Here is a 57671-nt window from a genome sequence, read left to right on the forward strand (position 1 = left end):
CCTCCGTGCGGTGAAGATTCGACACCTCCACCACACACGGGGGCCTTCGCCACGATCAAGACCGGCCAGCGTTAACAACGCTCGTGATCAATACAGCTAGAACGCACCTTCTCGTGGCTGACCGCCACCGGCGCCTGGCCAGGGACTACGAGGCCGGCCGCGTCCGGCCGGAGACACCATGATCCGCTGGGCGGTGATCGGCATCATGGATCGCCGCCTCACCCGGACGGGACCCGCTTCCCGGCCGGGTCCGCGTCCGTGGACCCGGAACTGCGCCGTGATCGCGAGCCGTGGGCAACACCAGGCCAACGGGACGGGGTGGTCCGGAGCCCGCGAGGCGGAGCCGGTCAGTGATGAGTGGCGGCGATGGTGATCCCGAGGCCGATCAGGGCGACGCCGCCTGCGGCGCCGATCATCGAGAGGCGGCGGTCCGAGCCGGCGAACCATGTGCGGGCCGCGGAGGCGCCCAGGCCCCACAGGGTGTCGCAGAGGAGGCCGATGAGGGCCGGGACCAGGCCGAGGATCACCATCTGGAGCTGGATGTGGCCGGCGTCGTGGTCCACGAACTGGGGCAGGACGGCGGCGAAGAAGACCAAGCCCTTGGGGTTGGTGATGCCGACCAGGAGCCCGTCCATGACCGTGCGCAGATCACTGCGTTTCTCGTCCGCAGTGACCGCCATGTCCGCGCTCAGGCGGTCGCGGTGGCGGAACGTGTGGACGCCGAGGTGGATGAGGTAGGCGGCTCCGGCAAGTTTCACCACCAGTAGGGCAGTGGCGGAGCTCTGGACCAGGGTGCCCAGGCCCAGGGCTACGGCCAGGATGACGGCGTAGCAGCCGAGGAGGTTGCCGAGGACGGTGGCGAGAGCGGTGCGGCGGCCGTGGGCAAGGGCGCGGCCGATCACGAACAGGACGCTCGGTCCCGGGATGGCGATCACGACGAGCGACATCGCGGCGAAGGCCAGAAGGTTGGAGGTGGACACCATGGGCCGGTTGCTTTCTGAGTCGTGCGGGGTGCCGGTTCGGCACGGTGCTGGGTGCGGTGAGGCGGGCCGCGCCCGCGTGGCGGACCACCGGCGCAGAATCGTGAGGTGGGCACGGGGCAGTCGGACCAGGACCGCGGGTGCCACCTGGAGGCCGCGGCCAACGGATCCGGCGCCGCGGCAGACCGGGTGCGCGGATTCGGTGACCGCCGTGTCGATCAGGCGCGCCACCCCGGCACGGTGGCTGAGCAGGGGGATGCTCCCGGGGACCAGGCCCTCGGTGCTGAGCAGATCAGGGTCGGCGGCGAGCAGCTCCGAACGGCTGGTGCCGACGGCGCGGGCGAGGCGGGCGCCCGTGGATGGTGTACGGGCTGCCGGCGTGTCGAACAGGGCCTGCCAGGCGCCTGGCGGTGAGGGTCTGCGGCCTCGAGTTGATCAGGAGTGATGACCATGTCCAGGGGGTGAGTCCGGAGTGATGTCGGAGTGCTTGCTCCCCCTGAGCCTGAACGACGCCGCGCGAACCGATCAAGTGATTGTGGAATCATGCAATCGTGATCACGCTGCGTTTCTCCGAGACGGTCGAGGAGGACCTCGCCTTCTCCGTCTCCCCCCTGCTCGAAGCGGTCCATTCCTGGCACGTGCTCACCGGCCCCGGACACCACGCCCTGCATGTGCCCTGGGTCAGGCGCTGTCGCCGGCTGCCCGCGGCGCTGCGCCGGAAGATGCGCGATCACGGCTTCGTGGTGGCCGACTACATCCCGGTCTTCTTCGAAACCCTGGCGGACGACCACCACGCCGACTTCGCCGGCCAGCTCGCCGTCATTCGCCGGCTACCGCCCGCTCAGCTGGCCGCCGAACTCGCCCAGACCCTCGTCGACACCACCCGCTACCGGGGCGACGACCTCGTCGAGGACACCGCCACCCGCGACGCGGCCCTCACCGAGCTCCAGCAGACCGACCCCACCCGGGCCGCACGACTCAGCGAGGTCCTCACTGACCCCCTCCCGGCTCTGGAGGGCGCGCTCACCGCACTGGAGGACTACTGGAGTGCCGCCTTCGCCCGCGAATGGGACCGCATCGAACCCACCCTCTACGAGTCGATCGCCCATGCCGGCCAGCGGATCGCCCACCACGGAGTCTTCCCGATGCTGCGAACCCTGGTACCGCAGATCCGCATCGACCCCGCACAACGCACGCTGCGCCTGGACCGCCCGCACCACCACGACATCACTGTCACCCCCGCCTGCCCGGTGACGTTCACCGCCAGCCACTACGTCTGGCCCCACGTCCGCATCACCTGCGACACACCATGGCCTCTTCGGGTCACTTACCCCGCACTGCCCCTCGCGCCCGCCTCCACGCCCCGCCCGCCGAGCCAGGACGAACTCCTCTCGGCGCTTCGGGCCCTGGCCGCCGCCCCCCGCCTGCAGATCGCCACCTGCCTCGCCGAGCGGAGCCGCAGCACCCAGGAACTCGCCACCCTGCTCGGTCTCTCGCAGTCCGTGATCTCCCGCCACCTCCAGCAGATGACCCAGGCCGGTCTGACCACCACACGCCGCGACGGCTACTACGTCCTCTACTCTCTCGACCCCACCCGCCTCGGCCAGCTCGCCACAGCCCTCAACGGTCTCGTCGCCACACCCCGGAACTGACAGGGGGCATCTGCAGCGCGTCTCCCCCTGGACGCCTGCGCGAAACGCTGTCATACCGGCCCGATAGCTTGCCGCTGTGGCAGACATCTACGAACTCTCCATCGTCCTGAACCTGCGCGACGAGCTGTCTGACGATGAGCTCGCAGAGCTTCGGTGGCATCTCGGGCTGGGCCCCAAGCCGGGAACTCTCCATGTCGTGACGGCGTTTCCGACAGTGGAGGAGGATGCCCGCGGCGAACCCGTCGTGGTCGACGACCCCGTTCCTCTGCTGGGCCAGCACGGTGAGGCATGGAAGATCGATGGAGCGTTGGTCGCGGTGCTACTCCGCCATGAGCACGCGCGTGCATGGGCCCTGACGGTTCGCCAGGAGATCCACCCCGACGAATTCGACCGCATTGGTGAACTGCTCAGCTGGCTGGCCGCCAAGGCGGATGACCGGCACCGTAGCGCCACCGGCACGGTCCGTCTGGGCTGGACCAGGTTCTACGAGTCAGACCAGTTCGACCCTTTGGTCATTCGAGACGGAGAGGTGCTGTGGCCCTAGAAGTTGTCATCACATGTCATGACACTGCTACCCACCGGGTGGACGCTCCGGCAGCAGCGCTGGAGCGAGGCACATGTGCTCCTGGTGTGTCCCATCGGTCAGGAACAGTCAGGGAACAGCGGACATCGGTGGCCGTCCCTGGTAGGTACAGGTCAGCGGGTCTCCAGGCCACGCGTTATCAGGGCGCAGCTGCCCTGTCGCTGCAAAACTCAAACCTGCACGTCTCGAGAGCGACGACGCCACGCCTGAGCCAGGGGAGTAGCCGCCAGGGGAACCACTTCGGACAAAGTCCGCCGACTGGAAAGGATCACAACGACACCTTGGAAGACCGGCCCGTCACGCCCCCGAGCACCACGGCCTCGCGGTCGCCTCCTCTGCCGCGGGGCCAACTCCTACCACCGTGCGGTCCGGACGGCACGTCGCGTCCTTGTGCACGGCGGCTTCGGTACGGTGCCGCGATGCCCCACGCTTACGCCGCTCCGGGCTTTCCGCAGAGGACACCGAGGAATCGATGGGCCGGGTACTGACGCCTTTCGGAGGCGGCCTCTCTCCCGGCTCCAAGCGCGCCACCGAACTCCGCGCAAGCCGGGGGATCCCGCGCTCACGAGTACGGAGGTGGCGCCGATTCCCTGGTCTCTGACGGCCCACGTCAGGTCAGAGCCGGAGAATGCCCGCACGTGGAGCCCGAACCCTCGTACCAGTACGGGCTCCATGCGTATCACATGCTGAGGCACGACCCATGGGCCCTGACGCTGTCGGCCCGGATGCAGGAGGTACCGGCGGTGTACTTGCCGCCACGGTCGAAGACCTGGATCACCGATGGCTCATCTGCTTGCCACCATGAAGCGAACGCCTCAGCGATGTACTGGGACTGTTGTTCCAAGTCCTGGGTCTTGTCGACGGCATCATCTGCTTCGTAGTCGACGGTCGGGTAGTCGGATGCCACCTCGATTGCCGGGTACACCTTGCGGGAGTACCCCCGCCACTTCTTCAGGTGCTCGACCGCCTCCTTCTGCTCGTCCGTTCCATGCGCCGCGACGAACTTCTTGAACTGCCAGTGTGCCGGGGGTATCGGCGATCTCCGGCAGCGACATGGTGACCTTCTTCGGCTTCGACCGGGCGGGCTTCGGCGAGCCGGCCGTGATGCTCGTGGCAGCGATGTGCTTGGCCGTCGACGCGGAGTCCGACTTGCCGTCCTCGCCACCGCACTGTGTCGCCACCGCCAGGATGAGCGCGACGACCGCGATAACGCCACACCCCATGGCCGTCTCGTTGCTGCCCTTACTGCTGCCCACGTCCGATCCGTGAAGAGATCGCGCCCCTGTCGTGCACCTGCCCGAAGAGCGAGCGCGGACGCCCGCCGTGCAGCACGTTGAAGGATGTGAATCTCACCGGTGAACCGTACGCTGCACGCGGCGCGGCCCCGCATCCGTGCGATCACGCAGTTCACTACGCAAGTCCGCCGCAGCTCCCGGGTGGGTGCGCTGGTCATGTGGTTGTCCTCGAAGGTCAGCCTCTGACGTGCGGCGCCGAGCAGGGGCGGTCTGCCTGCTGCATCGAGTTACTCCGTTCTCGCCATCGATCTTCACGTACAGAGCGGTGAGGAGGGTCGCCGAGTCGGACGCCATGCAGATCTTGGAGGGCCTGGTTCCCCGAAGCTCCTTTTATGGCTTGCTACTTGGGACCGTCATCAGGGCGGGCCCGCCTGACCGCACACTGGCTGAACGGAGTCCGACCGTATGTCCACCACGTCCCCGGCTGACCTCGGCCCTCGCGAAGCACTGGCCCGATACCGCCGTGCGATGCTCGACAAGTCCGCGGACGACTTGGCCGCCCTGTATGCGGTCGACGCCGTCCATGAGTTTCCGTTCCTCTTCCCGGGAATGCCCGCGCGCTATCACGGGCGCGAGGAGGTGCGCGCGGGGTACAAGGCCGGCTGGGGCGCAAGCCCGGCCCAGCCGCAGCCGGTCCGTGAGGTGGTGGTGCATGAGTCCACCGATCCAGAAGTGATCACCGTCGAGCAGATCGTCACCGGGACCATTGCCACGATCGGCGGATCGTTTGAGTTCCCGGGCGTTCTGGTGATGCGGGTCCGGAACGGCCTGATCGTGCATGTGCGCGACTACATGGACAGCCTCGGTGTGGCTCACGCAATGGGGCGGCTGCCTGCCGTGACCGCCATGCTCAGCGGCCAGCAGCCCGGATCGTCGAACGCCTGAGCTGCATATTCCCGTTCCTTGGAACTACTGCTCCGATGGTGCCACTCGGTTGACGCTTTCATGGCTTCTCGAGCCGGGCTGCCAGATCTACGGGGAGCGTGTCCCGGTTGGTCCGGGTCACTGGGAGCACAGTGATGTCAGGGCGGTGCTTGAGGGCGTCGGTGAAAGGGTCACGGTGCGCGTGGACTGTGGCGACGATGTCGATGTCGGACTCGAACAGACGGCGGACCGTGTCCTGGAACGCGGTGCACGCCAGCTCCATGCGCCCGAGCTCGTCGATCAGGACGAGATCTTCAGGAGCGGGATCCGTTGCCGCCGACATGAGCGGCGGCAGCGCGAACTGCTCCATGACGTCCAGATCGACGCCGTAGCGGCCCACCCGCGGTGGACCGGGCAGGTCGACATGGGCGAGCACGGCTCGGTGACCGCCCTCCAGTGTCTCCAGCGCGAAGCCGCTGCGTGTACCACCGTGCCGGATCTCCTCCGTGGTGAAGCCGACCGCCCTGCGGGTGCGCAGGAGCGTGGCCAGGCGGCGGACAAGGGTCGTTTTGCCCGCGCCGGGGCGTCCTTCGAGCAGGATTCTCGTCGGCATCGTGTGTGCTCCTTGACAGGCCCGTATGGCAGGTCCCCGGTGTCGGCGCGGCAGGCCCACAGCCGATGCAGTGCCTCTCGCGGTGAAGACCGGACCGTCACTGCGCGCCGGCGGCTCGGTCAGCTCACCTGCTCAGCCCGAGTCTCCACAGACCACGGCCGTGTGTCGCGGCGACCAGCGCGTCAGCCGAGGAAGGAGGGTGATGTCGGTCGTGACCGAGCTGGGCAGGCCGTGGTTGAGCCGGGACAGATGCGCGGGCTTGGCGGGCGGGCGTCGCCGTTCCGGAACGGGATGGATGACGGACTTCGCTCGTCGAGCCGCCCGGGAGCGGTGAGTTTCCGCGACAGGGCGGCTCGGCCGTTGTGCCTGCGGTGTTCGGTGAATGTGACCGTGGTGGTGATGGGGATATTTGAATCTCCCCAACCCCTGCTCGGGGGTGGCCCCAGACCCGCTCAGTGGATCTCCCCACCCACAGGGTGCCTGACCTGCGGACGGACGCCACAAGGGAGGGGCCGCCCGATAGCCAGCCAGGTCATCGATGGCCCGCCGCTTGAGCCGGGATCCCCGTTCGTTCCGAGCTTTGACCAGACGAGGCGGTCCGGTCCGCGGAAGTGTTCGCCTCAGTGGGGGTCCGGGTGTCTACTCACCCATAGCGCTGCGGCAATGGATTCTGCCGGTCCGCCAATTGGTTGCCAAGAACTGTCTCCGTCGCGTAGGCGCCAAACGCCACTTCGGTCTGGACTCAGGCCAAACACGCTTTCATAGGTGACGGAAAAATCGGCACCAGGACCGCCGAGGTAGCCCCATCCGGCAGGTTGATCAGGATTGTCCGCCGGATCAATATACCGATATCCATAAACGTCTCCTGTATCCGGGTTCGTGGCCACGAGCCCCCAATCTCCGCCATAGAGTTGGCCTGCCGGGCCACCGACCTTGGTCCACGAGGTGTCATGACCGTCGTAGCGGTAGACACCACTTTTGTCTGGACTCAGGCCGTACACCGAATCTGCGGTGACTGCGAAGCAGGCGCCGGGACCTCCGATGTGTCGCCAGATGTCGGGTTCATTGCAGTACATGTACAGGTTTCCGGTATCCGGGTTCGTGGCCACAAGCCCCCAAGGCCCGCCGTAGAGTTGGCCTGCCGGGCCACCGACCTTGGTCCACGAGGTGTCATGACCGTCGTAGCGGTAGACACCACTTTTGTCTGGACTCAGGCCGTACACCGCGTCTTTGGTGACTGTGAAGGAGGCGCCGGGACCTCCGATGTGTCGCCAGATGTCGGGTTCATTGCAGTACATGTACAGGTTTCCGGTATCCGGGTTGGTGGCTACCAACCCCAAATCCCCGCCGTAGAGTCGACCTGCCGGGCCGCCGACCTTCATCCAGCCCTCGTCGTGGTAGTGATAAACTCCGCTCTTGTCCGGGCTCAGGGCATACACGCTATATTCTGTAAGGGTCATCTCCTGACCTCCGTTAAGGATTTCTAATTCCTCTGGTGGTAAGGGAGCCTGAATGCAGTGAAATTGGTGCTTCGCCCCACGAAGGGCAACACTGGGAGCCGGTCACTGCTGGCCAACGACTTGGTCAGGTCTCGACGTTCATTCTCGCACCCAGAGGCCGTCCCCGCACGTTGAGCAGACATTGGCGCCCGCGCCCAGTTGGACATCCGGCCCACCGGGCACAGCCCCCGCCGCGGCCTGGTCACCGAGTCCTCCCGCGCTCGCAACCCCGACGCCGTGGCGGAGAAGCAGGTCGGCTGGGCGCCCGGCTCCAAGGTGATGCGCCGCTACCGCGAGGAAGACAACGGGTTCAAGGAGAACGCCCTTCACGGGTGCTGCAGTTCGGCGCCAGACGCAGACCGAGGAGCCGAGCGAGGCCCTAGAACGGGCTACAGCCGACGTCGCAGCCGCCAGGCTCGATGTGCCCACGGGGCAGCCGCTCGTCACCAATGCCGACGACCTCCACCGGCGGGACCGAGCATCGGCAACAGCAGGCGCCGTAATCAGAAACAGGTTCTCGCCGAGCTTCCCCACTCCGTTGAGAACCGGACCGAGTGGGGCGAAGAGCATCCCTGGTCGTTTTCAAGAATCCCCGTCAGGTGGTGTCTAGTAGATGCTTAGCTTGTCTTTTAACCTCTGAGGCTGTCGCGCTCGATGATGCTCTCGGGTCGTCTGGTCGTTTTCCCGAGGTCGTAGTGGGTCGTGGGGCGGCGGTTCTTCGAACCAAGTGGCCTTCCTGATCCGGGTGTTGAGGGTTTCGGTGCACGGGCCGGACAGTGCGGTTGCGGGCGGAGGTTCCGAAACCCTCGGCGGACCCGGGCGGGAGTGAGCCGTGCGGGCTCGGCCGGCCTCTCCCAGGGGCGGCGGAGGTCCGCGGCAGCTTCGCGGGTGAGCCGGAGCTGGGTGTGGGCGGCGATGATCAGCCACGTCCAGCGGTCTCCGGCCTCGGGGGTGCGGAGTTTCGGGCGGGTCCAGCCGAGGGTCTGCTTCATCAGCCGGAAGGTGTGCTCGATGTCGAACCTGCGCAGGAACGACTGCCAGCGGACGTCGACGTCCTCGCCACTCGGACCGGTGGCGGAGGACCACAGCCAGAGGGGCAGTGGGTCGCCGCCGCCGGGCAGGCGGTCGACCTGGAGGCAGATCAGAGTGCCCTCGGTGATGGGGAGTTCGCCGGTGTGGTCGATCCACGCGGAGCGGGTGGTCAGGCGGGGGTGGATTCGGTCCCAGGCCATCGCCCTGGCGGTGCCGTACCTGTCGGTGACCTGCACTGTCGCCGCGTCCGGCTCGCTCCAGGTCTCCGGCTTGGCGAAGCGGAACTCCTTGCCGTGCTTGGGCGGGTGGCCGCCGCAGGGGTTGGCCAGGTAGAACTCCTTGCGGGAGGGCGCAGGACGGCGCATGACCCGGTCCGTGCGCATCCGGCTGAGGACCTCGACCGGCAGTCCGCGCAGGAGGTGGGCCATGCGCGGGGCGTCGTAGCCAGCGTCGAAGACGACCAGGATGTCGCGGTCGCCGACGTGCCAGCGGCCCATCTCGATCAGATCCACGACCACCCGGCGGACCTGGGCGGCGGTGACCTCGGCGACGTCGTCGTCCGGCCCGAGACGGACGGCGTCCAGGAGCTGCACCCAGGACGTCCGGCCCGATTCCAGGGCGGCGACGAACGAGTACGGCCAGCCGGGTATGAACTGGTCCGAGGACCGTCCGCTACGGCCGTAGACGTGGCAGAACAGACGCTCTGCGCTGGTCGGGGCGTCGGGGCGTCGGGGCGTCGGGGCGTCGGGGCGTCGGGGCGTCGGGGCGTCGGGGCGGAGCCAGTTGCTGATGTCAACGGCGAGGACCAGACGCCCGTCGGCGGCCTGCGGCATGGGCAGGCCGGCCAGTACCCGCCGCAGCCGGGGAACGTCCACGTTCCCGCTGTTCAGGGCGTCGTACATGGCACCGTGCCCGCGTCGGTGCTCGGCAACCAGCGTCAGGTCCACCGGCGCCGTCACCGGCCCGTCCGCACACAGCAACGCGTCCACCAACTCGAACAGTTCGTCCCCGCGTGCGGTCGGGCAGTCGAATAAGTCGTCCCGGAAGCGTGACGCTTTCGCGAACGCGTCCCCGGGACCGGTGTCAGGCAGCAGACTCACCCTCACGGCCTTCGTCTTGATCGGTGCACCTTGGTCGGAGCACATGATCAGACGAAGGCCGTGTTCACGTCCCGGGAATCCCCATACGGGCGAGCACGTTCGGGACATTGTTCGAGGCCAGAGCCCACCTCAGCCGACGCAACGTCACGCCTTCAAGGCTACGAGCCGGTACAGCGGATCAGGTCGGGCCGTGTCCTGTTTTGGAAGCTCAGCGAGCCGTCTGCATACGTCGTTCACCTGGCCCGCGGTCGCGCGCGAGCACCAGGGGATGTGGCCCGCCTCGATCACCTCCCGCCACCTGCGCGGGCTGCGGCCCTGCCCCGTTCCGGGGAACACGGTCTGCCCGGCAAGGCCCAGCCCCCGCTCTCCCGCCCAACCAAGCACCCGGGCGAAACCGTCGGGCACTCGGGGCGCATACTGACGCCGCAACTCCGCCGTGACTTGGGCGATGTCACTGTCCTCGACGAAGTACGCGTCATCCTTGTCGACGGTAGTGATCAGAACCCCGCCCGGCCGCAATACCCTGGCCGCCTCCGCCAGCACCGATCCGGGGTCCGGCAGCAGATGCAGCAACCACACGATCACGACGACGTCTACCCCGTCCGACGCGAAGGGTAGCCGCATGGCGTCGCCGCGCACGACACCTCCCGGCACCCGCCGCCCGGCAAGGCCCAGCATGCCGGGCGAACGGTCGACACCCACCACCACCCGCTCCGAACGCAGCAGTCTTCTGGTCACGATGCCCGTGCCGCACGCGATGTCCAGGATCGAGCAAGGCCCTTGCGGCAGCAGCAGTTCCACCGCGTCTGCCGCGGCCAGGGCTCTCGGCTCACCGCCACGGGACGCGTCGTAGTCTCGGGCCTCGTCGTCGTAGTCAATCACCCGTCCATCCTGTCCGAGCGTCTTCCGCGTGGCGCACCTTCTACAGGCATCCTCAGAGCATCGTTCGAGGCCAGACCTTAAAGAACAAGCTTAGTGCCTGTTCCTGATCCCTCCCGAAGTCGTGTCGTTAGCCGTAGCCTCGTGGGGTGGCCGGAATCGGCGGGTCCACGCTGCTGCCACTCGCATGCCGGTGTGACCGTCGGCATCAGCCGCCCCTGGCATGCAGGGTGGTGATCGCCATGCCCAATACTGTCGGGAGTGTTGGCGAGACCCGTTACCAGCAGATCGATCGTCGCCGAAGCCCGCCAGCTGGTTCTGCAGCAGTCGCGATGCCAATTCGCCATTGGGGACCTGGCCTTGGAGATCGAGCCGCTTCGCGGCCGTGGCGGTGCGCATCCGGACCCGGGTGAGGAACTGTTCACCGTTGACGAGTCACTCGGGCTGTTTGCTGAGGACATCGGGATTCCTGTGTCGACGGTCAAGAGTACCGGTGGGTGTCGGCCCGGTGCCCGAGCAAGTACCGGCAGGACGGCGTACCGCACGGAGTGCACCGGATCCTGGCTGACATACCCGACGAGCCCGACCGGTGGGAGCGCATCCTGCGCCCGCCGTTCCACCAACGTTCGGGGACCAACCGGTGGACGCTGGACGAGGCCAAGCGGGTCCTCGGCCGACAGGTCGACCGACCGCAGACACCGCAGGAGAAGATCCAGGCGATTCACATCCTGGCCCGTTTTGAGACGGTCGCGGCCGCCGTGGCGACCGACTTCCTGCGCCGCCCAGAGGTCGCCCAACGGGCCATGGCTGACGACACCGCCCGGCACCTGGTCAACCAGGCCCAGGTCGACCGCTCCCGCCAGGCCGGGGAGGACTGCCGCCGCGAGTCGGTCTCCCCGGTCGCACCGGTGGTCAAGCGGATCGAGCACGCGATCGAGTTCCTGGACCTGGTCGGCGCCTGCCAGCGCTTCGTCACGGCCGCTGGCCGGGTGGTGCCGCAGTTGCGCGACCGCCAGCTGTCCGGCGACGAACAGTCCGTCGTGCACAAGAACGTCGGCCGCGTTAGAGCGACGTGCGAATGGGTGGAGACCGCCGTCGATACCGGAGAAGTCGACCTAGGGGGTGCCGGCCGGCCCGATCCAAACGACACCCCCTAGACGAGGAGCTGACCCGCCTGCTGCGGGGCGAGGAGCCGTGCGCAGAGGGCCGCTGAAGCCGGCGGTCTCGGCCGACCGGGTGCGGGCCGCGCTGATGGAGGCCCGCCCGGCCGGGCTGAGGTTCCCTCACTTGGTCGCGGCGACGGAACTGTCGCCGTGGCAGGCCCGCCGGGGCCTCGGCCTGCTGCGGGACATCGCGGTCGAGGAACATCTGACCGCCGATCATCTGGACGCTGGCCGACGGGTACCGCTTCGCCGGGGATCCGGTCGAGCTGGAAGCCCACGAACAGGCGATCTTCCTGCGGAAGCTGAACGAGTTCGCCCGGCTGATCACTGGCACCGTCGGCCCGCACGCGAGATGGATCCGGACGATGAGTGGGTGCAGCTGGTCCTGGCCCAGCTCAACGGCATCAAGGCGGCGCTGGACATGCTGGTGAAGTTCCGCCGCACCCCTGGACCCCGCCCACGCGTGGCAACCTCACGCGCGAACAAGGTTTCGTCGTGGTCCAGAGCCGTGCGCGCCTGAGGTCACCCCGCACGCGATCTCACGCTTGCCGCCGTCGAGGGCTCCGCCCGCGAGGGGCGCCCCATCGGCTGGGCAGCGTGCCTCACCCCATTCGGCGGCGACGCCCGCGTGTAGGCGAATGCCCGTCCCGTGGACGCTCCGCGCCCAGGTGCCGAGAAGTCCCACGACGCGCCGTGACCAGCATGCCGGTCGACTGAAGGCGCACTCCTGCCGAACCCTGATACCGGCGCAGCACAGCAGGGAGCGCGGCCCGGGCCCGACGATCCGCCTCCGGTCCTTGGCTCGCCAGGTGCAGTCGGATCGGACACCAGTCGGCCAGGAAGGCCGCGGCATCCTCCACTTCCTCGCCCCAGGTCTGCACGACGCTCACAGGCCGGGCGTTCACCTCAGTGAATCCCGCCCCCTCCAGGACTTTATGGACACGATCCGGTGAGGACAGTGACATACCGATGTTTTCTGCCGAGCTGACTTCCTCATCTGGACGGGCCCGCCCGCCTGCGGCATCCAGCGCCTCTCCCAGCTCGCTGTCGTCCAAGGGCCCCGGTGTCAGGAACACAACCCGTCCCCCGGGCCGTGATGAGCGCGCGACGTTGGTGAAAGCCTTGCCGGGATCGGCAAAGAACATAACCCCCAGCCGGCTGATGGCCACGTCATAACCGGCCTCGGGCAGGGCATGGACCTGCGCGTCGCCCACCACGAACTTCACATGAGTCAGATGCGGCTGCGCCGCTCCCGCGCGGGCCAGGTCCACCAACCGCCGGTTGATGTCGATGCCTGTCACCTCACCGTGTGCTGCCCGTTCAGCCGCCGCACGTGTCAACTGCCCGGCACCGCAGCCGATATCAAGCACCCGATCCTTCTCCTTGATATCAGCCGCATCAAGGATGAGCGGGTTGAAGACACCCATCACGGCGTCGTAGCGCGCGGCGTACCGGGCCCAGTGCTCCCCCGTCCGCACCAGCCCAATCCGTGACCATGCTCCCTGCCAGTGGCGATGTCTCATACGCCTTGCCTGTCGTCATGGCAGTGAGCGTTCCCGTGATCTTGGTGCTCTGTCAGGGTTCAGGCATAATTCGGCTGTTTGATCCAGCGATTTCTTGTTCATCTGTTCAGCTCACACTCGTCCGGGGCTCGCCGTATGCGCTGAGTGCCTCGGGGACCGGCTGGTAGAACGTCGTGCCGCCGGTGGTGCAGTCGCTGCTGCCGCCGGAGGTGATGCCGAGAGCCTTCGTCCCGTCGTAGAGGGGGCCGCCGGAGTCGCCGGGCTCGGCGCAGACGGTGGTCTGGATCATGCCGCTGACCGTGCCGCTGCCTGGTAGCGGACGCTGACGTTGAGTGCGGTCACGGTGCCGCCGTGGGTTCCGGAGGTGGAGCCGGTGCGCTTGGCGTTCTCGCCGGCGTAGGCGTTCGCCGCGGTGCAGCCGCCGGGGTGGCTGAGGGCGGTGTTGTCGTAGCGGATCAGCGCGTAGTCGTTGCCGGGGAAGTCGTAGCCGATGGTCGGGCCGATGAGGGTGGTGTGGGCCTGGTTGGTGTACCAGGTCTTGGCGACCTTGCCGCAGTGACCTGCGGTGAGGAAGTAGTGGGTGCTGCCGCTGGCCACGTTGAACCCCAGCGAACAGCGGTACTGGCCACCGTGGATGGCGTCGCCGGCGCTCAGCAGTGGCCGGAAGACTCCGTCGGCGTGCCGGACCTGTACGGCACCGGGGTCACCGCCGGCGGCCTTCTCGATGCGGGCGATCGCGGCCTTGGTGACCGTACTGTCGGCCGTGACGACGACGTGCCTGGACGCCTGGTCGACGGCAGACGGCACCGGCCCGGGCGATGTTGTCCGAAACGCGGGCCAGTTGCGCCGCGCCGCGAACCGGGGTGCCCGCGGCAGCGGCGCTCGGCGCTCCCGACCAGAATGGCGTGTTCCTGACATATGTCGACCGGTGAGGATGCCGCCGAAGGGCTCCGCGCACAAGGGACTCACGGCAACGGAAATCCGGCACCCGGTTCGGGCCGCCCGCGCTGCCCCCGCCTCGCATGCCGCCTCCAGTCGGTCGCCCGGTAGTCGGGTGTGGACGGGTAGGGGTGCTGGTAACGAAGAACCGGTCGGCTGCGCTGCAAGTGGTGGGGTGTGTCGTCATGTCGAGAGGCGGGATGGCGAACGGGCCTATTTTTGACAAATATTACGTTTGTTGACTTATAAAGTCGCTGTAAACATCTGGGGTTGAGGGTGGGCGGGGGAGTACGGTTCCGGCGCTCGGCAGTAGGAGAACAGGTGCGGCCGTAGGGGCGGCCGCGACTTACGCCGAAGAAGCCGGAGACAGTCCATGCGTGTGTATTCCGCGCGGCGCAGACCGCGCCGCGAGGCGGAGAGCGGTGGCCGAAGGGCGCTCGCCGCCGCGGCCGCCGTACTTCTGATAGCGGGGACGGGACCCGTCGCCGCGTTCGGGGCCGGCGACACCGACTCCGGCCGCCATGAGGTGGCGGGCGAGGAGTCCCATGAACTGATGGAGTCCCTGGACGCGTTCAACGAGCCGAGGCTCTCGCCCAGCGGCGAGGTCACTTCGGGCGCCTACGCCGACGCCTGGGAGCACATCAAGAACATGCCTGTCACGTCCGGCAGTTGGTCCGAGGTCACCACCTCGCCGTACGACGAGGACGCGCTGCACTACCGTGACCGGTCGGCCTCCAACTCCGGTGGTGGCGCGGGGCACTCGGCGGGCCGGATCGCCGCCCTGGCCACCGACCCGACGCACCCGGGCGTGGTCTACGCGGGCGCCGCCGGCGGAGGTGTGTTCCGCTCCACCGATGACGGGAAGACCTGGACACCGATCGCCGACCGGCTGCCCGCTATGTCCGTGGGCGCCCTCGCGGTCGCGCCCGACGGCTCGCTGTGGCTGGCCACCGGCGAGGCGACCACCGCCTCCGACAACTACCTGGGCAGCGGCGTCTACCGCCTCGCGAACCCGGTCACCGGCACCTTCAGCGAGAGCGACAAGGTGGGCGGCACGGAACTGGACTCCGCCTCCATCCACACCCTCACCTTCGACAAGGCCGCCGGTTACGTCTTCGCGGCCTCCTCGCACGGCGTCTTCCGGCGCCCGCTGTCGGCCGGGCAGTCCACCGCCTGGACGAAGGTCCTCGCCCCGTGCGCGAGCGTCGGCATCAGCGGCGTGAGCTGCGGGGTGGACAGCCACTACGCAGACATCGCCAACGACATCGCCGTACAGCCCGGCACCGGCGGCACGAAGCTGCTGGCCAACGTGGCCTGGCGCAGCGGCGCCGCCTACAACGGCTTCTACTACTCCGACGACGCGGGCACCACCTGGAAGCGCGCCAACCCGACCGGTGCGATCAACCCCGCCGAGATCGGCAACGCCGCCTTCGCCTACGCGGCCGACGGCAGCAGGCTCTACGTCTCGATGGAGTCCCCCAAACTCCTCAACAAGTCCTCCGGTTCCGGGGTGTACTCCGTCCTCGCCGGCGTGTACGTCAGCCAGAGCGGCAACGCCAGCGGCTCGTTCAAGCAGATCGCGACCTCCTCGTCGCTGTCGGCGTCCGGCTCCGCGATGAAGATCAACGAGATCGGCAGCGGCTACCAGCCCGGCTCCCAGGCCTGGTACGACCAGGTCGTCGCGGTCGACCCGAGCGACCCGAACCACGTCTACCTCGGCCTGGAGGAGATGTTCGAGTCCCGGGACGGCGGCGCCACCTGGAAGACGATCGGCCGTTACTGGAACTTCGGCATGCCGTGCTTCTCGTACGACCCGGCCGCGAACTCCTGCGACGGTGACGTGATGCACTCCGACCAGCACGCCCTCGCCTTCTCCCAGTGGAAGGGCAGCACGCCGGAGGTGTTCGTCGGCAACGACGGCGGCGCCTACGCCCGCCCCACCACACAGACCACCACCGGCTGGCGCAACCTCAACGCATCGGGCACCCTGCGCAACCTCCAGTACTACTCGGTACGCGCGGGCAGGATGACCGACGGCAGCGGCGAGGCCGTCTGGGGCGGCCTGCAGGACAACGGCGTCTCGCTGCTCGCCCCCAAGGGCGCCACCTACCAGGGGCGCCGGCTCAACCCGAACGGCGAGATGGTCTCCCCGTTCGGCGGTGACGGCGGCGACCAACTGGTCAACCCCGCCAACGGCTGCCAGACGGTCGGCGAGTACGTCGACCTGGCGCTGCAGATCACGAACAACTGCGGCTACACCGCCAGTGACGACGGCTCCGAGGACGTCATCACCGACATCGCACCCGGCGACCCGGGGGCCCGCTTCATCGCCCCGTTCAGCGCGGACGAGACCGACCCGAACGGCCTGTGGGTCGCAGGCGGCCAGTACGTCTGGGGTAACACCACGACCTGGAAGAGCACCTCCGGCGCCGACTGGACCAAGCTGTACGACCTGGGCGCCGGCCACTCCGCCTCGGCGGTCGCCAGCCGGGGCCACGTGACGTGGGCGGCCTGGTGCGGCCCCTGCTCGAAGGTCGACGGCACCTTCGGGCGGGGCATCGCCACCAACTACGGCGGCACCTGGCACCAGGTGAACCTGCCCGCCGCCTTCCCCAACCGCTACATCTCCGGCCTGACCATCGACCCGTCCGACGCCTCCGGCAAGACGGTCTACGCGGTGATCAACGGCTTCTCGCGGCACTGGAACGAGGGCCCCGGCGCCGGCTACGGCCACGTCTGGAAGACCACCGACGGCGGCACGACCTGGACGGACATCAGCGGCGACCCCGCGGCCAGGGACTCCTTCCCGGACGCCCCCGCCAACGCGGCGCTCGTCACCAAGAACGGCGCCCTCGTGGTCGCCACCGACCTGGGCGTGTTCACCAGCACCTCGGCGGGCCACTGGACGCGCCTGGGCACGAACCTTCCCACCTCCCCGGCGGTCTACCTCTCATCCGGCCCGGACGGCGGCCAGGTGTACGTGGCCACCCACGGCCGCGGCATCTGGAGGACACAGACCCCGTAACGCCCGAGCCCAGGCACGGTGACAGCAGGCACAACGCCGGATGCCCTCAGCCAGGTTCCTGGCCGAGGGCATCCCGCATTCGCAGACCTTGCGTCAGGCCCCTCGACCACTGCCCGCAAAACACGCCACTTGTACGTGGCGGCGTGGACACACGCCGGTGGGCTGCCCGCAGGCGCGGAGAGCATTCCTCGGCGCGGTCACGGGCCTCGATGTCAAAGGGGCCGATCCCGCATGCGCAGGGAGCACGGCTGTACACCGTGTGCCGGATCCGTACACGGGGCCCATTGCCGGCGTACACACTGATGTGCTCAGGCGTGTATGGATGAACGTGCTCAGGAGAGCGGCGTGTCACCGCCGGGGCAAGGTGGCTGCGGTCGACGCTCCGACGGAGTGGCCTCGGGCCGGGAGGGACAAGGAGATGGGACGCATGCTGGTACTGGGGCGCTCGCAGGTCGAGGCCCTGCTCGACGTGGACGCGCTGATCGACGCCCTGGCCTCGGCGATGGCGGACCTCAGTGCGGGCCACGCCTCGGCCCCTGACCGCGTCGCCGCGCTGGTGCCCGAGCGTGAGGGGTTCCTGGCGGCGATGCCGGGCTTCGTGCCCTCGGCCGGGGTGCTCATGAGCAAGCTGGTCTCCCTCTTCCCGCACAATGCCGGGACACGGCTGCCGACCCACCAGGCGCTGATCGTGGTGTTCGATCCGGACACCGGCGAGCCTGCGGCGTTGCTGGACGGTTCGGTCATCACCGCGGCGCGGACCGGCGCCTGCTCGGCGCTTTCGGTGCGGCTGCTGGCGCGCGAGGACGCGACGGTGCTGGCGATCCTGGGCACCGGCGTGCAGGCCCGGTCCCACGCCCGCGCGATCTGCCGGGTCCGCCCGATCCGGCAGATCCGGGTGGCCGGCCCGGACCCGGCCAAAGCGGCCGCCCTGGCAGAGGAGCTGTCGTCCGTGCTGGAGACAGAGGTCTGTGCGGCATCCAGCTATGCCGAGGCGCTCGACGGCGCGGACATCGCCGCCGCGACCACCCATGCCCTCCACCCCGTGATCCGCCGCCCCTGGCTGACACCCGGGGTGCACATCACGTCGGTGGGGTACAACCCGGCCGGTCGCGAGGTCGACGACGCCACGGTCGTCGATGCTCTGGTGTGCGTCGAATCGAGGCAGGCCGCGCTGGCCCCTTTCCCGACGGGCAGCAATGACCTGCTGGTGCCGATCCGCGACGGCCTCATCACGGCCGAGCACGTGCACGCCGAGCTGGGCGAACTCGTCGTCGGCAGCAAAACGGGACGCAGCTCGCCAGAGCAGATCACCCTCTACAAATCGGTCGGCGTCGCAGTGCAGGACGCCGCGGCCGCGGCCCTGGTCGTCGCCGCCGCCCGCGAACAGTCAATCGGCGAGGAGATCACCTTGCGGTGATGCCGATGCCCGGCGTGTGTTGTCGGCGTCATCCGGCCACAGCCGTGCCTCGGTGCGCACCTGAAGGTAGCCGGCCGATCGAGCGCCGGCCTCCTGGGCAGGCGTCCCGCTGCGCCACCCGGCTCCTAGGGGGTGCCGACCGGCCTGATCCGAACGACACCCCCTAGCCCCCGACGTCGCCTGATTCCAGTACCCCCACGGACGCGGGAGGCTGGACATCCAAGGGTTCGTCGAACGCACTGAACGACGTGGTGGTGAGGTTTCCGCCGCCTTCGTAGACGGTCCTCAGCAGGTACGGCTTGCCCTCGGTGGCCACGTAGAAGGTGTACGTCCCTCCCTTGTCTGCTTTGTCCGTGACCTTCAGCGCGACCGCCTTCCGGTCGCCGATGCGGGTGGTCTTCCCCTTCTCTGCCTTGCCGAAAGAGGCGAACGTCCAGGTGCACGCGGCCAGTCCGTCCCCGGGCTGCGCCTGGTCGGCGGGCTCCTTCACCCACTGCTTCAGCCGGAGGCCGTCGATCTTCCTGCCGCTCCAGTTGCCGAGGTACGTTTCGTCCGGGCGGACGTAGTCGGTCCCACCGATCCTGATCTGTTCGAGGCTGCCGTGCTCGGCCCAGGTGGTCTTCGCCCTGCAGCGGTTCTTGAGATCAGTCTCGAGGCGGGTCGTCACCGTGCCGTTGGCCGCGGTGTTGGTCATCTCCACGGTCACGGAACGCAGTGCGCGCATCGTGTCGTTGGCCTCGTGGAGCAGGTCGGCCGCGGACTTTCCCTCACCGCCGTCCCCGGCCGCGCACCCGGTGAGCGCGGCCCCGGTCAGCAGACACACCAGTGCCCTGGTCATACGAATCGTGCGCACGGGCCCCCACTCCGTCTTCCCTTTGCCGATCATGCCCATGATCGGCAGCGGGAGCCTACCAGCCCCGGCCGGGGCGGTAAGGGCACTCGCCGCCGCCAGGACCAAGGGCGGCGTCACCCCGACGATCTGCACGGTCGGGGAACTCCCCGTCGAGCAGCCGCAGCGGACGCGCCGTCAGAGGCAGCCGCTGTGCGAATACGCGAGCCCGCCCGCCATTACCAGCCCGGTGTCCCATGAGACACATCAAAGTCTGTGGAACGACGGCACCGGCCATCCTGTGTCCGCGGCTCAGCAAACTCGCCCCTCGCGGCCTTCGTTGTGATCAGTGCACCTTCCCGTCTCGCGGCTGCGAGGTGCCGGGCCGCACGGTAGATTGGAGATCGGGCGTGGTGTCGGATTTCACCCGGGTGCAGGCGTGTTGGCCGTCCCGACGAGGAGCAGAACATCATGGCCAAATCCGTCCGCCTCGGCATCATCCGGGCTCGGCACGACACCACCGTGCCCGTCATCCCCGATCTCGCCTGCATCGCAATGCTCATGACCGGCGACCACGCCCTGCTGCGGTTCTGGGAAAACACCACCCGGGGACACCTCGACTTCGTCGACTCGTCGATGTTCCCGTGGGTCGACATGACGATGGGGACTGACACCTCCCGGGACGCCCAGGCCCGCGCTGCCGTCGACGCGCTGCGCGCCCGGTTCCCCAACCCCCCGGAGTGGCCCGGACTCAACGGCCTGATCGTCATCACCCACCCGGGACAGCGCACAATGCCAAATCCTCGGGCGGGGCAGCCGGGCCAGCCCGCCACGATCACGCAGAGCTTCGACGGCGGTACGACCGGTGTCGACGGGTTGCCGGTGGCCGTGCTTCCGGTGATGTCGAGCGACCTCACCTTCATGTGCCACGAGGTCGGCCACGTCCTCGGCCTGGACCACACCTTCGGGCTCGACAACAACGGCACCGACTGGGATCCGACCGACGCCACCATCGTCGTAGGCCAGGAGTACGGCTCCCCCTACGACCTCATGTCATCGGCCACCTTCGCCGGCCGCTTCCTCGGCACGGGGCCGTTCTACTCCGGCCAGCCGACCTTCACCGGGCCGACGGTCACCAACTGGCCGTACGCCGGCGCCTCCTCCATGGGCCCGCACCTCTCGCGCGCGAACCTGCACCTGTTCATGCCGGACGCGCTGGCCGGACGGGTGGTCGAGGCGCCCTTCCCGCAGCCGGGCGCACCCGTCACCGCACGGATCGTGCCGGCGTCCGCGTCGAACGGCAGGTGCCTGCTCGTGCTGCACCCGCCCGGAGAGCCGGCCAACGGGGTGGGCCGGGTCTACGTCGAGTACCGCGTCCCGGCGGGCTGGGACGCCGGCATGGACCCCCAGGGGCCGAGCCTTTCGCGGGAAGGGGTGGTCGTCCACTCGATCGTCGACATCACCAACAAGGGCCCTCGCGCGTGGTACCGGGGATCGATACCGACGGCGTCGCCGGACACCGATGTCGCCGTCGCGACGACACCGCTCGTGGTGCGTACCGCAGCCGTCGATCCCGAGCGGCAATGGGTGGACCTGTCGGTCACGGCGGGCGCGGCGAAGGCGGCCGAGATCGTCCGGGGACTGCAGACCGACGACGTGGTCGGCGCCGTCGGTGAAGTGCAGCAGACCATGACGCCCTGTGGCGACCCCGTCCGCAGGGGGACCTTCGCCACCTCGACGACCGCCCGCTTCGGCGTGCGCAGCACCGGCTTCGGCGGCAGCGGCGAGCCTGTCGACCCGCAGCCCACCATCGCCTGGACCGTCGGCGGTGTGCCCCTGGGCGCGCCGAGCGGCAACGTCAGTGTTCCCGTGGACGGGACATCATTCACGCTCGACTACACGATCGATCCGGTCATGTCCGAGCTCACACTCACCTCCCGGGGCGGGGAACGCTACGAGACGCCCGCGGCGGTGACGGTCAGCGGGGACGGGACGACGGCGTCCGCCACCGCCGTGTTCACTGCGCAGGGGTGGTTCGAGGGAATCCACCCCGACGACGTGCAGAAGTTCGGTGACTGCCTGCGCCGCATCACGGAGCGGTACCGGCGGATGCCTGCGCCGTTCCGCAGGCCGACGCCCGAGCCGTCCTGGAGTGACCTGGCGACGCGTCGGCTGGCTGAACAGGCCTGGCTCAGACAGGCGTTCCGGTTGATCGCCCAGCCACCGGACCTCGACGCCGCCGGCCGCGGCGAGCTGAGCCGGCTCCTCCAGGTGCAGGCGCCGCCCACCGCGTTCATCGACGCGCTGGGGGCGGCGGCGGTCGACTACAGCGTGCCGGAGGCGGACCTCACCGACTGGCTCCGGAACCCGGAGTTCACTCCCTACCCGGCGCTCGCCCAGTCGCTGCTGCTGAGGCTGGACAGCACGCGGTTGAAGCGTCCGGTGTTCCTGGACGTCATCGCGTTCAACTACGAGAACTCGCCGGGGAAACCGACGCCGCGTCTCCTGGAGGACGTGGACACGGGCGTCCTGGAGGCGGCCGTGGTGGAGGGCTGGAACGTCCGGTATGGGGAGGCGGCGTCGGAGTTCGGGGAGTTGTTGGCGTGATGGTGCTGCTGATGCACAGGAGGTCGGACGGGCCGACTTGCCGTGTCGGGCGGTGAGGGCCCCGTGCACGATCCGGGCCAGGGTTACGCCGATCGTTGATCACGTAACTGGCCGAGGCGAGTTGCATCAGACCGCATACGAGATGCTGTTAGTACCGCCCGGGGACGGCTCGCTGTCGCGCCCTGAGCGGGGCCTGCTGACGTCGGCGTTGGAATGGCCCGGTGAGTTGCGCGGCGCCTCCTGGGAACAGCCAACTCATCTTGTACGACATTGGACAGCTGTCGTCCGCCGGCAGGAACACCCCTTGGCGTTCCGCCGTACGCGGCGGGCGACGTCGTCGAGATGCCCCGTCGTGAGACGAACTCGCCGACGGCACAGGGGAGTTTCATTGCTGCCCCTGGTTCAGGGCCGAATAGCCCATGCCGCCTAGGGTTCGTGGCGCGGCCACACGGGTGGTTCTGCGGGGAGCGCCCGGACCCGAGTTCGGCCTCGTGATGCCTTGATTTACAAGGGACTTGGGGCCGCCGTCGGGCCGACGCCCGTGCTCGTTGATCGGACGATCCGGCGTGCCGACGAGTAGATCTCGGGCATTTACGCATTAACCTCTCGTCACCTTATGACGTGGCGGATCGCGTACGCGTCCGCTTCAACTCTCGGAGAAGACATGCGCAAGCCTCGCAAGACCGCTGTCGTGGCCATCCTTCTCGGCACCATCGGCTTCCTCGGCACCGGCACCGCCTACGCCCACGGGCAGGGACACGGGCACGGGCACGGGCACGGACACGGACACGCCCACGCACGCGGGCACGAAGGTCGAGAGAGCAGCGAGACTGTCCTCATCAACCAGAGCACCTCCTGCACGACGGCCGAAGAGAACGTCGACGTACAGGGCGAGTCCGGATTCGAGAACGGCCGAGAGGGCAATCAGTTCAACGGCAAGGGCTCACCTGGCTCGCAGACCACCAACGTCGGCTCAAGCCTGGGGTGCAACAACACGCTCGTCCTCGGCAAGTAGCCCACACAGTCCCGGCGCCGAGCCGCACGCTCGGCGTCGGTGCCCCGGTGGTCGAGGCAGCTGGTGGCGAGCCGGGCATGGCGCCGAGAGCGCCAGAACGGTGGTGGCTATATGCGCGCACGATCACACTGGCGCAGCCGCGGAGGCCACCCTCACGGGTGGCCTCCGTGCCGTTCGCATCAGGTGCATCGGTTGGTGTGCCTGACGTCGAGGACGAAGCGCTCCGGGGAGTGGAGCTTGTAGGTGTGGTAGACGGGCTTGGTGTGGAAGGCGGTCCCGAAGCTGACCACGCCCTCGAAGTCACTGGTCAGGGCGAGGCCCTCGAGCTGGGGGAGATGGATCTTCACCAGCCGGGGTCCTCGATAGACCGACTGTCCGGCCGCATTGTGTGCGGCGGCCGGAGAGAGCTTGATCTGAAGAAAATGCTTGCCGGGCAACGGGACCCGCTTGGCGGAGGGGTCGTAACGCAGTTCCTTGACCGGCTGCACGGTGACCGAGGGCATGCTGCCCCGTACATCGATGACGAGCCGATCGAAGGTGCAGTGCCCGCCCCATCGGGCGTTGACGACGAGTGCGGTGGCTGGGGCCTTGCTGGATGCCCCGGTCTGCCTGGCGGCCACCGCGGGAATCGCGGCACCGACGGCAGTGATGAGAACAAGCCCCGCAGCGACGGCCGTGCGGCGCAAATGGTGGTGCATGTGGTCCCCCGATCTTTCCTGGACGGGGACAGTGCTTTCACCATGAGAGACATCCGACCGAGCCGTACGGTTGCATCGCTTTTTCTGGGCGTGGTCAGCGATTGTGGTTGAGCCGGTCGCCCGGAATCACGTCGCGAACATGGTCGAGGTCTTCTGCCGTCCGGCCACGGGCCAGAAGCGCGAGCGATCCGCCACACGATGTGCCGCGTCTTCTTGTCGGCGTCTGCTGCTGCCAGAGAGACCGATGGCATGATCACGGGATGATCAGCGAACATGTTCAGCCCAGTTCCGGGAAGTATGTCCTGTTTGATGTCGACGGCACGTTGATCGACGCGGTGGACAACCAGCGTCAGGTCTGGAAGACGTGGGCGGGTCGATACGGGCTGGATCCTGACGTGGTTTACGAGCTGGCGCTGCGGACGCGGCCGATGGAGACCTTCGCGGCGGTCGCCCCGGACCGGGACCCACAGGAGTGCCTGGCTGTGTTGCATGAACTGGAGGACGAGGACGTTCGGTCAGGTGTCTACGACGCTTTCGATGGTGCGTCCCAGCTGCTGTCCACCCTGCCTTCGGGGTGCTGGGGGCTGGTGACGTCCAACTATGAGCATCGGGTGCGTGGACGGTTCGCCCGGACCGGCCTGTCGGTTCCCGGCGTGCTCGTGGATGCCGCCGCCGTCGACGAAGGCAAGCCATCGCCGGTCCCCTATTTGCTGGCCGCTGAGCGACTTGGTGCCAAGCCGGAGGACTGCCTGGTCATTGAGGACGCGCCGTCCGGCATTGAGTCCGGGCGGCGGGCCGGGATGACGGTGTGGGGAGTCAACACTCCGGTCGCGGTGGACGGCGTGCACCGCCACTTCGAGAGCCTGCGCGAGGCGCTACCCGACATCCTCGCCTTCGTCGCCAGAGGCTAGGCGCAGGTCGATCCAGGGCACGGTGTCGCCCTCGCGCAGCAGATAACGCTCAAGCTCGACGAAGCCGTGCTGGTGGGCGAAGCGCAGCCCGTCCGGGTTGGAGGCCAGTACGACGGTCTCGATCACCTGGGCGTCCAGTGCGCGGGCCTGGCCCAGGGCGCGCTCGTAGAGTTGGGTGCCGAGGCCGCGGCGGCGGTACTCGGGCAGGACGCGCGCGATGGCCGTGGCGGTGGCGCCGTTGTCCTCGGTGGGCGGGCGCACGGTGGTGCAGCCGATCAAAACGTCGCCGAGGTACGCGACCTCCATGCGGTTGCGGCCGGCGCGGGCCCGGACGTCGTCGAGCGACAGCACGTCGCCGGGGATGATCACATTGTGGACGTACTGCCAGTCGTGGATCGAGGCGTCGTCGTCCACCACTTGGATGCGAAGGTCGGACACCGGCCCAGCAAACAGGTGCCCGCCGTGACCCGTCAAACGAAATTGCTGTGAGAGGAAGTGCAGGTCAGCCAGCCCCGTCAGGAGCGCCCACAGCCCAGCCGATGCGTGGCCGGCCAGGCTCGGCCTTGACAACTTCGACTCGGCCCTGTGTCGGTCGTGTTCGTGAGGCCGCGGGGTAACGGCTTCACGGCGCCGGGTCTGTGCGCCGAAGACCGGGGAGTGCGGCGGGGGTTGCCCAGCCGCGCAGTACGGCATCAATCGTCGACCGAAACGCGGTCTCGGCTGCGGTGCCGTCGAGGCCGCCGGCGAGTTCGAGGGTCACGAGCCCGTGCAGGGCGACCCACAACGAGACGGCGATCTGTGTGGTGTCGCCCGCGAGGATGCGGTCCGCCACGGCGCGGTCGATCGCCGCGACAAGCGGCCGCACCGGGTCGCGGTCACCGACCCGCTGCGACGGGACGAAGGACTGCGCGCCACCGAACAGCACCATGTACAGGTGGCGGTGTTCGCGTCCCCAATGGCGGTACGCCACGGCCAACGCGTACAGATCCTCCAGGGCGGCCTCCGAGCTGGGAACGGCCGTCAGGTCTTGGAACAAGCCGGCGACCGCCTGGTCGCGCACCTCGCGGATCAGTCCGTCCTTGCCCTGGAACAAGGTGTACACCGCCGCCGTCGACGTTCCGGCGGCGGCGGCCAGTGCGCGGACAGTGATCGACTCCTGGGGACGGGTTGCGAACATCTCGGTCGCGCATGCCACGAGCCGTTCTCTGACGGCGGCGTCGTTCGTCCTCGGCCTTCCCATGGGAAGCAGTCTACCTATGCTGATAACATCGTTTCAAAACTGCGTTTCAAAACGACGTTTCAGAATAGCTGGGAGCGATCAACATGCCACCGTCCGTCATACGTTCCTTGCGCTTCACGGGCCGCCTGCTGGCGGCTACCGCCGCGGCGGTGGGGCTCGTCGCCCTCTTCCTGGCATTGATCGTCGCCACCGACGGTGCGGGATCGGGGTTCCCCGCATGGTCCGCGACTGTCGGGGTCGCGGTCATCGCGGCGCTGTGGCGGGGCCGCCGCCGCTCCTGGCGGGGACGGCTGGTCCCCTTCCTGCCGGTGCTCGTCGCAGCGGCCCTGACCCTGTCGGTGTGCGTCCCCACCGTCCCCACGACGCGCCGCTACCCGCCCGCCCTGGCGTTCGTGACCACCGAGCACTGGCGCCTGTCGACCGGCAGCCGGGTCGCGGTCTACCACTACCCGCCCACCGGCAACAACCCCCGGCTTCGCGTGCCACTCGTCTACCTCAACGGCGGGCCGGTGCGCGGAATCTCGGTGCTCGACCACCACTTCCTGCAGCGGCTCGCGGGCCAGGGCTACGACGTGTACGCCTACGAGCAGGCCGGCGGTGGACGCAGCGACCTGCTGCCCATGAACCAGTACTCGATCACCCGGTCCGTCCATGACCTCGGCGCCTTCGTCGGCAAGCTCGGCAAGGGGCGCGTCGACGTGCTGGGATTCTCCTCGGGCGCGGTCGTGCTCACCCGCGCGCTGGCCGACCGGGCCATCGCCGCGCACCTGCGCCGGGCGGTCATCGCCGAGCCAGGCCCGATGGACGGTCCAACCGCCCGGATCGCGGGGCAGAAGGGCCGACCGTCAGCCCGCGGCATCGCACCGGCCATGACCGGACCGCGCTCCACACACAACCCGCGGTACGCGGTCGCGTTCGGCCTCATGCGGCTCGGACTGCTCAGCCCTGGCAACGGGCTGGTAGGGCAGGCTGAGGGTGACAACGCCTTCACCGCCGCCGATCTCGGCAGCGACACCGCGTCCGCCTACTGCGCGCGGGACGCGCACCGCATCCCGATCGAGGACACGGCGCGGAACTTCTCCTTCAGCGCCGCCGCCAGCCTCCGCATCCAGCAAACAATCAAGGACTCCCCGTCCATCGCCCCTCAGCTGAGGCACTCCCGGACACCCGCGATGCTGATGATCGCCGAGTGCTCCTCCCAGGTCCGGCAGTGGGCGACAACCATCCTCGCGGACAACCCCGCCATCCAGCGCACCCAGTACATGCCCAGCGTCGGCCACCACATGTGGAATGGGCTGGGTGACAACGACCGACGAGCAGCAGCCGTCATTACCGCATTCCTCCAAGACAAGCCCGCACCGCTGCCCGACTACCCGACCCGAGCCGATGTCCCGGCCTTCCTCCGTGACCACAAGTAAGCGGGCAGGCCCCTAGGTCGCGTCCGCAAAGTGGCTGACCACGCCATGGTCACGGTCACCCTCGCCTGCCTACGACTCCGGCTGCCCGGCAGTGCGGACACGACCCGGGATGATGTGCCGTGCCGTGTCACTCGCCTCCCGCAGAAAGGCCACGGTGGACGCTCGCTCTGCATCACCGAGCTCCTGGAAGGCCGCGACGCTCTCCTGAGCATTGATGACAGCCTGCTCGAACGCCGTCACCGCCTCGGCCGGGCGCCCGTGGTCTGCCAAGAGGGACCCGTGCGCGATGTCGGACAGGACTTTGCCGTAGACGCGACCCGTCAGCGACATCGGCGGGCGTTGAGCCGGGCGGCCTGGCGGGTCAGGTGGTCGCGTTCGGCGAGGTTGGGTGCCTTGTGGGCCGCTTCGGCGTACAGCCGTGCCGCCGTCGCCGGGTCGCCGTCGCGCTCGTGGAGGTACGCCGCCACCGCGGTGTGGCGGGGCAGGGAGGCGTCCAGCTCCGCGAGTGCGCCCAGGCCGGCGCGCGGTCCGTCCGCCTCGCCGACGGCGACCGCGCGGTTGAGCCGGACGACCGGGCTGTCGGTCAGGCGCACGAGTTCGTCGTACCACTCGACGATCTGCACCCAGTCGGTCTCGGCGGCGGTGGGCGCATCGGCGTGGAGGGCGGCGATGGCGGCCTGGGCCTGGAACTCGCCCAGCCGGTCGCGGGCGAGGGCGGCCTGGAGGATCCCGATGCCCTCGGCGATCGACTCGGTGTCCCACCGGCCGCGGTCCTGCTCGGCGAGGGGCACCAGGCTGCCGTCGGGTGCGGTGCGGGCGGCGCGGCGCGCGTGGTGGAGCAGCATGAGGGCGAGCAGCCCGGCCACCTCGGGGTGGTCGACTGCCGCCGCGAGCTGCCGGGTGAGCCGGATGGCCTCGGCGGCGAGGTCGACATCACCGGAGTAGCCCTCGTTGAAGACCAGGTAGAGGACGCGCAGCACGGTGGCCACGTCGCCGGGCCTGTCGAAACGCACACCGGAGACGGTGCGCTTGGCCCGGCTGATGCGCTGCGCCATGGTCGCCTCGGGCACCAGGTAGGCCCGGGCGATCTGGCGGGTGGTGAGCCCGCCGACAGCACGCAGGGTGAGTGCAACCGCGGACGAGGGCGTCAGCGACGGGTGGGCGCACAGGAAGTAGAGCTGGAGTGTGTCGTCCGCCGCGGCCGCGGGCCCGGGTGCCGGTTCCTGGTCCAGGAGGTCCTCGCGCCGGCGGCGGGCGGTGTTCGCGCGGGCCGCGTCGAGGAAGCGGCGCCAGGCTACGGTGATCAGCCAGCCCTTCGCATCCCGCGGCGGGTCGGTGGGCCAGACGCGAACGGCCTCGAGCAGCGCGTCCTGCACGGCGTCCTCGGCCGCCGCGAAGTCGGCTCCGCGGCGGACGAGTATGGCGAGCACGCTCGGCGTGAGGCTCCTGAGCAGGACCTCGTCCATCGGTGACATCACTCCGTGATGGTGGGCGGCGCGGCCAGGAACGGGCGCACCTCAAGCCACTCGTGGATCGGCTTGCCACCCGCCCCGGGGGCGGCCGACAGCTCCCCGGCCAGCTCGACGGCGCGCTCGTAGCCGTCGACGTCGATGATCATCCAGCCGGCGATGAGGTCCTTGGTCTCGGCGAACGGCCCGTCGGTGACCGGCGGACGCCCCTCACCGTCGTACCGGACCCACGCTCCTTCGGGGGCGAGCGCCTGACCGTCGACGAACTCGCCGGTCTTCTCCAACCGGGCCGCGAAGTCCTGCATGTACTGCACGTGCGCCGAGATCTCCTCCGGCGTCCACTGGTCCATGGGCACGCCGTTCACCGGAGCCGGGGCGCCGCGGTAGTGCTTCAGCAGCAGGTACTTGGCCATCGTGGTTCTCCTCGGTGCTGGTGCGACCCATTGTGGTCGCGTTCACCCCGGGGACGGAGCCGGTCACGGATTCTCGACATCGCCGTCCAACATTTTCCGTCCCACATTTTTCAGGGCCTCTGAGTCGATCACGCCCGCAGGGGCCGGCGGGCTGGGGCCCGCCCCCGCACGTAGCCGCGTGGGACGGCGATGGGCATACTGTCGGCTGATCGCTTGATCGTCGCGGGGTCACCCGTCCCGGGACCGGCTGGGGAGCGGCGGTCTCCGGAAACACGGGGAGTGGGGGATTGTCGTGGGGCTGATGGACCGCATCCGCGGTGAGTTCATCGACATCATCGAGTGGACCGACGACGGCCGGGACACCATCGTGTGGCGCTTTCCGCGCCACGGCAACGAGATCAAGATGGGCGCCCGGCTCGTGGTGCGCGAGTCGCAGGTGGCCGTCTTCGTCAACGAGGGCCGGCTGGCCGACGTCTACCAGCCCGGCACGTACACCCTCACGACCCAGAACATGCCGGTCCTGTCGACACTGAAGGGCTGGAAGCACGGCTTCGAGTCGCCGTTCAAGGCCGAGGTCTACTTCGTCACCACCCGGCAGCTCACCGACTTCAAGTGGGGCACCCAGAACCCGGTGATCCTGCGGGACGCCGACTTCGGCATGGTCCGCGTCCGTGCCTTCGGCACCTTCGCCGCCAAGGTGGTGGACGCCGCCGCGCTGCTGCGCGAACTGGTGGGCACCGACCCGCAGTTCCGCACCGAGGAGGTCGGCGAGCACCTGCGGCAGCTGATCGTCTCCAAGCTGGGCTCCGCGCTGGGCTCGTCCGGCGTGCCGCTGCTGGACCTCGCCGCCCGACAGGACGGCATCGGACAGCAGCTGGCCCAGGCGCTGACCCTGGAGCTGTCCTCCACCGGCATGGCCATCCCCCGGTTCTACATCGAGAACATCAGCGTCCCGCCGGAGATCGAGGCGGCGATCGACACCCGCTCCCGGATGACGATCACCGGCAACCTGGACGACTACGCCAAGCTCCAGGCGGCCGACGCGATTGCGATCGCCGCCGCCAACCCCGGCACCGGCGGCGACGCCCTCGGGCTCGGCGTGGGCATGGCGCTGGGCCAGCGGATCGTGCAGAGCACGTCCGGTGCGGCGGCTCCCTCGGCCCCGGTGACGCAGGCCCCGGCGCAGCCCGCTCCCGCCGGCGCCGACGTCCCGCCGCCGCTGCCCACCGCGCCGCGCTGGTTCCTCGCGGTCGGCGGACAGCAGCAGGGTCCGTACGACGAGAGCGCGCTGGCCGGGCAGGTGGCGGCCGGCAACCTGACCCGTACCACGCTGGTCTGGCGCAGCGGGCAGACCGCCTGGCAGCCCGCGGACCAGGTCCCGGAGCTGGCGCGGCTGCTCGCCGACGTCCCGCCGCCGCTGCCCCCGCAGGGCTGAGATCCGCCACCCGGAATCTTCCGGCAACAGGTCACAAGGAGAAGTGAGTTGACGGATCAGGACGTCGCGTCGGCGCCCGACCGGGCGTTCCAGTGCGAGGCGTGCGGCGGCGTCAGCGAGTACGCGCCGGGGACGTACGCGCTGCGCTGCACGTACTGCAAGCACGAGCAGGACATCACGCCGATACCGCGGCAGGTGGCCGAGCATCCGATCGAGGAGCTGGCCGCGCTGCCCCGCCGGGCATCCGTGCCGGGCCGGGTGAAGGTGTACACGTGCCCCGGCTGCCGTGCGGTGACCGAGAGCGACACGCTCAGCGACAAGTGCCAGTTCTGTGCCACCCCGCTGGTCGCGGACGCCTCCGGCACCGAGCGCGTGGTCCCCGAGGCGGTACTGCCCTTCGGGGTGGGCCGCGAGCAGGCCCGTGACGCGCTGGCGGAGTGGACCAGGTCCCGCTGGTTCGCGCCCAACGAGCTGAAGAGGGTCACCGAGGCGGAGACCTTCCAGGGCAGCTACCTGCCGCACTGGACGTACGACGCGCAGACCACCACCCAGTACACCGGCGAACGCGGCGAGCACTACTGGGTGGAGGAGGAGGACTCCGAGGGCCGCACCCGGCAGGTGCGGCACACCCGCTGGCACCGCACGTCCGGGACGGTCGGCCGGTTCTTCGACGACGTGCTGGTGCCCGGCAGCGGCCAGGTGCCGGTGGAGGAACTGGACAAGCTGGCCCCCTGGCCGCTGGAGGAGACGGTTCCCTACCAGGAGGAGTACCTGGCGGGCTTCCGTACCGTCCGGTACGACGTCGAGCCGGAGGCCGGCCTGGAGTCGGCGAAGGCGCGGATGGCGCCGGTGATCCGTGCCGACTGCAAGCGGGACATCGGCGGCGACGAGCAGCGGGTGCACTCGATGTCCACCTTCTACAGCAGCCTCACCTACAAGCTGGTGCTGCTGCCCGTCTGGTTCCTGACCTACGTCCACGCCGGCAAGGCGTGGCCGGTGATGGTCAACGCCCGTACCGGCGAGGTCATCGGCGAGCGGCCGTACAGCGCGGTGAAGATCACCCTGGCGTCGGTGGGCGGCGCGCTGCTGATCGCCCTGGTGGTGCTGCTCGTGGTGATGCTGCGCAACTGAGGACGCCGCCCCGTCCCCGGCGACCCGTGGCGCTGCCCCGCACATCCGTCCGGACGGCTCCGGCACGGCGGCATCTGCCACTCGGGCAACGGGCGAAGGCGTGGCCTTCACGGGGCAGCCGGGCACGCGAGCAGCCGTCAGTGTTCCTTCGGCCCTGACAGGTCGATGTCGTGGACCGGGAGGTCCGGGGTGGCGGCGACCGTATGCAGCAGTCGTGTGAAGCGGGTGCAGAGGGCCTCGACGGTGGACCGGTCGAACAGTTCGGTCCGGTATTCGACGACACCGTCGAGGCCGTGGCAGGTGCCGTCGGCGTCCCGCCGCTCGAACAGGCCGAAAGTCAGGTCGAACCCGGCGGAACCCCTGCCGACCAGGTCCACCGTGGCGGACACGCCCGGCAGCTCCAGCCTGTCGGGAAGGGACGGTGTGAGCACCAGCATCACCTGGAACAACGCCCGGCCGAACACGGCGTGCCCGCTCGCCGCCCGCCGTGGCGCCTGCGCCTCCACGACCAGGTCGAAGGGCACGTCCTGGTGGGCGAAGGCCGCGAGGTCGGCCCGCGTGACCCGGCCGAGCAGCTCGCGGAAGGTCGGCTCTCCGGAGGTGTCGGTACGCAGTACGAGCGTGTTCACGAAGAAGCCGACGAGACCATCGAGCTCCGCGTCCGCGCGGTCGGACACCGCCGTGCCGATCGGGATGTCCGTACCCGCGCCGAGGCGGGTGAGCAGCGCGGCCAGTGCGGCGTGCGCCACCAGGAAGAGGCTGGCCTGCTCGGCCGCGGCCACCTCCAGGAGCTGCCCGTGTACGTCTGCGGGGACGGTGAAAGCCACCGTGTCGCCGGCGCTGTGCACCGGGCGCCCGGACGGCGCCTGCTCCGTACGGTCGGTGGGTAGCGGGACGCGTTCCGGCAGACCGGCCAAGGTCTTGTTCCAGTAGGCGAGCTGACCGGACCGCAGGGCGCTGGGCTCGTCGTCGGTGCCGAGCAGTTCACGCTGCCACAGGGTGAAGTCGGCGTACTGGATGGGCAACGACGGCCAGCCCGGGGCGTCACCGCTGACGCGGGCCCGGTACGCGGTGCCGAGGTCGTCCAGCAGCCGCCGCAGCGAGGCCCGGTCGCAGGCGATGTGGTGGATCAGCAGGAGCAACGTCTGCGTGTGCGAGGCCTCGGTGGTGAAAAGGACTGCCCGCATGGGCAGTTCGCTCTCCAGGCGGAAGGGGCGGCCGGCCGCGGCGTTCAACGCATCCGGCAGCCGGTCCGGGGCGACGGGTTCGACGGTGAGTGCCGGGCGCGCGGCCGTGACCGGCAGGATGTGCTGGACCGCCTGGCCGTCCCGCTGCTCGATGAGGGTGCGCAGGGTTTCGTGCCGGGCCGTGAGGTCGCCCAGGGCGGCACGGAGCGCCTCCTGGTCCAGCTCGCCCTCCCAGCGCAGCACCAGGGGAACGTTGTAGGTGCTGTCGGGGCCGGCGAGCCTGTGCAGGAACCAGAAGCGCCGTTGGCCGAAGGAGAGCGGGACCGGCTCGGGGCCGCGGTCCTCGGCCAGCGGGAGCGGGAGGACGGGCCGGGGCCCCGGTGCCACGGAGGTGACGCCCGGATGCGTCGTGTCGCCCAGATGAGCGGCGAGCCCCGCGACGGTCGGGTGGGCGAAGACATCCCTGACATCCAGCTCCTCCCGGGCGCCGAGACCGGCTCGGCGCACCATGGTGACCAGCCGTGTCGCGAGCAGGCTGTCACCCCCGAGGTCGAAGAAGTCGTCGTCGGCACCCACCTGCTCCACGGCGAGCAGATCGGCGTACAGCCCGGCCAGTTCGGCCTCCAGTGGCGTGCCCGGGGCTCGTGACGGCGTGTGCGCGCGGGCGCGGGGGGAAGGGAGCGCCGCCCGGTCCAGCTTCCCGTTGGGGGTGACCGGCAGCCTGTCGAGCGGGACGAACAGGGACGGCACCAGATGCGCCGGAAGCCGCTCGCGCAGCCATTCCCGCAGCCGGGCAAGAGCCGGCTCGGGGTGGTCCGCCGCCGTCTCACGGGTGAGGACCACGTAGGCCACCAACTGTGCGGCCGCGTCGGCTCCCTGTTCGCCGGCCGCCTTCGTGCGGGCCGGATCCCGCGGAACGCCGGAGCTCGCCAGCACGGCGCCGCCCGCCACGCCGGGGGCGGCCAGCAGCGCCGCCTCGGTCTCGGCCGGTTCGATCCGGAAGCCACGGATCTTGACCTGGTTGTCCGTCCTGCCGAGGTACTCCAGTGAGCCGTCACGCCGGGCGCGTACGAGGTCGCCCGAGCGGTACAGCCGGGACCCGTCGGGGCCGAAGGGGTCGGCGACGAAACGCTGCGCCGTCAATGCCGAACGGCGCAGATAGCCCCTGGCCACACCGGAACCCGCGACATACAGTTCACCGGCCACCCCGGGGGGCACCGGGCGCAGCCGGTCGTCCAGCACATACAGCCGGGTACCGGCGAGGGCCTTGCCGATCGGGACGGCCCGCGCCGTGCCATGGTCGCGGTCCAGGTCGAGCCGGGTCGAGAGGACCGCGGTCTCGGTGATGCCGTACATGTTGACCAGGGCGGGCGCGGAGCCCTGGTGCCGCTCGTACCAGGAACGCACGACGGCAGGGGAGAGCGCCTCACCGCTGAAGATGACCCAGCGCAGGGCCAAGTCCCGCCCCTGCTCCGGATCTTCGGCGTCGGCCTGCTCCAGCGACCGGAAGGCGGAGGGCGTCTGATTGAGCACCGTCACACGCTCCCGCACCAGCAGGTCGAGAAAGGCGCGGGGGGAGCGGCGCACCTCGCGGGGGACGACCACCAGTCGGCCACCGTGCGCGAGGGCGCCCCACATCTCCCACACGGAGAAGTCGAAGGCACAGGAATGGAACATCGCCCAGGTGTCGTCGGGGCCGAAGCCGAACTCGGCGGCTCCCTCCTGCAGCAGCGCCACCGGACCGCGGTGCGGGACCACCACGCCCTTGGGGCGGCCGGTGGATCCGGAGGTGTAGATGACGTATGCGGCATGGTCGGGCGTCAGCGGCTCCGTGCGGTCCGCGTCGGTCAGGTCGGCGTCGCTCATCGCCGACGCGGCCGCGGCAGCTCCCGTCGGGTCCGTCCCGGACAGAACGCATACCGGCTGGGCGTCGGCGAGGATCCGCTCCGTGTGCTCCGGCGGCCATTCCGTGTCGAGCGGGAGGTAGGCCGCGCCGGTCTTGGACACCGCCAGGATCGCGGTGACCAGATCCTCGGAGCGCGGGAGCAGGACGGCGACGGTGCGTTCGGGTCCTGCGCCGCGCTGGATCAGCGTCCTGGCCAGCCGATTGGCGCGCGCGTTGAGCTCCGCATAGGTGAGCTGCTGGTCGCCGTGGCCGACCGCCGGGGCGTGCGGAGTATGCGCAGCCCAGTGTTCGAACAACTCGGGGAGTGTACGCGGCGAGGGGGGTGCGGGGGTGGCGATGCGCGGTACGAGCAGCCTGCGCTCTTCCGGTGCCAGCAGATCCAGCTCTCCGACAGGGCGCCGGGGGTCGTCGATCAGCTGGTCGAGCAGGCGTACGCAGCGGTCGGCCTCGGCGGCGACCTCCTCGGGCTCGTACCGTCCGGCCTCGGCGTGCGCTTCCACCATCAGGCCGACCCGGCCGCGTGCCGGCCTGATCACGAGGGAGAGGTCCTCCACCGCGCCGGTGTTGAGCTGCCGCAGGGTCATCGGCCGCCCGGCGAAACTGCGGCCGAAGCTGAACGGAACGATGTTCGCGGTCAGCTGGTACGGCGCGTGCGCGGACCCGGTGAAGCCGAGGTCGCGGCGGAGGTCCTCGTACCGATAGCGCTGGTGGTCGACGGCGAGGGTGGTCGCCTCGCCGACGGTCCGGATCAGTTCGGCGGCCGACCGGCGCAGGTCTACCGGTACCCGCAGCAGGAGCACGTTCGACGCCGCGCCGGTCACGGCACCCGCCGTCTTGGGGGTGCGGCCGGCGACCGGGAACCCCACGACGGTCTCCTCGCCCCCGCCGGTACGGGCATGGTCCAGCAGGACGGCGGAGGTGGTCGCCAGCACCGTCCAGGGGACGTCGAGCTCGCGTGCGCGTGCGCGGAGGGCGGCCAGCCGGTCCTCGGGCATCCGGGACGCACCGCGCACCGGTGCCCCGCCCGTCCGGCCGGGTATGTCCCGGTCGGGTGCGGCGGGCCGGGACATACCCGGCCGGACGGCTCCCGGCCAACCGGCCATCTTCGCCGTCCAGAACTCACGGTCGGCCTCGAAACCGGGCGTGGAGCGGTAGGCCCGCTCGGCCTTGAGCAGGGTGTCCAACGGCACCTGGTGGCCGGGCTGCGGGAACTCGCCGCGCTCCAATGCGGCGTAGATCTCGCCGAGCCGTCGGGCGAACAGTGCCAGGCCGAAGCCGTCCACCACCAGGTGGTGGACGAGCAGATACCAGCAGACCCGGTCCTTGGAGAGACGCAGGAACGCGGTCCTGAACACCGGACCGTTCTCCAGGTCGAGGGGGCGGGGGATGTCGGCCCGCATCCAGTCCAGCGCGGCGGCCATCGGTGCGGGTTCCCGCTGGACGTCGACGACCGGTATGTGCCAGGCGGGCAGGGGGCCGGCCCATTGCCTCGGCTCCCCGGAGGCCGTGACGGCGAACCGGGACCTGAACGGCTCGGTCTCCGTCACGGCGAACCGGAAAGCCGCCTCGTACAGCTCCGGATCGAGATCTCCGGCGATCTCGAACACACTCGCCAGCTGGTACCGGACCGGAGGCGCCAGCTGCTGCGCCCACCAGATCCCGTGCTGCATCGTGGTGAGCGGCATCGACGGGTGATCCGCCGGGTGCACATGCTCTGGCTCGTTCCTCACGGAGTGTTCACCGACCCCTTCTGTGGTGCCGTGGCGGCCCACTGTTCGACGAGGACGCGGCCGACGTCGCGGAGCGCGGCGGGGTGTCCCATCTCCATGTGTGTGCAGTCGACCGGCAGGACCTCGAGCGCCCCCTTGATCAGCGGACGCCACAGGCCGAGCGCGGTCTCGGGCGAGTGGTCCCGCGCGGTGAACATGACGGCGTCCCCGCCGAACGGGCGAGGCTTGTGCAGGACGGCGACCCGCGCGTTGTTGGTGAAGGTCCGGGCCAGCGCGGCGATCCGCTGCTCGTCGAACGAGGCCAGCGACCCCTCCTGCGCACGGGCGATCTCCACGAGCCGCGGATACGTCAGCGACTCACCCGCCCACAGGGAGGGGTCGTAGCCGAAATGCTCCAGGAGCATCGCGAGGACGTCCCGGCCGGCGACCGAACCCGGCGCTGCCTCGGCCGAGGCAGCGGCGTCGGCGACGTCCGCGTCCATGGGGTAGGCGTCCAGCATCGCCAGCGTCTCCACCGACTCGCCGCTCTCCTCCAGCAGCACCGCCATCTCGTGGGCGACCACCCCTCCGAAGGACCAGCCGAGGAGGTGGTACGGGCCCGTGGGCTGGACGGACCTCACCTGGTCCAGGTAGTCCGCCGCCATCTCCCGCAGGGACGCCGGCAGAGCTTCGGTGCCGTCCAGGCCCCGGGCCTGCAGCCCGTACACCGGCCGGTCGGCGCCGAGCGGCGAGGTGAGTCCCGCGTAGCACCAGGAGAAGCCCGCCGCCGGGTGCACGCAGAACAGGGGCGCCTTGTCGCCCGACTCCCGCAGCGGCAACAGGACTCCGAAGCCGCTCTCGGACGTCTCCTGGATGCCTTGCGACGTGTTGCTCGCGGTGTCGCCGCCCGTCTCGGGCGAGAGGAAGGAACCGACGCTTCTGGCGGGCTCGGCGGCCGCTTCGGTCAACACTGTGGTGAAGCGTTCCGCGAGCGCGACGACGCACTCGCGGTCCAGCGGGTGGTTCTCGAACGCCACTACGGTGTCGAAGGAGCCGCCCACGCCGGTGATCTGACGGAGCTCGCCGAGACCGATGTGCTGGTCCGGCAGCAGCGCGGCCTGCTCCTGTTGCAGCCGGCCCAGCAGCGCCCCGAACGATTCCGCCGGGTCCAGCCGCACCCGGGTGGGCACCATGTTGGTGAAGGACCCGGCCCTGGTCTCCGCTGCGGCGAGCTCCGCCGGGCGGCCGGAGAAGACCGAGCCGAACACTATGTCGGTGCTGCCGGTCTCCTGCCCCATCAGGATGGCCCACACCGCCTGGAGCAAGGTGTCGGTCGTGACGCCATGCCTGCGCGCCACGTCGGCCGCCGCGGCAGAGGTCTCCACGTCGACCTCGAAGATCATGGTCCTTGGGGCCGGCGGTTCCTCGGAACCCTCCCCGGGCGCCCCTTCGGTGGTGGTGCTCACCCCGTGCAGGGCCGCACGCCAGGCGTCCTGCGCCTTCGTACGGTCCACGGCCTGCGGGCTCTTCGTACGGTTCGCCCCGCGCGCGACCCGGGCCAGCGCTGCGACCGTCTTGTGCTCGAAGACGTCCTGCGGTGTGAGGACGAGACCCACCCGGCGCAGTCGGCTCAGCAGCTGGATCGACATGATGCTGTCCCCGCCGAGGTCGAAGAAGCCGGCGTCCTTCGGTACTTCGGAGAGCCCGAGCACCTCGCCAAACACCCGGGCCACGTGCTCCTCCCGGGCCACGGGGTCCTCACGCGCTCCGTCGGCGGCCGGCGGGTCGGCCTCCAGAGGCCGTACGCCCGTCGGGCGCTTCTCGCGGTCGAGCTTGCCACTGCCCGTACGCGGCAGCACCGAGGCGGCTTTCAGTTCGGCCGGGACCAGATGTGCCGGCAGCCGCTCGGCCGCCCAGTCCCGCAGCGCGTGGCGGCTGGGGATGCGGGCTCCCTCCGCGGGCACCAGGTAGGCCACGAGCCGGGCGTCACCGCTCGCCCCCTTCCGGACACAGGCCATGACCTCGGTGACTGCGGGGTGCCGGGCGATCACCGCCTCCACCTCGCCGAGTTCGATACGGAAGCCGTTGATCTTGACCTGGGCGTCCGCGCGGCCGAGGAAGTCGAGCTGCCCGTCGGGGCGCAGGCGGGCCAGATCACCGGTCCGGTACATCCGCTCGCCGGGCGGGCCGAAGGGGTCGGCGACGAAACGCTCCGCGGTCAGCCCGGGCCGGCGCAGATATCCCCGGGCAAGGCCGTCTCCCGCCAGGTACAACTCGCCCTGACCGTCGGCTGCCACCCGGCGGAGTGCGCTGTCGAGCACGTAGGCGCGTACGTGGCTCAGCGGCCGTCCGATGGGCGGTGCGCCCTCCGGTACCGGGCCGTCGGCCGCCGAGGCGGTGGCATGGACGGTGGCTGCGGTGGCATGGACGGTGGCTTCGGTGGGCCCGTACACGTTCAGCACCCGGGTGCCGGGCATGATCTCCCGGATCCGCGCGGCGAGGGTTGCGGGGAGTGCCTCACCGGTCATCGAGAGCGTCGTGGCCGACACCTCGAGACCGCCGGTCTCGATCAGCTTGGAGAACACCGAAGGGATGGCGCACAGCAGACCGCCCGACCAGCGCGGAGGGTCGCCGTCGAGCAGCGACAGGAGATTGCCGACCAGCTCGACGCTGCCGCCGCCCGCCAGCGCCGGGAAGATCTCGGCCACCGACACGTCGAAGCTGAAGGAGCTCGCCGCCAGCACGTGTGCCAACGACTTGGCGCCGAACTCGGCAGCCGCCCAGTCCACCAGTGCGACCACACCGCGGTGGGGCACCACGACCCCCTTGGGCGTACCGGTGGAGCCCGAGGTGTAGATGACGTACGCGGGATGCGAGGGCAGCAGCGGCTCGGGGCGGTCGGCGTCGGACGGGGCCGTGGGTGACAAGTGCTCCAACTCCCCGGCGATCGCGGGGCAGTCGAGCCGGACGGTCGTGGTCGACCGGCTCACCACATCCGCGACGGACGAGTCGGTGGCGGTGTCGGTCAGCACACAGACGGGTTCCGCGTCCTCGACCATGAAGCGGAGCCGCTCGGCCGGGTAACCGGGGTCGAGCGGCAGGTACGCGGCGCCGGTCTTGAGCACCGCGAGCATCGCCACGAGTGTCCCGGCGCACCGGGGCAGCAGCAGCCCGACGACCGACTCCGGCCCGGCACCCCGGTCGAGCAGGAGCCGGGCCAGCCGGTTGGCACGCTCGTGGAGTTCCGCGTAAGTGAGTTTGTCGTCGGCGCCGATGACGGCGACCGCGTCGGAGTGGCTCCGGGCGGCGCTCTCCAGCAGGTCGGTGAGCGTTCGGCGGGATGCTTCGGAGGCGGTGAGAGTTCGGCGGGCTGTCCCGGAGGCGGTGCCGCTCGTCCAGGAGGGAACGGCCGCCCACTCGTCCGCCGCCGGCAGACCGAAGCTGCCCAGCGGGTACCCCGGACCGGCCACGGCCCGGGACAGCAGACGCCCGAAACGCCTGGCGTGCGCGTCGAGCTCGGCGGCGGAATAGCGATCTGCCGCACCGCTGAGGACGACCCGCAGCCGCCGGTCCACGGGGTCGTCGTCGAGGACGACGCGGATGTCGTGGACCGGGTCGGGCACCAGGTCGCGGACCACCACGGACAGGTCACCGAACCGCACATGGGTCCCGGGGGTGCGGATGTCGGCGATCGGCCCGAACAGCCGGGGCCGATCGTCCGGCGCCCCGGCCTCGCGACACAACTCCCGGTGGCCCAGCCGCTGGTGCCTGACCGCCTCGCGCGACTCCCGGGCGACGTCCTGGACGAGCTCGGCGAAGGTGGCGGTGGACCGTACCGTCAGCCGGAGCGGCACGATGTACTCGCTCGCGTCCGGGACACGCCTGCTCACCCGGCTCGGCCGGCCGTCCATCGGCATGCCGATCACCACGTCCGTGGCGCCGCTCAGCCGGTGGGTGTAGGCCGCCACGGCGGCGCACAGCACCGCCCGTGCCGGCACACCGCCGCAGCGGGCGATGGCACGTACGCGTTCGGTGTCGGTGGTGCCGAGCGTCATCGGCCGGGAGTTCACCGGCGCCCGCAACCAGCCGGCATCCTGGGCGGGAGCGGACGCGAAGGTCACCGGCTCGGGGAGGTCGGCGAGCCGCCGGCGCCAGTGGGCACGGTCGGCTTTCTGCGCGTCAGAACCGGCGTACCCGGCCGCTGCCGAAGCCGGCTGGGCCCGGGTGGCCAGGGCGCCGTCAGCGGCCGAGCGGCCCTCGGCGAGCGCCGTGTACACCTCGGAGACCCGACGGGTGAGCAGCGCACAGCCGAAGCGGTCGACAACGGCGCGGTGGTGTTGGTGGAACCAGTGGTGGAGGTCCGGGCCGAGCCGCAGCAACGCCTGGGTGGACCAGGGCAGCCCGGTCTCCGCGCCGCCTCGCGTGAGCTCCGCTGCCCGCTGGAGCGCCGCGCGTGTCCACGCATCGGCCGCGCCCCGCGGGTCCGCCTCCGTGCTCAGGTCCACCACGGGCAGCGGCAGGCCGTCCGTGATCTCCGGGGCCGGCGGTCCGTCCGGTCCCTCGCCGGCGAAGCGCATCCGCGGTGCTGTGGTCTCGGCCACGACCTGGGCGACCGCCTTGCCCAGCGCGGTGAGGTCCAGGTCGCCGTGGATCTCCACGAGCTGGGCGATGAGGCTGCTGGGGGCGGTGGGCCCCGAACCGGAGTGTCGTACGGCAGGCCAGGCGTCCTGTCCGGCGGCGGACATGCCCGTGGGCGCACCGCGGTGGTCAGCCATGGTCGGTTCCTCCCCGCGCGACGATGTGCTGTGGCGCGTACTGGTAGAAGCCTCTGCCCGACTTGCGTCCCACGTTGCCCTCGGCGACGAGACGGGCCAGCAGGGAGCAGGGCCGGAAGCGGTCCTCGCCGGTATGCCGGCGCAGCACCTCCAGCGAGTCGGCGATGGTGTCGAGACCGATGAGGTCGGCCGTGCGCAACGGCCCCATGGGGTGACCGAAGCAGTCCTGGAAAATGCGGTCCACGGTCTCGGCGTCGGCGGTTCCCTCGCCCAGCACGGCGGCCGCCTCGTTGAGCGTCAGCATCAGCACCCGGTTCGTGACGAAGCCGGGGGCGTCACGCACGACGAGGGCGTGCTTTCCGATGCGGGCGAGGAACGCCTTCGTGCGCTCCACGGTGAGACCGCTGGTCTCCGGCGCGCAGATCACCTCCACGGCGTCCTTGAGCGGCGCCGGGTTCATGAAGTGGGTGCCGATGACCCGGTCGGGGCGGGTGGTGAAGGATCCGAGGCGACCGACCGGGATGCACGAGGTGTTGGACGCGAAGATCGCCTCGGCCCCGCAGATCCGGTCCAGCTCGCTCAGGATCCCCTCCTTGATGTCCTCGTCCTCCCGGGCGCACTCCACCACCAGGAGAGCGACCGCCATGTCGGCGAGCTCGGCGGACCAGGTCACGAGGGACTCGACACGGGAAGCGTGCACGCCCGCCCGCGCCTGCCGGGACCCACGGCGCAGCAGCGCGGCCGCTCTGATCCCGGCGCGGAGCCGAGCCGGCCCCGAGGCCAGGGCCCCGGGATCGTTGTCGACGACGACCACGGGGTGGCCGGCTTCGGCGAAGCACTGCGCCACACCGACCCCCATCGTGCCCGCGCCGACGATGCCCACCAGTGACCCGGCCGGAACGGTCTGCGCGGTCTGTTGAATGTCTGTCTGATCGCCCACTGTGCAGGTCTCCTTCGTCGGCCGAGCCGCGTCAGTCGGTGTGTGCGGGCCGTGCCGTGGCCGGCTCAGCAGGTGTGCTTGCGCCGGTCGTCGTGCGGATGGGCCACAGGCTGGACAGTGGTGCACCCGGGGCGCGGGTGGCCGCACGCAGCATCACGAGAAGTCCTTCGAGGAGAGCCCGGGCACTCGACCGGTCGAACAGCTCGGTGCGGTAGTCCAACGAGACGGACAGCTCGTTGAGCCCCGGCCCTTCGACGACGGACCAGGAGAGGTCCAGCTCGCTGCGGCCGGGCGGCAGCGTGAGCCGTCCCGCGTCCGTGCCGGGCCACCGCACGGGGGCCGCCTCCACCCCGGCCGCCGAGCCGAGCCTCGCCGGCAGCGCCTGGTAGGAGTACGCCACATCGAACAGTGGTGCCCTGCCGGGCTCGTGAGGCAGTCGGGCCGCGCGCACGATGTCGGCGAGCGGCACATCCCCGTGCTGTTCCGCGCCGTTGATGGCGCGCCGCACCCGGCCGGTGAGCTCCTCGAAGGACGGGTCGTCGGCCAGGTCCAGACGCAGCGGCAGACTCCGCGCGAAGGAACCCACCCGAGTGCGGGCCGCCGAGAGGGGAAGCGCCGTGCCGGTCAGCCCGATGAGCGCCTCGTCCGCTTCCGTGTGCCGGGCGAGCAAAGCGGTGAGAGCCGCCAGCACGCTCTCCCTGGTCCCCGAACGGCCCACCGCGTGGGCGAGGTCGTCCGGAATCCGGGACCCAACGGTGGCGGTGACGAGGGTGCCGTGGGCAGGCCGGGCCCGGTCCAGCGGCAGCGCCCCGTCGGCCAGCCCCGCCAGTGTCCGTCTCCAGTAGGCGAGTTGGTCCTCCGTCCGGGGGCCTGTCCAGGGCTCGGTGTGCCCGCCGGACAGCGTGGGAGGCCCGGGCAGCTCGGCCCGGCGTCCGTCCAGGCGGGCGTCGTACAGAGCGAGCAGGTCCCGGAAGCACACCTCCGGCCGGCCACCGTCGTAGGCCTGCTGGTGGGTGGTCACCAGCAGGACGTGCCGGTCCGGGCCCGTCGTCGCGAGGAGCGCGTGGAGCCGGCGACCCGATGCCGGATCGAGTACGAGTGCGGCCTCGGCCTGCGCGATCTCCCTGGCTGTGCACAGGGGCTCGCTCTCGCCGGAGACGTCCGCGGTGGTGAAGAAGCCGTCGCCGAGCAACGAGCCGTGCCCCACGGCTTCGACGGTCCCGGCATGCAACACCTCGTGCCGCTCCGCCAGTTCCTCCAGCGCCGTGCGCAGCGCGGGGAGCCGCACCTCGCCGCGCAGTTCGAGGCAGCTGACGACAGGGGCGGCGACCGGGACCACCGGGGCAGGCGGGGTGTCCGGTCGGTCCGCGGCCGGTCCGGTCGCCGGGGGAGGACCGCCGGGGAGGTCGCTGTAGCACCTGTCCTCGTCGTCCGCGACGGCGTGCAGCAGCTTCACGTACGCCTCGGACATGGCGGAGATCGTGTCGGCGTCGAAGAGCTGTGTCGCGTACTCCATCATGACCACGATCTCGTCCTGGTCCGCCAGCTCGCCGACGACCATCGAGAGGTCGAACTTGGCGGTGCCGGGGGGTAGCCCGGGGAAATGCGGGATGATCTCCGGGTCGTGAGCCGGTCCGGTGACGATCTCGCCGAAGGCGGCGGCCGGTGGCAGCGTCTGGTGCACGTACATCACGTCGAAGAGCGGATGACGGCTGGGATCCCGGTCGCCCGCGACCTCCCGCACGACCTGGTCGAACGGGATCTCCTGGTGGTCGAGGGCGCCGAGCACCACCCCGCGCACCTGGCGCAGCAGCTCGCGGAAGCTCGGGTCACCCGAAAGATCCGAGCGCAGCGCGATGGTGTTGTTGAAGAAGCCGAGCAGGCCCCACAGTTCCGGCCGGCTACGACCGATGGTCGAGGTGCCGACGACGATGTCCCGCTGACCCGACCAGCGTGCGAGCAGCACTGTGAGCGCAGTGAGCAGCACCATGAACAAGGTGGCCGTCTCCTGGGCGCCCACCTCGCGCAGCCGCCGCACCAGTGCGCCCGGGATGCTGAACCCGTGGGTCGCACCCGCGAAGTCCATCCGGCCGGGGCGCGGCCGGTCGGTGGGCAGCTCCAGCGCGGGCGGGTCGCTCAGCCGTTCGCGCCAGTAGCTCAGTTCACCGTCGAGGCGGGAGTCGGCCACCAGCTGGCGCTGCCAACGTGCGTAGTCCGCGTACTGCACCGGCAGCGGTTCGAGCTCGGGGGCACGGTTCTCCAGGCGGGCCGTGTAGAACTCCAGCAGCTCCTGCTTCTGGATCTGCGGAGCCCAGCCGTCGTTCACCGCGTGGTGCATGCACCAGCAGACGATGTGGTCGTCCTCGCCGATCCGCACGACGGTGAGCCGTAGGAGCGGTTCGTCGGCGATGTCGAAGACCCAGCGCATGGCGGAGGTGATGACCGCACCCGCCGCGGTCTCCGGGGCGTCCTCGCCCGAGACATCCAGGTACGTGAAGAAGTCGCCGAGTTCCGGCCGGATCTTCAGCCCGGGTCTGCCGTCGGCCTCGACGAGATTGGACCGCAGCACCTCGTGGCGCCGCGCCAGGTCCTCCCAGGCGAGCCTGAACGTCTCGACGTCCAGGGGGCCGCGGTACCGGGAGGCGCCGGGGAGGTTGTAGAGCGTGGTCGTCGGGTCGAGCTGGTGGTGGAACCACATGCGCTCCTGCCCGTACGACAGCACCGGCTCCCCGCCCGGGACGATCGGCGGCAACTCGGCGTCGCATACCTCGGGGACGACCGGGGCCGTCGGCGCGGCCGCGGCACTGGGCGATTCCGGCGCGGGAGCGTGCGGCGCCCTGTCGTGAATGGCGTCCGCGAGCGCGCTGACGACGGGGTGGTCGTAGATGTCCGCCATCTTGAGCGATACCCCGTGCTGCTCTCGTACCAGGGCGAGGAGCTGGAGAGCGATGACGGAGTTGCCGCCGATGGAGAAGTAGTCCGCGTCGGCCGGGACCTCGTCCGCGTGCAGCAGCTCGACGAGGGTCTCCCGCAGCCAGGCCAGTATGGTCCCGGCTTCTGCGGTCCGTTGCCCGCCGGGTGCGCGGACCGGCTCCTCGGCTGCCGTAGCCGGAGCCGGAGCCGGTAATGGGGCCGGAACCGGAGACGTTGTCGGAGCCGGAGCAGCGGGCCGATGGAGCGCTTCGTCGAAGGACAGCGCCTCGCCCAGCGGCCTGGCCCAGCAGCGAACGCCGGTGAACGGATGTCCCGGCAGTGGAACCAGGACCGCCGACGGGTCGGCCCGCAGCGTCGACCAGTCCAGGCCGACGCCCTCCTCGTACAACCTGCCCAGCAGCTCCAGGACCGCGGCATCGGCGTCGGCGGCACCGGGCCGCAGACGGAACACGCGGGCGTCCGCGCGGTCGTGGAGGTGGGCCGTCAGCCGATCGCCGATCTCGCCGCGCGACGCCAGCTCCACGAACACCACGGGACCGTCGGCGAGCTGCTCGTCCGCCGCCGCGTGCAGCTGCTCCACCCGCAGCGGATTTCCCGCCACCGCGGGGTCCTGCCCGCTGTGTGCTCGCCGCAGAGCGGCGGTGTCCTCGGCGCTGAGATCGCCCCGCAGGTACCGGGCGGTGTAGCGGGAGATCCCCGAACTCATCAGCCCGTCCGGCGAGATGCCGGCCTGGACCAGCCGCTGGTACGTCGCGAGCTGTCCGCCGATCATCGCCGCACAGTCGGCCGGTACGGGCAACTCGTCCGGCAACGTGCCCGGCAGCTGATCGCGTGGCTCGTCGGGTGCGGCGTCCGCGGAGAGCAGGAAGACCACCCGAGGTGCGGCCACGGCGTCGGTGGCAGCCGTCCCGGGCGGCTCGGGCGACTCGTGCCGACGCCAGGTGACCTCGGCGGCCAGGCGCGCCGCGAGCTCGGAGGTGTCCCGGGCGACCACGGACACACGGCAGGCGTCGTGGTCCCTGCCCTCGTTCAGCGTGCGCGCGACGTCGGCCAGCCGGTGGGCGCTGTGGCGCAGTTCGAGCGAGAGCCGCTCGCACTGGGAGAGCAGGTCCGCCCGGCTGCGGGCGGACACCGCGACCAGCTGCGGGGTACGGACGGCGGGGCCTGCCGTGGCGGTCACCGGAGGCTGCTCCACCACGCAGTGCGCGTTGACGCCGCCGAGGCTGAACGAGCTCACCCCCGCCCGGCGTGGCTCGTCGTCCCACTGCTCCAGCGAGGTGACGACCTCCAGGCGGGCGCCTTCGAGGTCGACCTCGTCGGCGGGCTCCTCGAAGTGCAGCGAGGGATACAGCTCGCCGTGGTGCACGCTGAGTACCGCCTTGACCAGCCCGGCGATTCCCGCGGCGTGGTCAAGGTGCCCGATGTTGGTCTTGACCGAGCCCACCTTCACCGTACGATCCCCGTCGGGACGGGCCAGGGCCAGGCCCTCCGCCTCGACCGCGTCGCCGAGCCGGGTGCCCGAACCATGTGTCTCGATGTATCCGGCGGTGGCCAGGTCCAGCGAGGCATTGCGCCACGCCTGGGTGATGACCTGGGCCTGCGAGCGGGCGCTCGGTGTGCTGACGGTCGCGGAGTGACGGCCGTTGTGCACCACGGCGCTGCCGCGGATCACGGCGTGGATGAACGCCCCCTCTGCCAACGCCCGTTCCAGCGTGGTGAGGACCATCACCGCGCCGCCCTCGCCGAAGCCCGCGCCGTCCGCGGCACGATCGAACGCGCGGGACCGGGCGGTGGGCGAGCTGATGCCGGGGAAGTCGGCCACTGTGGCCGCCGGCGGCACGATGGGGCGCAGGCTCACCCCGCCCACGACGGCGCGGTCCGCGTCGCCGTCGCCGAGTTCACGGCATGCCTGGTGGACGGCGACGAGCGAGCCGTTGCAACCGGTGTCCACGCCGTAGCAGGGGCCGGTGAACCCGAAGACGTGCGAGATCCTGGCGGGCAGGGCGCAGGGGATGTTTCCGTTCAGGCTGAGCGTGCCCTGCTCGCGCACCAGAGGTGCGTAGCCGTTGTTCGGCGAGCTGAAGATCACGGCTGTCCGGCTGTCCCGGAGCCCGGCCGGGGCGTATCCGGCGTTCTCCAGCGCCTCCTGGGTGAGCTGGAGTGCCAGCCGGTGCTGCGGGTCGGTCACCTCCGCCTCGCGCCGGGACATCCCGAAGCGCTCGTGGTCGAAGAGGTCGATCCGCTCCAGGTAGCCCTGCTCCGGATAGTCGTGCCGGGGATCGAGCCCTGTGCTCCAGATCCGTTCCGGAGGGATCGCGCGCACCGAGTCCCTGCCCGCCCGCAGGTTCGCCCGGAAGGCGGCGAGGGAATCCGCCTGCGGGAATCTCGTGGCGATGCCGATCACCGCGACGGCCGGTCTGCCGCGTGTCACGCCGGTAGCGCTCATATCACCTCTCCGTTCACGCGTGTCAGAGCTCGTATGTGGCGGGCGGGGCGTGTGAGTCGCCTTGCGCGCGCTCGCCCAGGCGGTCGGCGATGAGCTGCGCCTGGGCGGCGATGGTGATGTGGTCGAACAGCTCGCCCACCCGCAGCGCCCCGGGCCATCGCTTGTCCAGCCTGTCGTGCAGGTCGATGACCTTGATCGAACTCCCGCCGACGGCGAAGAAGTTGTCGTCCGGGCCCGAGCGGGAGTGCCCGAGGACCTCCGCCCAGATCCGGCCGACGGCGAGCCGGTGCCCGCTCCAGTCCCCGCCCGTGGTGCCCGCGGATGCCTGCCGGTCTGCCGGGATGAGCGTGCGGAGCGTGGCCCGGTCCGCCTTGGTGCTGCGGTCGAGCGGCATGTGGTCGACCGGTACGAACAGGGTCGGCATGGCCTGCTCCACCAGCCGGCCTCGACAGTGTTCGCGCAGCTCCGAGGCGTCCGGCGGCCCGCTGCCGGGTGTCGGCAGTACGAAGGCGATCACCTGCGGCTCGTCCTGCCCGGCACGTTCGCAGAGCACCACGGCCTGCTCCACGCCCGCATGGCGTTCCAGCACGCTTTCGATCTCGCCGAGTTCGATCCGCGTACCGCGGATCTTGGCCTGGTCGTCCGTTCTGCCGTGGTAGTGCAGCGCGCCCCGCTCGTCGACGCTGGCGATGTCCCCGGTGCGGTAGAGGCGCCCGCCCGGCCGCCCGTACGGGTCCGCGACGAATCGCTCGGCCGTACGGGCCGGCTGGTTCGCGTAGCCGAGTGCCACGAGGGAGCCGCCGACGTAGAGCTCGCCCCGCTTCCCGGCCGGGACTTCACGCAGCCGCTCGTCCAGTACCAGGGTCTGCGCTCCGGACCACGGCCGCCCGATGGGGACACGGTCGCGGGTCGGGTCCGGATCGGTCTCCACCGTGCAGGCGATGGTCGTCTCGGTGGGCCCGTACTCGTTGACGATCCGGGCCCGTGGCAGTCGCTCGTGGTGCGCGCCCACCAGCTGGGGGGTGCACGCCTCACCCCCCACGACCACCAGCCGCAGTGTGTCGGGCAGGCCGCCGGGATCCTGGAGCACCGCCCGGTAGTAGGAGGGGATGTTGAACAGGTGTGTGACACGGTGTTTCCTGGCGAGCCGGGTGAACTCCGCCACCTGCACGAGCTGTCGGGGGTCGGGGAGCACCAGCGTGTGACCGCCGGTGAGCGACCAGAACATCCCGCCGAGGATCCCGTCGAAGGACAGCCGCAACGCGATCAGCAAGACGGAGCGCTCGGTGCCGTACACCGGGCCCCGGCAGCTGATGGACACCGCGAGCTGGCCCCGGCTGACCATCACGCCCTTGGGCACACCGGTGGATCCCGAGGTGTAGGCGACGTAGGCGATGCTCTGCTCAGGGACCGGTGGGTACGCGTCGGCAAGCCGCTCCTGGCCCGCCTCGACGAGCCGCGTCAGAGGGAGGTCCGCCGCGTCCACGACCGTCGGCGGGGCGGGCATCGCCGAGAGCACGGAGGCCGGCACGGCGTCGCCGCCCTCGCTCAGCACCACCGCGCAGTCGACGTCCCGGCACAGCGCCTCGAACCTCCCGACGGGAAGGTCCGGTTCCAGGACCGCCCAGGTGGCACCGGTGCGCAGTGCGGCGAGCATGGCGACCACGGACAGGGCGCTCTGCTGCGTCCGGACGCAGACGACCCGCCCCGGCCGCAGCCCGTGCTGCCACAGCAGCCGTGCAAGACCGGCCGAGGCATGGTCGAGCTCGCGGTACGTCAGCGAGACCCCGCCGATGATGAGCGCGGTCGCCTCGGGCGTCCTGACCACCTGGCTCCGGAAGGCGGCCCACACCGGCCGTACCTCCGCCGGGGCGTTTGCGGGGGCGAACTCATCTGTACCGCCGGGACGACGGGTCATCGCAGCCTCGCTTCCTCCGCCGTTCATGCCGCACCGGCGATCACCCGCGTGTGACCGGGCGCCTGGGGCAGCGGGCGCTCCGGGTCCACGGTGAGCACGAGGCGGTCCTCGTCGGTGACCGTCGCCTCGTAGCCGGCGAAGCGCATCATGACCAGCATGTTCCGGTTGGCCTCGGTCGGGAGGAAGTGCGCGACGGGGCGCCGGCCGGCCGCCAGGGCCTGCTGGGTCAGATGGTGCAGCAGCACGCTCCCCGCACCGCGCGAGGCGACTCGGCAGGACATCAGCATCAGCCGCAGGACCGAGTCCGGCCCGACGAGCTCGGTGACGGCCAGCCCGATGATTCCGTAGTCACCGAAGCGGTCGCGGAGCGTGGCCAGCAGCACCTGATGGTCCGGTGAGGAGCTCAACCGGCGCAGTTCGTCGATGCCGTACGTCAGTCCGGTGCTGTTGAGCTGGTGGGTGCGCACCGTCAGCTCGCTGGCCCGGGCGAGGTCTTCCTCGGTGGCCGGGCGCAGCTCCATGACCAGGTCGAGCGAGTCGAGGAACGCGTGGCGTCCTTCGGTGAACTCCTCTTCGGCCTTACGGCGTTGCCACTCGGCCTGGTAGAGCCGGCGTCGCCCGGTGGCCTCCGCGGTGATCTGCTCGGGCCGGAACTCCCGGTATTCCGGCAGCTGTCCGATCTCCGCCGCCGGGTAGCAGCGGACCATGGGCAGTTCGCTCGCGACCTCGGCCCGCTCCACCGGGTCGTTGTCGACGAACGCGATGGTGTCCAGACCGATGTTGAGGGCCTTCGCGATCCGGCGCACCGCAGCGGACTTGGCACCCCAGCCCACCTCTGTCGCGCAGAACCAGTCGGCCAGTCGGCGTTCCGTCAGGTGACGTCGAGTCACGCTGTGTTCGCCACGGCTGGCGGCGGCATGCAGGATGCCGCGACGGTCCAGCTCCACCAGCGTCTCCAGCGCCGAGGGGAAGGGGGCGGGATCGTCGCCCTCCAGCACCACCCCGTCCCACAGGGTGTCGTCCAAGTCCCACACCAGGCACTTGACGGTGGGTGCGCCCGCTGCCGCCGTCACGGCGACTCTCCGGGAAGTCGGGGTCCGGCGGGGCGGTCCGTGCCGCGCGCCGCAGCACCGAAGCGCCGCAACAGCCGCTCGGCTATGTGTAGTTCGGACACTTCCTGTGCTCCTTCGATGATCTCCATGACCTTGGCGTCCCGGAAGTGACGGCCCGCCCTGCTGTCGGGCGTGCAGCCGGCCGAGCCGAGCACCTGTACGGCCGCGTGGCTGCCCGCCGCCGCCGCGGAAGCCGCCGCGTACTTGGCCATGAGGGTCTCCGACACCCCGTGACCCGGGCCCCAGGCCCGTGCCTCCGCGGCCCTGCGGGCGAGTTGCCGGGCCCCGGCGGCGTCCACCGCCGCCCTGGCCAGCAGTGACCGGACCAACTGGTGGTCCCCCAGGGGGATGCCACCCTGCCGACGGACCGCGGCGTGGGTGGCGGCGTCCTCGACGCACGCCTCCGCCATGCCCACGCATCCCCAGGCGACCGTGAACCGGCCGTGGTCGAGCGCGGTGCCGACGACATGGGAGAGCCCCAGTCCGGGAGGGGCGACGAGCTGACGCCGGGGAACCCGCACGCCGTCGAAGGACAGGTGGGCGATCCGGGCGCCCCGCATGCCGAGCTGCCCGTTCACCGGCTCCCGCTCGACACCGGCGCGGTCCGCGTCCACGAGCACGGCGGCCGGCTTGCCCTCGTACATGCCGAGAACCAGGAACACGTCGGCGACCGCACCGAAGGTGACCCACCTCTTGTGGCCGCTCACCACCAGTTCCTGGTGGTCCGACCTGCCCGACGCCTCGATACGGGTTTCCACCGCCGCCAGCGCGCTGCCGGCGCCCTGCTCGGTCGCCGCGAAGCCGGCGGTCAGCTCGCCGCCGGCCAGCCTGGGCAGCCAGTCGGCCCGCTGTGCCTCGGTGCCCCAGCGCAGCAGCGCCGCCGCGACCATGCCCTGTACGGTCAGCAGCCCGCGCAGGGCGCTGCACTCCGCACCGATCCGTGCGGTGATCTCCCCGAGCGCGAGCGGATGGAGGCCGGCACCCCCGTACTGCTCGGGCAGGTCCGCGGCGAGCAGTCCCGACGCGGCGACCTCCTTGCGCACCGAATCGGGCAGTCCGCCGTCCTGGTCCCAACGCGAGGCGCGGTCATGTGCGTTGGCCGCCACATCGGCCGCGACCCGGGACAGGTCCACGGGCTCCACGGGCGGCGGGTCCGTCGTCGCAGTGGCGGGGCCGCTTTCAGGAACCCTCGACATGTGCCTCTCCCAACTCGGGCGCTCCGGTCTTGCGCCGGACGAACTCCGCGATGCGGTTGGCGGTCCTGAAGCTGTCCAGATCCAGGTCCTCGACCTCGACGGTGAGGGCGAAGCGGCTCTCGACGAAGGTCACCAGCTCCAGCGCGAACAGTGAGTCGGCGAGGCCCTGTGCGAAGTAGTCGTCGTCCGGCTCCACCGGCCGACGAAGAGCCGCGCTCAGAAAGCCGGTGATCTGCGAGGTGATGTCGTTCATGCCGTGTCCTTAGGTGAACCTGTCTCGACCAGCAGCAGACTCCAGGCGGCCACCGGGCTCACGTTGATCAGAACCGCAAGGTCGCCGGGGGCCAGCTCCTTGCGATCGATTGCGGTGCGGAGATTGAGGAAGACGTCATTGGGACCGAGGTGTCCGTACTGCCTGAGGTTCTCCCGGCACGCCGGCAGCAGTTCGATGTCCAGGCAGTCCTCGAGGAAGGTGAAGCTCCCGGCGGACAGATTCTGGCTGACGAAGCCGGCGACGTCCCCCCGGCCGATTCCGTTGCGCCGCAGCAGGTCGCCCAACATCGCGGAGAGCCGGCTGCGCGTCTCCATGGCCAGGCGGAAGGAGTAGGTGCTGGGCTCCGTGCACTGTTCACGCCACTGAGCGGTGGGGCGGTCCCGGTAGTCGATGTGGAAGAGGTCCCAGTAGCGCCCGTTGGTCAGCTGCGCGATGTCGAGTATCCGTATCGTCCCGCTGCGGGAGAGCAGCAGTGCCTGCCCGCCGTCGCCGTTCACCGTGACGGGGTGGCGGTAGCGCAGGGCGGCGGCCGGCTTGCTGCCGTGCACGACCAGGACATGGTCCAGGGCAGGGTCTGCGGCCAGCAGTCCGCGGGCCGTCAGCAGGGCCGGGGTGATCGAGACACAGCCGAGCCCGCCCACCGAGAAAGTGGTGGCGTGGTCGGCGCCGAGCCGGTGCTGGAGCCTGGTCACCTCGGAGCTGAGGAACGTCTCCTGGACCCGCGACTCCACCATCACCAGGGCGCCCAGGTCCCGGGCGTCAAGCCCCGCCTGTTCGAGCGCCCGGCGCGCGGCGCGTTCCGCGAGAGTGACGGAGCTCAGCCGGTCGTCGGCCCGGACCGTGTCGATGCCCAGACCGTCGCGCGTGGCGCGCTCGGTCTCGTCGAGCGTCCGCACATCGGTGACCGGCAGAGTGTGCTCGGGCAGATACCAGGCGGCACTGCGGATGGCGACGGGTGCCGCGCCACTCCGGAGGGCCTGCTGGGACACGGTCATTCCCTCTCGTCCCCTCTCGTCCAAGGCAGGACGTCCGGGCTGTCAGCCCAAACGTCCCGCATTCTCCCGAGGGCAACTGACGCCGAACTGACGAACCGCTGACAGCACCTGATCAGGGGGTGTCAAGAATCCGTCCTGTGCCGTTGTCGGCGCTGGCGCAGGGCTTCCACGGACGGGGGGCACAGATGTTCCGGTGCACGGAGGGGCGGGTCGTGGCGTCGGTGCGGGTCCGGCGCCTGGCCCGCCCGGTGCTCGGCCGCCCGCGGTCGATGTTCCGCGAGCGGCTTCCCGGCGCCGTCCGCCTCTCCCTCGTTGTCGGCCTGCGCGTCCCGCGCGGGCTATGAATGCGCCCGCCGCCTCGACGCCGCCCTGAACTCCGAAGAACGTAGTTTCTCCTCCGTTCTCAGTAACCTCTGCTTCACTCAGTGTCAGAACGGAAATTTCTTGTGACATATGCCTGTATGAGCTACAAGCACACGTTGACCCACTGCACGATCGTCCCGCCGCACATGCTCGAGCATCTTGCGCGGGCGGCGGAGACGCACCCAGAGCTTGCCGCGTTCGCCCGCAGCACGTTGGAACACGATGCCTCCGTGCGTACCAAGCGCCGCTTGACCGCCGTCATCGGGGCGCCGGAGGCCCTTGCGCGCGGCGTCGGCGCAGACCGGCCGCAGCGCACCATCGATGCCGCGCATCACAAGCAGATCCTGCCTGGTACACAGGTGCGTGCCGAGGGCGGTCAGGAGAGCGACGACGCCGCGGTCAATCAGGCCTACGACGGTCTGGGTAACACCTTCAACCTCTACCTGAAGGCGTACGGCAGGAACTCCATCGACGGCAGAGGACTGCCACTGGTCGCCACGGTGCACTACGGCGAGATGTACGAGAACGCCTTCTGGAATGGCGAGCAGATGGTCTTCGGGGACGGGGACGGCACGATCTTCCTCGACTTCACCAGCTGCATCGACGTCATCGGCCACGAACTGACGCACGGCGTCACGCAGTACACGGCGAACCTGAACTACTACGGGCAGTCCGGAGCGCTCAACGAGTCCCTGTCGGACGTATTCGGCACCATCATCAAGCAGTGGGTGCTCGGCCAGACCGTCGAGCAGGCCGACTGGATGATCGGCGCAGAGCTGCTCGGCCCGACCGTCGGCGGCTACAACGACTCTCCAAGAGGCCTGCGCTCCATGAAGGACCCTGGCACGGCCTACGACGACGCACGGCTCGGCGGCAAGGATCCGCAGCCCGCCTCGATGAACGGCTACGTCAGGACTTCCGCCGACAACGGCGGCGTGCACATCAACTCCGGCATCCCCAACCGCGCCTTCTACCTGACCGCCAAAGCCATCGGCGGCAACGCCTGGGAAAAGGCCGGGCAGATCTGGTACGACACGCTCACCGGCGGTGAACTGGCGCCGGACGCGCAGTTCGCGGACTTCGCCAGGCTCACCGTCGCCGCCGCCAAGTCCCGCTACGGCGACCAGGAAGAGGCCAAAGCCGTCCTCGACGCCTGGTCCCAGGTCGGCGTGCCGACCAATGGAAGTGCCTGATCACCCGTCATGGCCCGCGAGCCGCTCGCCGCGGGCCAGAACAGTTCCCGCAGGGACCTACGGGCTCACAAGGCGTCAGAGCATGAGCAGCAGCCGCGTGTTCGGGGTGAGTTTCCGGTTCACGCTGGTGCTCTGCACGAAGATCGTGAAGTCGTCGTTGTGGTCCGGCTTGACGCGGACTTCCACGTCCGGCAGGCCGAGTAGAGCTCTGGCCTCCGGTCCCGTGTACACCCGGTCCGTCTTCTTCTCAAACACCGCAATCTGCTTCCGCGCCTGAATCTTCTCCGACTTGCTCAGCTGGTAGAACGCGGCACCGGTGCGGTAGGTGTGCCCGCATTCGATGACCCAGTCCCGGATCCCGGCGTCACGAGTCACCGGGATCAGCTGGTACTCCGACGAGTCCACCGGGGTGAGACCGGCCGCCTTGATGGTGTCCTTGTTGACTGCCTCAGCACCCGTGGAGAACACCGCCCGCGATCCCCGGATGCCCCGGGTCCGGCCCACCATGAATTTCTCGGTGGCCTGCTGGATGACCTGCCCGGCCTCCTCCAGCCCCTGCGTGCTCGTGGCGTCCCAGACGGCGATGTTGTCCTTCGGGAAACCGCACTGCATGGCCTCGCGCTTGCCCATCTGGTCCGGCACAAGCACGGCCAGCGTCCAGTTGTCCTGCTGTGTCTCGATCATCTCGGACACCGCCTCGACCAGTTCACGCGGTTCCCTGGCCGGGGCATCCGGGCAGCGATGACTGGCGTTCTCCTGCCCGTCGGTGAGCACGAACGTCAGGAAACTGTGGTCACCGTACAGCTGAGCTGTCAGCGCCAGCTCCCGCTGTGACTTCAGTGCGGCCGCCAGCAGAGCCGTCATTCCACCGACCCGATAGAGCTGCTTCAACGACGGCATCCGCAGCACGTCCTTGTCGTAAATGACGCACTCCACCTTGTCGGCGAAGACGTACACCGTGACGCGGGTTTCCTGGTCCAGTTCCCTCGACCGGCGGGCAAGGTAGGCAATCTGCTGGTCTGCGACCTCGACGACCTTGCCGCTCAGATGCGACATGGACGAACTGGCATCCAGCACAAGGGCAACGTGGTTGATGTAGTTCTGGCTTCCGGACATGACAGCTCCCCCTCTTCCGACTCGATGCTCCTACCGTCTCACGCACCACTGACAATCGATCTTGGCTGCAGAGCGTGGACCGTGGCGTGCCGGACCGCGGCGCGTCGGCGAGCCGGTGTCCGCAAGGCCAAGGGAAGCGGGCGGGTCTACGGCCGGGTTCAGCTCGGGGTATCGGGTTGAGGTGCCGCAGGGGCTGGGCTGGGCTGGGCTGGTCTGGGCTGCGCTGGGCCGGGAGATCACGGTGGCGGGGCAGTGGCCGAGGACGATGGTCTGGTGCGGACAACGGCTTGGTCGCCTCGTGGTCCGAACAGGTGCAGGATCTCCACCGGGCGTGTGTCGGCCGGGCCGAACCAGTGCGGCTGTCTGGTGTCGAACTCGGCGACTTCGCCGGGACGCAGAGTGCATTCGCTGTCCCCGAGAACGAGGCGTAGCTCGCCGGCCAGGACGTAGAGCCACTCGTAGCCCTCGTGGGTCACCAGTTTCGGCTCGCGGGGCGCCAGTACGTGCTTGAAGACCTGCACGCGGCCCGGGTACTGCGTCAGCGGCACGAGGACGCTGCCCTGACCTTTGTGCAGGGGCGTGAGATGCACCCGGGGGTCGCCCGTGGCCGGTGCATCCACCAGTTGGTCGAGTGCGACGCGGTGCGCACGCGCCAGCGGGATGAGCAGGTCCAGGGTCGGGCGCCGCTTGCCCGACTCGAGACGGGACAGCGTGCTCACCGAGAGCCCGGTGGAGTCCGCGAGCGCCTCCAGAGTCAGTCCGCGGTCCCTGCGCAGCGTGCGCAGCCGCGGCCCGATGGCATCGAGTATCCGCTGCAGTTCTGTGTCCACACGGTTCAGTGTGCGATCTTTTGCGGTCTTCGCAAAGACGCTCGGTGGTGGTCGTCGTCCTGCACGAGCCTGGTCAGGCATTGCTCCCTGAGGTGAAGAGGCAGGCCATGACCGCTACAACGACTCCTTTTGTGCAACCCGTTCTGAGCGCGCGCAGACGCTGGACCGTGCTGGCCGTCTGCTGCCTGAGCATGTTTGTGGTGGGCCTGGACACCACCATCGTCAACGTGGGTCTGCCCGCCATCGGACGTGGCCTGGGCGTCGGGACGCGAAGTCTTGAGTGGACCGTGGACGCCTACACCATTGTCATGGCGGGTCTGCTGATCTCCTCCGGTGCACTGGCGGACCGGTTCGGGCGCCGACGGGTGTTCCAGTCGGGGTTGGTCCTGTTCGGTGCGGCCTCGCTGGTCTGCGCGGCGGCCGGCTCGGTGGGCGCGCTCGTCGCGGCTCGTGCGGTGCAGGGGATGGGCGCGTCGATGCTCAGCCCGGTGGCTCTGGCGATCGTGGTGAACACGATGCCCGATCCGCGGGAGCGAGCGCAGGCGATCGGTGTCTGGGCGTCCGTTTTCGGACTCAGTATGGCCGTTGGTCCGGTCACGGGCGGTGCTCTCGTCGCGGCGCTCGGCTGGCGGTCCCTGTTCTGGATCAACGCTCCGGTCATCGTGGCCGCCCTGGTTCTCAGTGCGGTGTTCGTGCCCGAATCCCGAGGGCCGCGGGCGCGACGGATCGACGCTCCGGGGCAGGCTCTCCTCACCGTAGCCATCGCTGTCTGGATCGGTGTCCTCATCGAAGGGCCGCGCATGGGCTGGACGAGCCCGGCGGCACTGACCGCCTACGGCTTCGCCGCGGTGGTGACGGTCGGATTCGTATGGGTGGAGCGGGGGCGGCACGAGCCACTGATGGACCTGCGACTGTTCCGCAGCCCTGTCTTCGGCGGTGCGGTCCTGGGTGCCGTTGCGGTCTTCGTCGCGCTGAACGCGACGCTGCTGCTGAACACTCTCTATCTCCAGCACACCCGGGGCTTCACGCCCCTGGCCGCCGGGGCGG

General features: G+C 70.0%; 43 protein-coding genes (1 of these 43 running past the window's edge). 17 read left to right on the plus strand and 26 right to left on the minus strand.

Going from position 1 to position 57671, the window contains the following annotated elements; all coding sequences use genetic code 11:
* Nucleotides 1-347: 347 nt before the first annotated feature.
* Nucleotides 348-983 (minus strand): LysE family translocator, encoded by a 636-nt coding sequence (locus ACIGXP_RS36510; protein ID WP_399775804.1) that lies wholly within the window; start codon nucleotides 981-983, stop codon nucleotides 348-350.
* Nucleotides 984-1531: 548 nt separating this feature from the next.
* On the opposite strand from ACIGXP_RS36510, the gene ACIGXP_RS36515 reads away from it, so the two are divergent.
* Nucleotides 1532-2632: a DUF5937 family protein gene (locus ACIGXP_RS36515; protein ID WP_399775806.1), complete on the plus strand. Its 1101-nt coding sequence runs from the start codon at nucleotides 1532-1534 to the stop codon at nucleotides 2630-2632.
* Nucleotides 2633-2708: 76 nt separating this feature from the next.
* A complete protein-coding gene (locus ACIGXP_RS36520) occupies nucleotides 2709-3176 on the plus strand; it encodes a hypothetical protein (RefSeq protein ID WP_399775808.1) in 468 nt (155 codons plus the stop codon).
* Nucleotides 3177-3894: 718 nt separating this feature from the next.
* Here the strand turns inward: ACIGXP_RS36520 and ACIGXP_RS36525 are convergent.
* Nucleotides 3895-4140 carry a hypothetical protein gene (locus ACIGXP_RS36525; RefSeq protein ID WP_399775810.1) on the minus strand — a complete coding sequence of 82 codons (246 nt, stop codon included), beginning with the start codon at nucleotides 4138-4140 and terminating at the stop codon, nucleotides 3895-3897.
* Between the two features lie 95 nt (nucleotides 4141-4235).
* Between ACIGXP_RS36525 and ACIGXP_RS36530 the strand changes: the two genes are divergently transcribed.
* Together ACIGXP_RS36530 and ACIGXP_RS36535 are read left to right on the plus strand one after the other, a co-directional pair.
* Entirely contained in the window at nucleotides 4236-4484 is a 249-nt protein-coding gene (locus ACIGXP_RS36530; protein WP_399775812.1) for a hypothetical protein, read from the plus strand.
* A gap of 431 nt (nucleotides 4485-4915) precedes the next feature.
* Nucleotides 4916-5395 carry a nuclear transport factor 2 family protein gene (locus ACIGXP_RS36535; RefSeq protein ID WP_399775814.1) on the plus strand — a complete coding sequence of 160 codons (480 nt, stop codon included), beginning with the start codon at nucleotides 4916-4918 and terminating at the stop codon, nucleotides 5393-5395.
* A 58-nt stretch (nucleotides 5396-5453) separates the two neighbouring features.
* Here the strand turns inward: ACIGXP_RS36535 and ACIGXP_RS36540 are convergent, their stop codons facing one another.
* From ACIGXP_RS36540 to ACIGXP_RS36555, 4 genes are all read right to left on the minus strand, one after another.
* Nucleotides 5454-5987, minus strand: coding sequence for a nucleoside-triphosphatase (locus tag ACIGXP_RS36540; RefSeq protein WP_399775816.1), 534 nt, complete (start codon nucleotides 5985-5987; stop codon nucleotides 5454-5456).
* Between the two features lie 620 nt (nucleotides 5988-6607).
* Nucleotides 6608-7447 carry a hypothetical protein gene (locus tag ACIGXP_RS36545; RefSeq protein WP_399775818.1) on the minus strand — a complete coding sequence of 280 codons (840 nt, stop codon included), beginning with the start codon at nucleotides 7445-7447 and terminating at the stop codon, nucleotides 6608-6610.
* Nucleotides 7448-8115: 668 nt separating this feature from the next.
* Nucleotides 8116-9618 (minus strand): transposase, encoded by a 1503-nt coding sequence (locus ACIGXP_RS36550; RefSeq protein WP_399775819.1) that lies wholly within the window; start codon nucleotides 9616-9618, stop codon nucleotides 8116-8118.
* Nucleotides 9619-9762: 144 nt separating this feature from the next.
* The gene (locus ACIGXP_RS36555; protein WP_399775820.1) at nucleotides 9763-10500 is read right to left on the minus strand and encodes a class I SAM-dependent methyltransferase; all 738 of its coding nucleotides are present in this window, start codon (nucleotides 10498-10500) and stop codon (nucleotides 9763-9765) included.
* Nucleotides 10501-10994: 494 nt separating this feature from the next.
* Here ACIGXP_RS36555 and ACIGXP_RS36560 point away from each other — a divergent pair, with 494 nt between their 5' ends.
* Together ACIGXP_RS36560 and ACIGXP_RS36565 are read left to right on the plus strand one after the other, a co-directional pair.
* Nucleotides 10995-11654, plus strand: a complete 660-nt coding sequence (locus ACIGXP_RS36560) for a DUF6192 family protein (protein WP_399775822.1) — start codon at nucleotides 10995-10997, stop codon at nucleotides 11652-11654.
* A gap of 37 nt (nucleotides 11655-11691) precedes the next feature.
* Nucleotides 11692-12180: a hypothetical protein gene (locus ACIGXP_RS36565; RefSeq protein ID WP_399775824.1), complete on the plus strand. Its 489-nt coding sequence runs from the start codon at nucleotides 11692-11694 to the stop codon at nucleotides 12178-12180.
* 82 nt (nucleotides 12181-12262) lie between these two features.
* On the opposite strand, the gene ACIGXP_RS36570 is transcribed toward ACIGXP_RS36565, so the two are convergent.
* The 3 genes from ACIGXP_RS36570 to ACIGXP_RS36580 form a co-directional block, all read right to left on the minus strand.
* Nucleotides 12263-13087, minus strand: coding sequence for a class I SAM-dependent methyltransferase (locus tag ACIGXP_RS36570; protein ID WP_399775826.1), 825 nt, complete (start codon nucleotides 13085-13087; stop codon nucleotides 12263-12265).
* A 202-nt stretch (nucleotides 13088-13289) separates the two neighbouring features.
* Nucleotides 13290-13472, minus strand: a complete 183-nt coding sequence (locus tag ACIGXP_RS36575) for a trypsin-like serine protease (protein WP_399775828.1) — start codon at nucleotides 13470-13472, stop codon at nucleotides 13290-13292.
* The gene (locus tag ACIGXP_RS36580) at nucleotides 13469-13990 is read right to left on the minus strand and encodes a S1 family peptidase (protein WP_399775830.1); all 522 of its coding nucleotides are present in this window, start codon (nucleotides 13988-13990) and stop codon (nucleotides 13469-13471) included. Before ACIGXP_RS36580 ends, ACIGXP_RS36575 begins: the two co-directional genes overlap by 4 nt.
* A gap of 505 nt (nucleotides 13991-14495) precedes the next feature.
* Between ACIGXP_RS36580 and ACIGXP_RS36585 the strand changes: the two genes are divergently transcribed.
* The gene (locus tag ACIGXP_RS36585) at nucleotides 14496-17147 is read left to right on the plus strand and encodes a WD40/YVTN/BNR-like repeat-containing protein (protein ID WP_399775832.1); all 2652 of its coding nucleotides are present in this window, start codon (nucleotides 14496-14498) and stop codon (nucleotides 17145-17147) included.
* Nucleotides 17148-17574: 427 nt separating this feature from the next.
* Entirely contained in the window at nucleotides 17575-18564 is a 990-nt protein-coding gene (locus tag ACIGXP_RS36590; RefSeq protein ID WP_399775834.1) for an ornithine cyclodeaminase family protein, read from the plus strand.
* A 163-nt stretch (nucleotides 18565-18727) separates the two neighbouring features.
* Here the strand turns inward: ACIGXP_RS36590 and ACIGXP_RS36595 are convergent, their stop codons facing one another.
* The gene (locus tag ACIGXP_RS36595) at nucleotides 18728-19417 is read right to left on the minus strand and encodes an outer membrane lipoprotein carrier protein LolA (RefSeq protein ID WP_399775836.1); all 690 of its coding nucleotides are present in this window, start codon (nucleotides 19415-19417) and stop codon (nucleotides 18728-18730) included.
* Nucleotides 19418-19864: 447 nt separating this feature from the next.
* On the opposite strand from ACIGXP_RS36595, the gene ACIGXP_RS36600 reads away from it, so the two are divergent.
* Together ACIGXP_RS36600 and ACIGXP_RS36605 are read left to right on the plus strand one after the other, a co-directional pair.
* Nucleotides 19865-22000: a hypothetical protein gene (locus tag ACIGXP_RS36600; protein WP_399775838.1), complete on the plus strand. Its 2136-nt coding sequence runs from the start codon at nucleotides 19865-19867 to the stop codon at nucleotides 21998-22000.
* Nucleotides 22001-22664: 664 nt separating this feature from the next.
* Nucleotides 22665-23015: a hypothetical protein gene (locus tag ACIGXP_RS36605; RefSeq protein ID WP_363219703.1), complete on the plus strand. Its 351-nt coding sequence runs from the start codon at nucleotides 22665-22667 to the stop codon at nucleotides 23013-23015.
* A gap of 179 nt (nucleotides 23016-23194) precedes the next feature.
* Here ACIGXP_RS36605 and ACIGXP_RS36610 read toward each other — a convergent pair whose 3' ends face one another.
* Complete coding sequence (locus ACIGXP_RS36610; protein ID WP_363219704.1) at nucleotides 23195-23635, minus strand: hypothetical protein; 441 nt, start codon at nucleotides 23633-23635, stop codon at nucleotides 23195-23197.
* Nucleotides 23636-23973: 338 nt separating this feature from the next.
* Between ACIGXP_RS36610 and ACIGXP_RS36615 the strand changes: the two genes are divergently transcribed.
* Complete coding sequence (locus ACIGXP_RS36615) at nucleotides 23974-24624, plus strand: HAD family hydrolase (RefSeq protein WP_399775840.1); 651 nt, start codon at nucleotides 23974-23976, stop codon at nucleotides 24622-24624.
* On the opposite strand, the gene ACIGXP_RS36620 is transcribed toward ACIGXP_RS36615, so the two are convergent.
* Both ACIGXP_RS36620 and ACIGXP_RS36625 read right to left on the minus strand, forming a co-directional pair.
* Nucleotides 24589-25062, minus strand: coding sequence for a GNAT family N-acetyltransferase (locus ACIGXP_RS36620; RefSeq protein WP_399775842.1), 474 nt, complete (start codon nucleotides 25060-25062; stop codon nucleotides 24589-24591). The genes ACIGXP_RS36615 and ACIGXP_RS36620 overlap by 36 nt on opposite strands.
* Before the next feature lie 184 nt (nucleotides 25063-25246).
* Nucleotides 25247-25864, minus strand: a complete 618-nt coding sequence (locus ACIGXP_RS36625) for a TetR/AcrR family transcriptional regulator (RefSeq protein ID WP_399775844.1) — start codon at nucleotides 25862-25864, stop codon at nucleotides 25247-25249.
* Nucleotides 25865-25971: 107 nt separating this feature from the next.
* Here ACIGXP_RS36625 and ACIGXP_RS36630 point away from each other — a divergent pair, with 107 nt between their 5' ends.
* Entirely contained in the window at nucleotides 25972-27282 is a 1311-nt protein-coding gene (locus ACIGXP_RS36630; RefSeq protein WP_399775846.1) for an alpha/beta hydrolase, read from the plus strand.
* A 320-nt stretch (nucleotides 27283-27602) separates the two neighbouring features.
* Here the strand turns inward: ACIGXP_RS36630 and ACIGXP_RS36635 are convergent, their stop codons facing one another.
* Nucleotides 27603-28748 (minus strand): RNA polymerase sigma factor, encoded by a 1146-nt coding sequence (locus ACIGXP_RS36635; RefSeq protein ID WP_399776023.1) that lies wholly within the window; start codon nucleotides 28746-28748, stop codon nucleotides 27603-27605.
* Nucleotides 28749-28756: 8 nt separating this feature from the next.
* Nucleotides 28757-29164, minus strand: a complete 408-nt coding sequence (locus ACIGXP_RS36640; RefSeq protein WP_363219709.1) for a YciI family protein — start codon at nucleotides 29162-29164, stop codon at nucleotides 28757-28759.
* Between the two features lie 301 nt (nucleotides 29165-29465).
* On the opposite strand from ACIGXP_RS36640, the gene ACIGXP_RS36645 reads away from it, so the two are divergent.
* Together ACIGXP_RS36645 and ACIGXP_RS36650 are read left to right on the plus strand one after the other, a co-directional pair.
* Nucleotides 29466-30599, plus strand: a complete 1134-nt coding sequence (locus ACIGXP_RS36645; RefSeq protein ID WP_399775849.1) for an SPFH domain-containing protein — start codon at nucleotides 29466-29468, stop codon at nucleotides 30597-30599.
* Between the two features lie 48 nt (nucleotides 30600-30647).
* Nucleotides 30648-31730: a hypothetical protein gene (locus ACIGXP_RS36650; RefSeq protein WP_399775851.1), complete on the plus strand. Its 1083-nt coding sequence runs from the start codon at nucleotides 30648-30650 to the stop codon at nucleotides 31728-31730.
* A gap of 137 nt (nucleotides 31731-31867) precedes the next feature.
* Here ACIGXP_RS36650 and ACIGXP_RS36655 read toward each other — a convergent pair whose 3' ends face one another.
* The 9 genes from ACIGXP_RS36655 to ACIGXP_RS36695 are packed head-to-tail and all read right to left on the minus strand — an operon-like array spanning nucleotide 31868 to nucleotide 53122.
* Complete coding sequence (locus ACIGXP_RS36655) at nucleotides 31868-36553, minus strand: amino acid adenylation domain-containing protein (protein ID WP_399775853.1); 4686 nt, start codon at nucleotides 36551-36553, stop codon at nucleotides 31868-31870.
* A complete protein-coding gene (locus ACIGXP_RS36660) occupies nucleotides 36550-41307 on the minus strand; it encodes an amino acid adenylation domain-containing protein (protein ID WP_399775855.1) in 4758 nt (1585 codons plus the stop codon). Before ACIGXP_RS36660 ends, ACIGXP_RS36655 begins: the two co-directional genes overlap by 4 nt.
* Complete coding sequence (locus tag ACIGXP_RS36665; protein WP_399775857.1) at nucleotides 41300-42247, minus strand: 3-hydroxyacyl-CoA dehydrogenase family protein; 948 nt, start codon at nucleotides 42245-42247, stop codon at nucleotides 41300-41302. Before ACIGXP_RS36665 ends, ACIGXP_RS36660 begins: the two co-directional genes overlap by 8 nt.
* Nucleotides 42248-42278: 31 nt before the next feature.
* Complete coding sequence (locus ACIGXP_RS36670; protein ID WP_399775859.1) at nucleotides 42279-47627, minus strand: condensation domain-containing protein; 5349 nt, start codon at nucleotides 47625-47627, stop codon at nucleotides 42279-42281.
* 22 nt (nucleotides 47628-47649) lie between these two features.
* Nucleotides 47650-49545 (minus strand): amino acid adenylation domain-containing protein, encoded by a 1896-nt coding sequence (locus ACIGXP_RS36675; RefSeq protein WP_399775861.1) that lies wholly within the window; start codon nucleotides 49543-49545, stop codon nucleotides 47650-47652.
* Nucleotides 49546-49568: 23 nt separating this feature from the next.
* On the minus strand, nucleotides 49569-50618 hold the full coding sequence (locus ACIGXP_RS36680; RefSeq protein WP_399775863.1) for an HAD-IIIC family phosphatase: 1050 nt from the start codon (nucleotides 50616-50618) through the stop codon (nucleotides 49569-49571).
* Entirely contained in the window at nucleotides 50615-51853 is a 1239-nt protein-coding gene (locus ACIGXP_RS36685; protein ID WP_399775865.1) for an acyl-CoA dehydrogenase family protein, read from the minus strand. The genes ACIGXP_RS36680 and ACIGXP_RS36685 overlap by 4 nt, the downstream gene beginning before the upstream one ends.
* Nucleotides 51837-52106: a phosphopantetheine-binding protein gene (locus ACIGXP_RS36690; protein ID WP_363219597.1), complete on the minus strand. Its 270-nt coding sequence runs from the start codon at nucleotides 52104-52106 to the stop codon at nucleotides 51837-51839. The genes ACIGXP_RS36685 and ACIGXP_RS36690 overlap by 17 nt, the downstream gene beginning before the upstream one ends.
* Nucleotides 52103-53122, minus strand: coding sequence for a 3-oxoacyl-ACP synthase (locus ACIGXP_RS36695; RefSeq protein ID WP_399775868.1), 1020 nt, complete (start codon nucleotides 53120-53122; stop codon nucleotides 52103-52105). The genes ACIGXP_RS36690 and ACIGXP_RS36695 overlap by 4 nt, the downstream gene beginning before the upstream one ends.
* Before the next feature lie 137 nt (nucleotides 53123-53259).
* Between ACIGXP_RS36695 and ACIGXP_RS36700 the strand changes: the two genes are divergently transcribed.
* Nucleotides 53260-53466, plus strand: coding sequence for a hypothetical protein (locus ACIGXP_RS36700; RefSeq protein ID WP_399775870.1), 207 nt, complete (start codon nucleotides 53260-53262; stop codon nucleotides 53464-53466).
* 117 nt (nucleotides 53467-53583) lie between these two features.
* Nucleotides 53584-54678 carry a M4 family metallopeptidase gene (locus ACIGXP_RS36705; RefSeq protein ID WP_399775872.1) on the plus strand — a complete coding sequence of 365 codons (1095 nt, stop codon included), beginning with the start codon at nucleotides 53584-53586 and terminating at the stop codon, nucleotides 54676-54678.
* Between the two features lie 75 nt (nucleotides 54679-54753).
* Here ACIGXP_RS36705 and ACIGXP_RS36710 read toward each other — a convergent pair whose 3' ends face one another.
* Nucleotides 54754-55794 (minus strand): vWA domain-containing protein, encoded by a 1041-nt coding sequence (locus ACIGXP_RS36710; protein WP_399775874.1) that lies wholly within the window; start codon nucleotides 55792-55794, stop codon nucleotides 54754-54756.
* A gap of 236 nt (nucleotides 55795-56030) precedes the next feature.
* Entirely contained in the window at nucleotides 56031-56633 is a 603-nt protein-coding gene (locus tag ACIGXP_RS36715) for a helix-turn-helix domain-containing protein (RefSeq protein WP_399776025.1), read from the minus strand.
* A gap of 98 nt (nucleotides 56634-56731) precedes the next feature.
* Here ACIGXP_RS36715 and ACIGXP_RS36720 point away from each other — a divergent pair, with 98 nt between their 5' ends.
* Nucleotides 56732-57671: the 5' portion of an MFS transporter gene (locus ACIGXP_RS36720; RefSeq protein ID WP_399775876.1), read on the plus strand. Its footprint extends 452 nt past the window's final position; the window shows 940 of its 1392 coding nt (coding positions 1-940); its start codon is at nucleotides 56732-56734; the stop codon falls past the right edge of the window.

The organism is Streptomyces sp. NPDC053069 (assembly GCF_044546895.1).
Classification (GTDB): Bacteria; Actinomycetota; Actinomycetes; order Streptomycetales; family Streptomycetaceae; genus Streptomyces.

Excerpts from the sequence above, each read along its gene's own strand:
- ACIGXP_RS36510 (WP_399775804.1), bottom strand. The coding sequence starts at position 983 with ATGGTGTCCACCTCCAACCTTCTGGCCTTCGCCGCGATGTCGCTCGTC.
- ACIGXP_RS36535 (WP_399775814.1), top strand. The coding sequence starts at position 4,916 with ATGTCCACCACGTCCCCGGCTGACCTCGGCCCTCGCGAAGCACTGGCC.
- ACIGXP_RS36540 (WP_399775816.1), bottom strand. The coding sequence starts at position 5,987 with ATGCCGACGAGAATCCTGCTCGAAGGACGCCCCGGCGCGGGCAAAACG.
- ACIGXP_RS36545 (WP_399775818.1), bottom strand. The coding sequence starts at position 7,447 with ATGACCCTTACAGAATATAGCGTGTATGCCCTGAGCCCGGACAAGAGC.
- ACIGXP_RS36570 (WP_399775826.1), bottom strand. The coding sequence starts at position 13,087 with ATGGGTGTCTTCAACCCGCTCATCCTTGATGCGGCTGATATCAAGGAG.
- ACIGXP_RS36575 (WP_399775828.1), bottom strand. The coding sequence starts at position 13,472 with ATGATCCAGACCACCGTCTGCGCCGAGCCCGGCGACTCCGGCGGCCCC.
- ACIGXP_RS36585 (WP_399775832.1), top strand. The coding sequence starts at position 14,496 with ATGCGTGTGTATTCCGCGCGGCGCAGACCGCGCCGCGAGGCGGAGAGC.
- ACIGXP_RS36590 (WP_399775834.1), top strand. The coding sequence starts at position 17,575 with ATGCTGGTACTGGGGCGCTCGCAGGTCGAGGCCCTGCTCGACGTGGAC.
- ACIGXP_RS36600 (WP_399775838.1), top strand. The coding sequence starts at position 19,865 with ATGGCCAAATCCGTCCGCCTCGGCATCATCCGGGCTCGGCACGACACC.
- ACIGXP_RS36605 (WP_363219703.1), top strand. The coding sequence starts at position 22,665 with ATGCGCAAGCCTCGCAAGACCGCTGTCGTGGCCATCCTTCTCGGCACC.
- ACIGXP_RS36615 (WP_399775840.1), top strand. The coding sequence starts at position 23,974 with ATGATCAGCGAACATGTTCAGCCCAGTTCCGGGAAGTATGTCCTGTTT.
- ACIGXP_RS36625 (WP_399775844.1), bottom strand. The coding sequence starts at position 25,864 with ATGGGAAGGCCGAGGACGAACGACGCCGCCGTCAGAGAACGGCTCGTG.
- ACIGXP_RS36635 (WP_399776023.1), bottom strand. The coding sequence starts at position 28,748 with ATGGACGAGGTCCTGCTCAGGAGCCTCACGCCGAGCGTGCTCGCCATA.
- ACIGXP_RS36640 (WP_363219709.1), bottom strand. The coding sequence starts at position 29,164 with ATGGCCAAGTACCTGCTGCTGAAGCACTACCGCGGCGCCCCGGCTCCG.
- ACIGXP_RS36645 (WP_399775849.1), top strand. The coding sequence starts at position 29,466 with ATGGACCGCATCCGCGGTGAGTTCATCGACATCATCGAGTGGACCGAC.
- ACIGXP_RS36660 (WP_399775855.1), bottom strand. The coding sequence starts at position 41,307 with ATGGCTGACCACCGCGGTGCGCCCACGGGCATGTCCGCCGCCGGACAG.
- ACIGXP_RS36670 (WP_399775859.1), bottom strand. The coding sequence starts at position 47,627 with ATGAGCGCTACCGGCGTGACACGCGGCAGACCGGCCGTCGCGGTGATC.
- ACIGXP_RS36675 (WP_399775861.1), bottom strand. The coding sequence starts at position 49,545 with ATGACCCGTCGTCCCGGCGGTACAGATGAGTTCGCCCCCGCAAACGCC.
- ACIGXP_RS36685 (WP_399775865.1), bottom strand. The coding sequence starts at position 51,853 with ATGTCGAGGGTTCCTGAAAGCGGCCCCGCCACTGCGACGACGGACCCG.
- ACIGXP_RS36690 (WP_363219597.1), bottom strand. The coding sequence starts at position 52,106 with ATGAACGACATCACCTCGCAGATCACCGGCTTTCTGAGCGCGGCTCTT.
- ACIGXP_RS36695 (WP_399775868.1), bottom strand. The coding sequence starts at position 53,122 with ATGACCGTGTCCCAGCAGGCCCTCCGGAGTGGCGCGGCACCCGTCGCC.
- ACIGXP_RS36705 (WP_399775872.1), top strand. The coding sequence starts at position 53,584 with ATGAGCTACAAGCACACGTTGACCCACTGCACGATCGTCCCGCCGCAC.
- ACIGXP_RS36710 (WP_399775874.1), bottom strand. The coding sequence starts at position 55,794 with ATGTCCGGAAGCCAGAACTACATCAACCACGTTGCCCTTGTGCTGGAT.